Here is a 55,013-nt window from a genome sequence, read left to right on the forward strand (position 1 = left end):
CGAATCGAGCTGCCATTGGCCGAAAGGCGGGCAATCTCGCATCGATCGTCCAGGGAAAGCTGATCGTAACTCCGCCCCATGGCAACACCTCCCTAAGGAAGTGTTGCACTTCGTTTGTGAACTCAGGGGACCCATAACCACCAAACGCGGTGACTAGAACAGGCTGGAGCCCCAGCGCATTTCCACATCGGCTCTCGTGGTTATGGGCCCCGGCCTTCGCCGGGGCGACAATCAGGCCGACCTTGCCAACGCGCCGTCGATCATGGCCACCGCGTTCGTCACGCCGTAGACGGCGACGAAAGAGCCGAAGCGCGGACCCTTCTCCTGACCGAGCAGCACCTGGTAGAGCATGTTGAACCAGTCGAGCGAGACGCCGGGGCGGCCATCCTTGCCCTTCTTTATCGCGTCGAGGAACGGCTCGCGGCGGCCGATCTCGTAGACCACGTTCTGGATGTCCTCGGCCGAAGCGCCGGCCTCCATGTTGGAGAGCGCATCGCGCAGGTCCTGCAATGCGGCGCGTTCGCCCTCGGTCGGCTCGCGGAACTTTTTCGTCGGCGCCACGAAGTCGCGATAATAGTTGATGGCGTAGTTCACCATCGCATCGAGCTTCGGATGCGTCTGCGGCGTCACGCCGGGGCGGTAGCGGCCGATGAAACCCCACAGCGTTGCGGCGTTCTCAGCGTTCGACGACGACACCAGCGTCAGCAGCATCTGGAAGGTCACCGGCATGTCCGCCATAGGTGGATTGCCCGCGTGGATGTGCCACACCGGGTTTGCCAGGCGATGCCTGGTTTCCTGCTTCGGATAGCCCTCGATGAATTGCTGGTAGTCGTCGACGTTGCGCGGGATGACGTCGAAGTAGAGCCGCTTGGCGGCCTTCGGCTCGCGGTACATGAACAGCGACAGCGACTCCGGGCTCGCATAGCGCAGCCATTCGTCGATGGTCAGGCCGTTGCCCTTGGACTTTGAAATCTTCTGGCCGTGTTCGTCGAGGAAGAGCTCGTAATTGAAGCCTTCCGGCGGCGTGCCGCCGAGCGCCGCGCAAATCTTGCCCGACAACTTGACCGAGTCGATCAGATCCTTGCCGGCCATTTCATAGTCGACGGAAAGCGCATACCAGCGCATCGCCCAGTCCGGCTTCCATTGCAGCTTGCAATGGCCGCCGGTGACGGGAAGCGTGACGCGCTCCTTCGTCTCGGGATCGTCATAGGAGATCGTGCCGGCCCTGGCGTCGTGTTCGACGATCGGCACGTAGAGCACCTGGCCGGTGCGCGGGCAGATCGGCAGGAACGGCGAATAGCTCGCCGCACGCTCCTCGCGCAGCGAGGGCAGCATGATCTTCATGACGGCATCGAGCCGCTCGAGCATGCGCAGGAGCGCCGCGTCGAACTTGCCCGAAGTGTAGTAGTCGGTGGAGCTCGCAAACTCGTAGTCGAAGCCGAACGTATCGAGGAAGGCGCGCAGCCGCGCGTTGTTGTGCGCACCGAAGCTGTCATGCGTGCCGAAGGGATCGGGCACCCTGGTCAGCGGCTTGCCGAGATTCTTCTCCAGCAGGTCCTTGTTCGGCACATTGTCCGGCACCTTGCGCAAGCCGTCCATGTCGTCGGAGAAGGCCAGCAGGCGCGTCTTGATCTTGTCGTCGGTGAGCACGCGGAAGGCGTGGCGCACCATGGTGGTGCGCGCGACCTCGCCGAACGTGCCGATATGCGGCAGCCCAGACGGGCCGTAGCCGGTCTCGAACAGCACCTCGTCCTTCGGTTTCTTCTTCAGCCGCGCGACAATCGCCTTGGCCTGTTCGAACGGCCAGGCGTTGGATTGCTCGGCGAGCGAACGAAGATCGCTGGGGGTGGCAAGTTCGGTGGTGGACATCTAAAGGGGCTTTCTCCGGCTGAAACTGGCCGTCTTGTTAACACAATCGTCATTGCGAGCGAAGCGAAGCAATCCATTTCACCGCGGATAGAAAGCTGGATTGCTTCGTCGCTTGCGCTCCTCGCAATGACGGGGAAGAGCGTCAGAACGGGCTGATCGAGAAGTAGCGCAGCCACAGGTCGGTGTAGCGGCCTTTTTCCCAGACCCGGAACATCGCCCAGTTCAGGGCCTGACGCAGCAGGTCGTTGCCCTTGCGCACGCCGATGCCGACGCCCTCGCCGAAATAGCGGCTTTCGACGAAGGGGCCGCCGGAGAAGGCGCAGCACTCGGCCGAATCGGTGCCGTTGATCCAGAACGCCAGCGCGATCGCGTCGCCGAAGATCAGGTCGACCTCGCCGCGGCGAAGCGCGGCGCGCAGCGCGTCGTCATTGCCGAAGGCGCGGATCTCCGCGTCCGTGAACATCGCCTTCAGATAGGCTTCGTGCGAGGTGCCGCCGATGACGCCGACCTTCTTGCCTTCCAGATATTCCGGGCGCACTTCGCTCATCACGGCCTCGCGCCGCGACACGAAGCGCGCCGGCGCGCGGTAATAGGGATCGGTGAAGTCGAGCCGGGTGCGCAGTTGCGGCGTCACCGCCAGCGAGGCGATGATGGCGTCGCCCCGGTTGGAGGCGATGGCGTCCACCAGCGTCTCGAAGCGGCGCATCTGGACGGTGCAGGTGACCTTGATCTCGTCGCACAGCGATCGCGCCAGATCGACATTGAAGCCGGCCGGATTGCCGTCCGGCCCGGTGAAGTTGAACGGCGGATAGTCGGTCTCGGTGAGAAAGCGGATCACGGTGATGCGGGACAGGTCCGGCCGGTCCGGCCGCCGCCGCGGATCCCAGAAGCCGGGCACCGCCTGCGGCGCCGCCTCGACCTTGGCCGCCGGCTGCTGCTGAGCACTGGCCGCGCCGCCCGTCCCGGCCAGCAGCACAGCCGCCAGCGCACCGGCGATGGCGGCGCAGCGCAAACGGAAGCAAGTCGGCAAGGCAGTCAAAAGGGGCATTACAGGGCAAGTTGGCCGGGATTTGCGGCCTTATAGACCATCCCGAGGGCTAAGCGAGGGCCGATTGGATTAAAAATCGCCTCCCTAAAGGTAGCGTTTGAGGTCCTTGGCCGCCTCTTCCGGACTACGCTTCATGTTGAAGGGCGCGACGAAGCGTCCGTCGCGATCCATCAGGTAGATCAGCGCGGTATGGTCCATGGTGTAGTCGCCCTCCTTGAGCGGCACCTTCTTGGCATAGACGCGATAGGCGGACAGCACCTTCGCCACCTGCTCGGGATCGCCGGTCAGGCCCTTCAGATGCGGATCGAAGCTCGACAGATAGTCCTTCATCGCGCCTTGCGTGTCGCGCTCGGGATCGACCGAGACGAAGAAGGCGTTGACCTTGTCGGCATCCTTGCCCATGGCGCGCAGCACTTCCGAGATCTCGAACAGCGATGTCGGGCAGACGTCGGGGCAGTGGGTGAAGCCGAAGAAGATCAGGGTGGGACGGCCCTTCAGATCCTTCTCGGTGACAACCTGGCCGGACTGGTCGGTGAGCTGGAACGGGCCGCCGATCGCCGCGGGTGCAGCGACCTTTCTCAGGTCGCCCATCAGCCAGGTCATCAGCAGCAGCCCCACGGCCAGGCTCGCGGCAAAGGCCGCGATGATGACGATGGGGCGACGGAACTGTTCCATTGGCTTACCTTTTCAGAAGCAGGCCGCGATGCCGGCGGCAATCATCTCGAAGAACACCGCGGTGCCGTAGTAAATCCAGAGCGCGGCCGCAGCGATGAAAGCGAGTGCGCCGAGCAGTGCGGCACTCCAGACGATGATCGAGGCCGCCCGCGCCCTTGGTGGGCTGGCGGGCAACACGTCATTTGGGGCTGGGATCGGCCGGGCCATGCCCCCAGATAGGGCCAGTTCCATGCATGAGCAAGCGGCGTGTTGGCGCCGCCCATCACGTCATGCGGAGGGATTTATCGGGAAGCGCTGGCGGCCGGCTTGTTGGCGGAGGCCTGGGCGTCGAGATAGCAGGGCTTGTACATCGCCTGCAGCGCCTTGCCTTTCAGGAAGATCATTTTCGGTGTCAGTCCGCCGCGCGCCGCGATCCAGCGCTTCACCGGCGCGGGATACATCGAATAGAGCATTTGCGTGGCTTCGTTGTTGGTCACCGCGCGGCCGTTGGCGCCGAAGTCCCAGGCGGCATGGAAGCCGAGATTGGCGGCCGAGGTGACGCAGATGCGGTCGTGGGGAACCGCGCCGAGCACGATGGTGCAGGCCGAGGCGCAGAGGCCGTCGATGATGACGGTCTCATTCGAGGAGCGCAGGCCCTGATACTTGTCGACATAGGTGCCGATCCGGCCGCCGCGATCGTCGGCGATCCGCACCACGGCGTGACTGGCGCCCATCCCTGCCAGGAGAAGAACCGCCGCAAGCAAACCAGTCACGAACTTCATATTGAAGCCCCCAGCCCCAGCCGAAACCGTCGAAACCGAATCTGAACGTCTTGTGTGATGCAGACGGCTGAGAGGGTGTTGCCGAACGGCATTTTTGTCTAGCGGGGCGGGCTCGCTCAAAACAAATTCAAATGCAGTGTTGCAGCGGCGCTGCACCCGAAGCGGCATTAGGTCCCAAAGTGGAACAAGTTAACAAGGGCATTCGTGGCGCGGCCGCCACAGGCAAGGGCTTTTGCCGTTGACCGCGATAAAAGTGCCGGGCTTCATGCGGCAAAGGTTAAGGGGGAGGAGTCGATGGCGGGCGATGCTGACGTGATCGTGGTCGGCGGCGGGCTGGCGGGGCTGGTGGCGGCCACCGAGATCGCCGATGCCGGCAAGCGCGTCATCCTGCTCGACCAGGAAGGCGAGCAGAGCCTCGGCGGCCAGGCCTTCTGGTCGTTCGGCGGCCTCTTCCTGGTGAATTCCCCGGAGCAGCGCCGGCTCGGCATCAAGGATTCCTACGACCTCGCGCTGCAGGACTGGATGGGCACCGCGGGCTTCGACCGCGAGGAAGATCTGTGGCCGCGGAAATGGGCGGAGGCCTATGTCGCCTTTGCCGCCGGCGAGAAGCGCGACTGGCTGCGCGCAATGGGCCATCGCATCTTCCCGGTCGTCGGCTGGGCCGAGCGCGGCGGCTATGACGCGATGGGCCACGGCAATTCGGTGCCGCGCTTTCATGTCACCTGGGGCACCGGGCCCGGCATCGTCGAGCCGTTCGAGCGGCGCGCGCGCGAGGCGGCGAAGAACGGCAAGCTAGTTTTCAAGTTCCGCCATCGCGTCGATGCGCTCAGCATCACCAATGGCGCGATCGATGGCGTGAGCGGCGCGATCCTCGAGGCTACGAATGTGGAGCGCGGCAAGAGCTCTTCGCGCAATGTGGTCGGCGAATTCTCGCTGCGTGCGCAGGCCGTCGTGATCGCCTCCGGCGGCATCGGCGGCAATCACGACCTGGTGCGGGCCAACTGGCCGAAGCGTCTCGGCGCACCGCCAAAGTTCATGATCTCCGGCGTGCCCGAGCATGTCGACGGCCGCATGATCGGCATCACCGAGGCGGCCGGCGCGCGGCTGATCAACCGTGACCGCATGTGGCACTATGTCGAGGGCATCCAGAACTGGAATCCGATCTGGCCCAGGCACGGCATTCGCATCCTGCCCGGCCCGTCGTCGATGTGGTTCGACGCAACCGGCAAGCGTCTGCCCGCGCCGCTGTTCCCCGGCTCCGACACGCTCGGACAGTTGCACTACATCATGGGCACCGGCCACGACTATTCGTGGTTCATCCTGACGCAAAGCATCATCAAGAAGGAATTTGCGCTCTCCGGCTCCGAGCAGAACCCCGACCTCACGGGCAAGAGCTGGCGCATGACGCTCAAGCGCGCCACCAACAAGGGCGCACCGGCGCCGGTGGAAGCCTTCAAGCAGCATGGCGTCGACTTCATCGTGCGCGACAATCTCGGCGACCTCGTTGCCGCCATGAACAAACTCGCCGGCAGCGACCTTTTGAAGCTCGACCACATCAAGGCGCAGATCGAGGCGCGCGACCGCGAGATCGACAATCCCTATGTGAAGGATGCGCAGGTGATGAACCTGCACAATGCCCGCCGCTACATCGGCGACAGGCTGATCCGCACCGCCAAGCCGCACCGCATCCTCGATCCCGAACACGGGCCGCTGATCGCGGTGAAGCTGAACATCCTCACCCGCAAGACGCTCGGCGGTTTCGAGACCGATCTGGATTCACGCGTGTTCGGCAACGACGGCAAGCTGATCGGCGGCCTCTATGCGGCCGGCGAAGCCGCCGGCTTCGGCGGCGGCGGCGTGCACGGCTATCGCTCGCTGGAGGGCACGTTCCTCGGCGGCTGCCTGTTCTCTGGCCGCAATGCCGGGCGGGCCGCGGCGAAGGCGGTGGCATAATCGGCTGACGGCGCAGCGGATCGGTTGATCCGCCCTTCGCACCGTGGTGCAATGGAAGCCTGTTGCTGCCCGCGAGCCGCGCATGATCCGCTTCCTGGTATTGCTGCTTGTCCTGACCGGCGCGAACTCCGCTGCGGCGGAGACGATTGCGATCGGCAAGGTGACGCGCCACTACACCGCGCGACTGCCCGACACCAAATCCGCGCCGCTGGTCATCGTGCTCCACGGCAACACCCAGACCGGCGCCGACATGATCACGCGCACGGGTTGGCCGGCGGTAGCGAAGCGCGAAGGCTTTGGCGTGGTGTTTCCCGACGGGCTCAACCATTCCTGGGCCGACCTGCGTCCCAACAATCTGCGCGCCGGCCGCGTGCCGCCGCACGGCACCGACGACGTCGCCTTCATTGCGAAGCTGGTGGAGAAATTCGTCGCCGAGGGCAGCGCCGATCCGAAGCGCGTTTACATCACCGGCATCTCCAACGGCGGCGCCATGACCATGACGCTGGTCTGCAAGCGCGCCGACCTGTTTGCGGCCGCGGCCAGCGTCGTCATCAACCTGACCGATCCCTCCGCCAACCCCTGCCGACCCTCGCGGCCGATGCCGATGCTGATGATGAACGGCACCGCCGATCCGCTCGTCCCCTACAAGGGCGGACGCGGCACCAGCCGCTTCGCGGTTGACGGCTTCTGGTCGGTGGAGAAGACGCTCGGCTTCTGGCGCAGGAACAACGGCTGCGAGGCAAAGGACGCCGCCGTCACCGATCTCGAGGACAGCGATCGCGGCGACCGCTCGAGCGTGACGCGGATCGACTCGAACTGCCCCGCGGGACGCGACGTCGTGCTCTACCGCGTCAACGACGGCGGACACCGCATGCCCGGCAGCCCCGATGCCCGCTTCCCGCGGCTCGCCAATACCTTCCTCGGCCCGCAGAACCGCGACATCGACGGCGCCGAGACGATCTGGGCGTTCTTCAAGAAGTTTCCGTGAGAGCACCGCTGCGATTTGCGCAGTGGCGCAAGACCCTGCTCTGCGCTAACAGAAGCCGCCATTCCCAAGGAGAAAAAAGCAATATGAGCATTCAGCGTTTCGAGACCGGCCCGCGCATGAGCCAGGCCGTGGTGCACGGCAACACGGTCTATCTCGCCGGCGTCGTCGCCAACAAGGCCAAGGGCAAGAGCACGACCGAGCAGACCCAGGAAATCCTGGCGATTATCGACGGCCATCTGGCGAAAGCCGGCAGCGACAAGTCGAAATTGCTGTCGACCAACATCTACATCACCGACATGAAGAATTTCGCGGAGATGAATGCGGTGTGGGACAAGTGGGTCTCGCCGGGCAATACGCCGGCCCGCGCCACCGTCGAGGCGAAGCTCGCCGCCCCCGATTATCTGGTCGAGATCATGGTGATCGCGGCGAAGTAACGCCGGACGCGGCGCAATCCCTTGACCTCCGGGGTAATCGATTGCGCCGCCCTCTCCTTCGATAAGAAGCGTGCCGGATGATTCCGGCATCATCGAAGGAGAGTGGAATGACCGACGTCAAACAAATCGCCCACCGCTATATCGAGCTCTGGAACGAGCGCACGCCGAACCGCCGCCGCGAGATGCTGGCGGCGAACTGGACGGCGGATGCCAGATATGCCGACCCGCTGATGTCGGGCGACGGCCATGACGGCGTCGATGCGCTGATCGCGGGCGTGCAGCAGAAATTTCCGGATTTCAGATTCACCCTGATCGGCGAGCCCAACGGCTTTGGCGAGCATGTCCGCTTCTCCTGGGGGCTCGGCCCCGACGGCGCCGACAGCCCGATCAAGGGCACGGATTTCGCCGTGCTGAGCCGGGACGGGCGCATCAGAAGCATCACCGGGTTCCTCGACCAGGTGCCGCAGATGTAGGCCAGGCGGCCGTGGTGTCCCGGTGCTTCCGCGAAGGCGGCGGCCCTGATAACCTTCCCGAAATCACAGGGGAGGAAACCATGAAGGCCGGTGCCTTCAGGGATCAAATCATCGGCGACATCACGCCGGCGGTGCTGGCGATCGGGCGGGCAACATTTCCGCAAGCACTGATCGGCGCGCTGCGGCGGGTGGCCGATGTCGGCCACTGCATGGTGTTCTCGTTTGCCGGCGAGCGGCGGGCGAACTGCCTGCTCGACGCCGGCAACATCCCGATCGGGCGCGATCTCGGCGTGGCCTATTCCGGGCATTTCCACCTGTCCGACCCCAACCGCGATGCGATCTTCGAAGGACAGGCCGACGACGCGCCGGTCCTGCTGCCGGCCTTCGCGCGCAGCATGTACAGCGACAGCTACCGGAAAATGTTCTTCGAGGATTCCGACATCGTCGACAAATGCGCGACCGCGATCTGGGTCGAGGACACCTGCTTCTATGTCAATTTCTACCGCATCACCTCGCAGGGCCGCTTCACGCGCGAGGAAATACGGCGGCTGATGGCGATTTCTCCCGCAGTGAGCGCCGCGGTGGCGCGGCATTTCCAGCAGGACGCGGCGGCGGAAGGCGATCCCGCGGCACGGCTGAAGGCGCTGTTCGTCAATGCGGCGCCGTTCTCCGCACTGACCGGGCGCGAGAAGGACGTTTGCCTGCGCATCCTCTCCGGCTTCAGCTCGGAGGCGATCGCCGCCGAGCTCGGCATCAGCCTGCATTCGGCGCTGACCTATCGCAAGCGCGCCTATGACAGGCTCGGCATTTCCTCGCAGAACGAGCTGTTCGCGATCGCGCTGCGGCTCATGGCCTCGCGCAGCCTGAACTGAGCCACCCGTCCCCATCCCTGGGGACAGACGGACAAGCCTCACCCGGGCTATCGTTCCGGCAAACCACCCGAGGGCCCCGTTGTGAGCACCGCTCCCCGCATCGACATCGATCCCGCCGCGTTCTGGCAGGACCCGTACCCCGCGCTGGCGCGCTTCCGCGAGGAAGCGCCGATCGTCTTCGTGCCGCAGCTCGGCAGCACGCTGCTGTGCAGCCGCGACGACATCTTCGTCTCGGAGAAGCAGATCGACGTGTTCTCCTCGCACCAGCCGCAGGGGCTGATGAACAAGCTGATGGGCCACAACATGATGCGCAAGGACGGCGATGCGCACTTGAATGAGCGCAAGGCGATCTTTCCGGCCATCTCGCCCAAGACGGTGAAGTCGCACTGGACGACGCAGTTCCAGGCCCATGCCGACCGCATCATCGCCGCGCTCGAGCCGAAACCGTCGGTCGATTTCGTGCAGGCCTTTGCGCTGCCGTTCTCGGCCGAATGCCTGAAGTCGATCACGGGCCTCACCAACATGCGCTTCGTGGACATGAACGCATGGTCGCAGGGCATGATCGACGGTATTGCCAATTACACCGGCGATCCCGCGGTGGAGGCGCGCTGCAACGCTGCGACCTCGGGCATCGACGCCGCCATCGACGACATGGTGCCGGTGCTCTCGAAGAAGCCGGACCTCAGCCTGCTCGGCGTGATGCTGGAAGCCGGCATGCCGATGGAGAGCGTGCGCGCCAACATCAAGCTTGCGATCTCCGGGGGCCAGAACGAGCCGCGCGACGCCATTGCCGGCACGGTATGGGCGCTGCTGACGCACCCGGACCAGCTCGCGCTGGTCGCGAGCGGCGCGACCACCTGGATGCAGGCGTTCGAGGAGTATGCGCGCTGGATCTCGCCGATCGGCATGTCGCCGCGGCGCATCGCAAAACCCTGGCGCATCCGCGACGTCGAGTTCGAGCCGGAGGAGCGCGTATTCCTGATGTTCGGCTCCGCCAACCGCGACGAGAAGCATTTTGCCAATGCGGAAGCCTTCGACGTGCAACGCGATGTGAGCAAGAGCATCGCCTTCGGCGCCGGTCCGCACTTCTGCGCCGGCGCCTGGGCCTCGCGCGCCATGGTCGCCGACGTCGCGCTGCCCGCGATCTTTGCGCGGCTGAAGCACCTGCGGCTGGTCGGGCCGCCGCGCATCGGCGGCTGGGCGTTCCGCGGGCTGCTCGACCTGCCGGTGACGTGGGATCGCCAGGCCTGAACACAAAATCGCGAAAACAACCCCATGCAAAGTAGGAAGCGCCCCCCTTGCAGCCGGGTGCCTCTTGGCATATGTCTATGGCATATGCCAAGAGGGATTCATGTCAGAACTCCGCCACGTCAGACTGTTCCGCAACGGCCGCAACCAGGCGGTACGCATTCCCGTTGAGTTCGAATTGCCGGGGAACGAGGCTGTCATGCACCGCGACGGCGACCGGTTGGTGATTGAGCCGGTTCGCAAGCGCGGCCTGCTTGCATTGCTCAAGGCGATGCAACCGATCACTGACTTTCCGGAAATCGATGACCCAATACCGGATCCGGAGCGCGCGCTTTGACCCGCTACATGCTCGATACGAACATCATCTCCGACCTGATGAGGAATCCTCAGGGCAAGGCAGCGAAGCGGATAGCCAAAGTCGGCGAGGACAACATATGCACCAGCATCATTGTGGCCGCCGAACTGCGATATGGATGCGCGAAGAGCGGATCAAGGAGCCTGCTCAACACGGTCGAGGAATTACTTGCCGAGATAGACGTGCTTCCCTTTGATGCGCCGGCGGACGCAGAGTACGGCGAAATCCGCGCCGGATTGGAAGCGGTTGGAAAGCCCATCGGTGGAAACGACTTGCTGATCGCGGCACACTCTCATGCAGCGGATGCGATTATCGTGACTGCCAACGTCGACGAATTCAGGCGCATTCGCGGGTTGAAAGTCGAGAACTGGCTGGTTTGAGGATTAGCGTCTCAAGGCCAGCGCCAGCCGCACGCCGACCGCGGCCTGCCAGACCGGATAGAGGAACGAGGTCCGGTCCAGCCCGAGCGAGGTATCGAGCGCCAGCAGGCTGCCGGCAATGGCGCCGGTGACGAGCATCGACATCCACGGCTCGGCTTTCCGCGGCCCGGCGGGCAACCGCGCGATCCCCAGCGCCATGACTCCCGCGCCGACCAGCCCGCCCGTGAGGCCTGCGAACAGGCTGCGCATCGGTTTTGCCGCGCCGGTCATCTGGCCGTCGATGAAAACCGCGGCATTCACGGCTGCGACGAACGCGACCATCGTGACGACGGCCGCCACCAGCGCCGCCCACACGGGATTGGCGCTGCGACGTCGCACGACGATGAACACCAGCACCGCAAACGGAAGCGCGAGCAGTGCCAGCCGCAACATGCGGGGCACGCCCGGAAGCAGGTCGACGACATCCGGCAGCAGCGGCGTGAGCACGCCGCTGACGAGACCGCCAATGGCGATCTTGAGGAGGTCGTTGCGGGATGTGTCGGCGGTGATCGTGGCGGCCAATGTTCACCTCGTCGAGAAATTTGGAGGGGGCGAAGGGAATCCAACCCTCGTATGCAGCTTGGGAATCATTTTGGCACCCTTGTCCGTCGATACGTTACACGGATCTGGTTCTTTCTTGGCTCCGCTTTTTTGGGTTGCGGCGCAGGACAGTAGATCGAGGTGGCGCCTAATCAATTTGAAACGTCGATAGGTCGTTTTCATTGTCGATGGTAGTAGTGCGATCGTGATCAAAAGGGAAAGTGACTTTGCACCCAGTGGCGTGGGCTGTCATCCTGTACTCTTTGAGACGATGCCCGATAACGCCAGCAATGCCGCCCACGTCGACATGAGGATATTCCCAGCCCTCATTCGCGACCATTGTCGGGCGGGGCTGGCTTGACCATGGCCGCCAGATTATGACTACCACAATCGCTTCTTCGCGAATGCATGCCCGGATCCTGATTTGAGATAGCGCTCAAGGCTCTCGGCAGCGGCCCTGTCCGAGAAGGCGATGTATGTCACCAAGCGCCAAGGTTTGAATTTGGCCGTATGGGGTGACTTTCCGGCATTATGGTCGTCGAAACGCTGTTTGAGATCGGTCGTGAAACTTACGTAACGCCGACCAGGCGTCGACAGACTTTCGAGCAGGTAAACGTAGAACATCTGCGGCCCTTCTCCGCTAAAGCTTCGAAGGGCATCCTGCTTCGCGCTGACGGAAAATCAAAGTCCTGCGAAGCGCCTTGGCGCGAAGCAGGATGGAGCGGGCGAAGGGAATCGAACCCTCGTATGCAGCTTGGGAAGCTGCCGTTCTACCATTGAACTACGCCCGCGCCGGTCTGCGGCCTCAACCGCACGGGCAACATAGCGGTTCGGCCGGGGCTCCTGCAATGGGGTGGCGCCTCGAACCCGGGTGGTATTTGCCCGGAGCGATCATCCCTCGCGCGAGCCGTAGAAATGCTCTGCCGGCGCCGGAAGGCCGTGCAGCGATGCTGCTATGCTCATGGTGTAGGCGCCGAAGGTGACGAAGGCCAGCCTGTCTCCGGCCTGGAGCGCAGGACACATCTCGTCGAGCGCGAACACATCCTCCTCGTAGCAGCTCGGACCGACGATCGTCGTCGGCATGCGCCGGCCTCCGCGGGGAAATTGCTTCAGCAAGACGCGGCGCTCGAACGACCCGAGATTGTAGGACGAGGCGTCGGCGACGAGAATCTGCCGGCGTCCCCGCAGCTTTCGCGCCAGTATCGTGACGACGAGGACGCCCGCGCGCGCGACGGCAACCTTGCCGAACTCGAACACCAGGCCGACGCGCCGGCGCCGACCGAACCGCGCCATCAATTCGAATGCCTTGGTCAATTCGTTCCAGTCGTTCGACAGAACGCCGTAGCCGCCGCCCATGTTGATCTCTGTTGCGGGAAAGGCCGCCAGCAGGTCGCCGATGTCCTCGAGCCGGGCGCGAAGGCGCGCGCAGGAAAGGTTTTCGCCGTTGTGGACGTGAAACCTGCGCGGCCGATAGCCGAAGCGCCGCCGCAGGACATCCAGCTCGATACGGGGGTCGAAGCCGAACGCCGCATAATCTCCCGGCATGGAGACGCGCACGCCGTGCCGGTCGAGATCGATGCCGAGATCTACGGCATGCTCTATCTGCGACAGATGATCGAAATAGACGGTGCCCCGCGACCGGTCGATCTGCCCGATGGTGCGGGCATCGAGGCCCGGCGCGGTCGCGACCAGCGGAGACAGGCCGGCTGCGGTGGCCAGATCCAGCTCCCCGGCGGAGGCCACGTCGGCGCCAAAGCCCGCCGCCGCGAATTCACGCAGTATGAGCGGGTGACGATTGGCCTTCACCGCGTAGCAGCAGATCGCTTCGGCCTTCGCGCACAACGCCAGCAGCGCCGATGCATCCTCCCGCAACCTGCCGAGATCGTAGACCACGGCCGGCGTCTTGCGGCTGAAGACGAACGCATCAAAGCCGGTGCGGCCGGATTCCAGAAGCGACGGGAGACTAGCTGCCATGGCTGCGGAGCCGCGCGGCGAGTTCCTCGAGCGCTTCCTGCTCGGCCGCAAGTTCGGCCTGCCAGCCGTCGACGGCGCGGCTCAGGTGACGCGCGAGCCGCGCCCTTGCGGCTGCGTTTCGCGTACGCGCAAGGCGGTCGATTTCCCCGGCCAGGATCGATCGGCCGTGCCAGCGCTGCAACCAGAACGACCGATTGGCGGAAAGGTTGGCGCCGTCGAGAAAATTGGCCGTCACGCTGAGACAATAGGTCGGGTTCATCGCCGCATGCCAGCAACCGGCCGGCACGAACAACAGATCCCCTGCCCGCAAATGCGCATCCCTCATCGGGAACGCGCGACCGCGGCGGCGCGTTGCGAACACGTCGGCCGCCTGCAGCTCATCCGCCGGCGTGTCGCCCGGCTCCACGAAGCGGACCAGCTTCTCGCCCCGCAAGACGCCAAGCCACGCGCTGGTGCCGTAATTGTCGACATGCAGGGGTCCGCGGGTGCCGGCATGACCGATGTAGATCCACAACATGTCCGGCCTTTCCTCACGCGGCACATGCCTCATCCAGTCGATCTCAAACCCGTCCGGCGTGACGATATCATCGAGAAGTTCGGCGCATTGCTGGCGCACGTTCCAGTCGCACAGGTACCATTTGGCGCGTTCCCGTTCGGGCAGCGCGAGGTAATCGCGAAGCCGGCCGACCGTCCGCTCGGCGGTCTCGGTGCTGGAGAGCTCGATCTCGGCATCGCCGTAGCGTTCGCGAAGGAACGTCCTGGTCCATTTCCGCCGCGCCGGCCAGTGATCGATGGCGCCGCGAAGTATCACCGGGGTCGACGTGCCGACATAACGCTCGAACAGCTCGTACTCGCCGAGCCCGCGATGCTCGTCGACAGCGGCGGATGTCACGACGGGCTCCCGGTTTCCCCTGCGAGAGCTTCAGTCGCACTTGCCACGTAGCTCCGCCAGTTGGTGGCGTCGATCCAGTCGGCGCTGTAGGTGATCGAGGTTTCGATCGTTTCCACGTAATGCAGCCATCGCGACGGCAGGATCAGCATGTCGCCGGGCATCAGCGTTGCGCGCCAGCCCTCGACATCGGCGAATTTCGGATCGTCCATCATCGCACGCACATTGCCGGTCTGCTCGTCGTAGAGCACCGGCATCCGGTCGGGCGAGAAGAGAAAGGCCTCCTTGCGGCCGGAGATCTGCGCCAGAAAGGCGTGCGTGTCCCAGAAATCGTCGTGCAGCGGCGTGACGCCGCCCGCGACCGAAAGATAGACGAAGTGATGCGACTGCAGCCATTCGCAGGCCCGATTGAAGCCGGGATCGAGCAGCGATCGCCAGCACTCGATGAAGTCCGGCAGTGCCGGCACATAGCGGAACAGGAAATCGCGATCGCCGTATTTCGGGTGAGCCGGATTGAAGTTGCCGGCATAGAGCGAGAGGCCGCTTTTCAGCAGGGTTGCCGGATCGCCCTTGAGCCACTCGCCCTTGATGCGGCCCTTGCCCGGGTTGCGCAGGTAGTCGACGTAGTTTCCCAGCGTCGTCTTGACCGAACAGATCGCCAGTCCGGGGAACTGCGGCGCGTGCGCCATCACGGGGAAGTCCGCAAAATGCTCGGCAAAGAAATCGAGCGACCAGTGTTTCATCGCCGGCCAGCCTTGCATGGCGCCGCGGACAACCAGCGGGGCGGCAGGGGCCCGCAGATAGGCCGCCATTTCGAGACGCGAAATGGTCTGCCGCTTCTCGACGTCACGAAAATGCATCGCCCCTCCCCCACCGTAGCGCCGCTTCCTGCAGCGAACCGAAGCCTGCCAGCTCGTTGAGCATGTCGACGACCGCCCAGAATCGCGGACCGCGATAGCAGCCGCAGGCGAACTTCAGCACGCCTTCCGGCGCCTCGCCCGAGCGACGCTGCTCGTTCGGAAGAATCGTCTCGAACCGCTCGGTCCTGAAACCGAAGCTGCCGGACATGGTCAGATCGAGCCGGCGCCGCTGCGCCTCCTGCGCAATCAGGCCCGCAAGTTCCCGATAGGACCGAAAGCCGCCCTGGCGCAGGTGAAACAGCACGAACGGCACTTCCCAGCCGCCGGAGGCAAACGTCTTGTGCGAAAAAATCCCGCCGGCGAGTTCAGTCTCCGCAAACAGCGTCCGGTTGCTGCGTCCGATGCCGGCCGCCAACGCCTCGGCGTGCCCGCGGTTCAGCACGAACCGCGGGGCGAGCGCGCATGCCTCCCGCCGGCCGAGACCCAGACCGGCGACGGTTCGATAGGCGGCGGCGACCGTGGACAGGCGGGCCCAGGCATCGGCGCAATCCGGCCTCGGCCACCATTCGACAACGCCGAGATTGGCGAGCTCCAGGCCCTCCTGGTCCAGTTTCAGCCCCGACCGCACGCAGATCAGAAGCGGACAAGCGGAATCGGCCAACCGGTCGATTGCGTCATCGAGCAATGACGATGCTCCGCACAGCGTCGTATCGAGGATCACGATCGGCGGGTCGTCCGCAGCATCGATGGACTGAATCAGGCGCTCCCAATCGACGCCTTCCAGCCGCCAATTGTACTGAACGGGCTCGATATAGAGGATGTTGGGGCGATCGGAGCGACCGGCACGATGAAGCTCCTCCTGCGTCAGCGCGCGCCGGAAATCGACCCTCAGCAGCCTGAACAGGGTGAATGTCTCGAAATAGCTGGCAAACGCCGCAATTCGCACCGTCTGCAGAAGTTCAGCCAGGCTTTGCAGCACAATGCCGATCGCTGCCATCCCCGAACCGGCCAGCAAGCCACCCTTGCGGCGGCGTCCCCGCCCGCCGCGGCGAAGCCGCCGCTCCAGCGCGACGGGAGGATGCTGCCGGTCATAGGCGTAGTCATAGGCAATGTTGGTGCCGGGAAAGTTGAACCGGCGCCCGGTCGGAGGTGTCAGCCAGTCGCCTGCGAGCCGGGAGGCAGTTTGCCTCAGATAGCCTGCCCGCAACTCCCCGACGTAGCGCTGCAGCTCGTTGTCCGCCTGCAGCGGATCGTTCGGAAGGTCGGGAAAGCGGGCAAGCGGCTCGGAAGTCTCGGCCGCCTGCATGAGGTCGCACGCGATCGTGTCGAGGCGCGCGATCTCCTGCTCCAGTTCGCGGATTGGGGCGCGTTGTGGATGCGCCGGCAGGTACGCGCCGTCGATCCGTCCGGCGCCGGCGACAGACCCGCTTTGCCTAGGACCCCACTCGCTCACGGCGCCCCTCGAAGATACTGGCCAGCATGTGGAAGATCAGGTGCGCAGCCGCCGAACCTTCGCGCAGATCACCCGCGACGTCGGGTTCGGTCAGTTCGACAAGATCCAGCCCGACGACATCCAGCCGCCGGCAGAGCAATTCGAGCGCGCGGTGCGCTTCGTGATAGCTGAGCCCGCCCGGAATCGGCGTGCCGGTCTGCGAGATCACCGCCGGGTCGAGGCAGTCCACGTCGAGGGTGATGTAGTAGGGGCCGTCGGGAAGGCCGGCGACGAACGCCTCGATGTCGGGAAGCAGCGAATTTCGCGGGAACGTCGTCACCTTCGGGCTGTCAAACGACGGCTCGGACAACAGGTTGCGGATTCCGATCTGGTAGATGCGCTCCACATTCGGATTGTTCGCGACCCACGACATGAAGTTGCCATGCGTGCAGTTCTTGCGCCAGTCGCCCGGCTCCTCGTAGCTGCCGACGTCGCCATGCGCATCGAACTGGATGACGCGCAGGCCGGGACGAACGTTCGCCGCGGCCGTAATCAACGGCAGACTGACCGAATGGTCTCCGCCGGCCACCACCGGAAACCGGCCTGCCCGCAACAGGGAAAGGTGAAGCTCGTAGGCCATGTCGAACGGCTCGCCGTTGCGTTCGGCGCCGTCGCAGGGAATATCGCCGATGTCACGGAAACGGATTCCTTCAAGCTGCCACTTGCGGTCCGCGTTGTTCCACCAGCCCGTGGGAACGCCTTCCGTTTCCACATAGTCGAACGACACCCGCGAGCACTGCCGGAGAAATGTCGGCCCGCCGCTGGCACCCTTGCCTCCCGTGATGCCGAGTTCGTACGGAAAGCCGTAGAACACCACGTCGCAGGACTCGCCCGAAAGGGCATCCTCCACGCAGGAGGTCGGACAACCGTACATCCCGTCGCCGCGGGCGGCTTCGCCGTCCGGCGCGGCCAGCGGCACGATCGTTTCAAGAATGGCCTGATGCAGCAGTTCCATGACGACCGCGAGGCTGGCGCCAGGCTCGTCGTCGGGCATCCGGCGTTGCAGCGCCTGAACACCGCTTTCGACCGTACGCGGGACCGCGAATATCTCGATCGCAGCGGTCTGCCGGCCGGTCAGGCTGATCCAGGATCCGTCAGACAGGTTCAACCGATCCGAACCATCGGGCGTCAGGGAGAGAAAGGTTCCTCCCCTCAACTGCAAGAGCGAGTCTTTCAAGAGGACGCGGTCAAGCACCTGGCTCTCTCACACTAGTCGGGCCGCCTTACCAGGGCGGCAGCCGCGGCGGGCATGGATCGCCCGCCGCGATTTTCCATCGTGGCGACGAAGCGCCGGGCCGTACGACACTGACAATCAGTTCGCCGGCCGGCCGCCTCAATCGCCTTCCGGCGAAAAGGGCCGCGTGTGCCGGACTTCCAGGGCGGCAACCACCGGACGGGTGTGGCGCACTTCCAGCGCGGAATCCATAATCGGCCGGCGGTGGCGAACTTCGAGGTCTGCGCTGCTCGCCTTGGCCGCCGTCATCGGCCGGCGGTGACGGACTTCAAGGTCCGCGCTGCTCGTCCTGGCAGCCGTCATCGGCCGGCGATGACGGACTTCGAGGTCCGCACTGCTCGCCCTGGCAGCCGTCATCGGCCGGCGGTGACGGACTTCGAGGTCCGCACTGCTCGTCCTGGCAGCCGTCATCGGCCGGCGATGACGGACTTCGAGGTCCGCACTGCTCGCCCTGGCAGCCGTCATCGGCCGGCGGTGACGGACTTCGAGGACCGAACTGCCCTTCTTGGCGGCCATCATCGGCCGACGGTGGCGGACCTCGAGGACCGAACTGCTCTTCTTGGCGGCCGTCATTGGCCGGCGGTGGCGGACTTCGAGGACCGAACTGCTCTTCTTGCCGGCTATCACCGGCCGGCGGTGGCGGACTGCGACGACGGTATCGGCCTTGCGCCGGGCCGCCATCATCCGAACCGGAACCGGCTCCTTGTCGTCACCGGCATTGTCGATTGCATCGCTTCGTGCCGACGATCCGCGAAGGGCGTCGTCCAGACTGTCTCTCTTCCTGTCCATGGTCTTCCGCTCCCTACCCTGATCAAGGTTCCTCATCCCAACGCACCGGCGTAATCGTCCCGGTTGCCCAATCCTGGCGCAGTATCGAATAGAACAACGTATCGTGGATGTGGCCGTCACTGCCTGGCCACCCCTGGCGAAACCGGCCTTCCTTCTGATACGAGCAGTGTTGAAATACCTTGCGCATCGCAATGTTGTCGCTTCGCGTGGTGCCGCCCAGTCGATTCAAATTCGGCCAGTTCGTGAACGCATAGTTCGTAAGCCAACGCACCGCCCAGGTGCCGATTCCGATATTTCTTTTCGACGCCCGCACACGCAGATCGATCAGGGGGGTGCCGTCGTCTATATCGTCGAGATCAAAAATCCGAACCATGCCGACATGATCGACGCCGTCTTCAACGATCCAGAATTCGATTCCGTCACTTGCCGGAGAGAAATGTTGATCGATCAATTCGCCCGCCTGCTGCGGGCTCAAATGTTCGTTGCCGTGGTGAGGCCAGGTCTCGCTGCACAGCCAGTCTAGAATCTCGCTCCTCTCTTTCGAGACGTCCATGAGCCGGGCGGACAATCTGTGTTCCCGCATGGGTGGACCATAGGACAATGCGGTTGCGTTGAAAAGGGCAAACAACCGCAGGGAGCCCCAAGGGCGAGTGCCTCGATGCGGCGAAGCGAACGCTGCACCGCCGCGAATGCGGTTCGAAATCCCCACAGGACTTGCCCGTGCCGATCCGGCCAGCCTCCACCCGGGAACACGGCGCGGCCGGCCCGCCACCCCACCCTTAACCGAACCGCAAGATTCCAGATGCGGTCTTCTATGACGGTGTTATGATCCCTGCCGGGTGGGTAGCGTAAAAATGTCGGGGCACGGGTTCACAATCTTCGACACTGCGGTCGGCCGGTGCGGCATCGCATGGGGCCAGCTCGGCATTCTCGGCGTGCAATTGCCGGAGGCCCGCGAGCTTGAAACCCGGCGCCGGATGTACCGGACCTATCCCGAGGCGCGCGAGCAGCGCCCGCCGCTCAACGCCGAAATCGCCATCGAGGGCATCGTCGCGCTGCTGCGCGGCGGCAGTGCCGACATGAGCGACGTCGCGCTGGATTTTTCCGGCATGCCGCACTTCAACCAGCGCGTCTATCAATACGTCCGCACGATTCCGCGCGGCGAGACCCGCACCTATGAAGACGTCGCCAACGGCCTGCGCGTGCATGGCGCGATCTATTCCGTGGCGCAGGCGATCGGCCGCAACCCCTTCATGATCATCGTGCCCTGCCATCGCGTGCTCGAAGCCGGCAACTACGCCGACCAGATGGCGCCGAACGGCGGGGTGATCTCCAAGCGCCGCCTGCTCACCATCGAGGGCGCTCACCCGACCGTGAGCAAGACGCTGTTCGAGGTGCTGCTGCCCGTTGCCCCGCCCCGGCCGCATGGATCGTAATGCCGTCTCTTCAGATTCTTGATTTGACGCGTTTTCTTCACGCGAACCGGTATCCACTTCGCTTGAAAACGCTCTAGACGCCATCCCGCTCTCTCTTTTTTGGGCATGATCTTATCCGAAAACCGGCTTCCACTTTTCGGGATCATGCCTAGATTGGCGGGATGAACCGCAGGACGCTGTTCGAGCATAACCGCATTTCGGTGACCGAGTTCCGCTGCACCGCGGGGCCGGGCGACAAGCCGTTTGCGGAAGCGTTCCCCGCCCACTCGATCTCCTATGTGCGCAAGGGCAGCTTCGGCTGCCATTGCCGCGGCCGCTTTCACGAGCTGGTGGCGGGCTCGATGCTGATCGGCTTCCCCGGCGACGAATATGTCTGCACCCACGACCACGTGGTCGGCGACGAATGCCTGTCGTTCTTCCTCGCACCCGAACTGGTGGATGCCATCGGCGACGAGCGGATGTGGCAGGTCGGCTCGGTGCCGCCGCTGCCCGAACTGATGGTGCTGGCCGAGCTGGCACAAACGGCGGCAGATGGCAGCAGCGACGTCGGCCTCGACGAGGTCGGTCACCTGCTTGCCGCCCGCTTCGTCGAGGCGGTCAGCGGGCGCAAGACCAAGCCGCTCACGGCCAATCTGCGCGACCGCCGCCGGGCGGTGGAAAGCGCGCTCTGGATCGACGCCAACTCGCACAAGCCGATTGCGCTCGACGATGCCGCAGGCCAGGCCGGCATCAGCGCCTTCCATTTCCTGCGGCTGTTCTCGGAAGTGCTGGGCGTGACCCCGCATCAGTATCTGGTGCGCTCGCGGCTGCGCCATGCGGCGCGGCGCCTGGCCGACGACGACAGCCCCATCACCGATATCGCCTATGACGTCGGCTTTGGCGACCTCTCGAACTTCGTGCGCACCTTCCACCGCGCCGCCGGCGCTTCGCCGATGCGGTTCCGCCAAGCATCCAAGGGCGACCGCAAGATTTTCCAAGATCGGCTGGCGCTGAACTGAGATTGTGGCTCCACGGCGCGCCATTTTCGTGCGCGCATCGACTGGAGACACTCATGTACGACCATATTGGCCTGCGCGTCGGCAACCTCGACACTGCCGTGCGCTTCTACACCGCAGCACTCGCCCCGCTCGGCTTCGTGCTGTGCTCGCAGGGCGACGGCTATGCCGGCTTCGGCCCGAAGGACGCGCCCGCGCTCTGGCTGCACCTGCACAAGGGCGATAAGGCGACCGGCGCGCATGTCGCGTTCAGTGCGAAGGACCATGACGCGGTCAAGAAGTTCCACGCCGAGGGGCTGAAGGCCGGCGGCCGCGACAATGGCGGCGCGGGCCCGCGTAGGGATTACAGCCCCACCTACTACGCCGCGTTCCTGATCGATCCCGACGGCAACAATGTCGAGGCGGTGTGCGCGTGAACCGCAAATCCGTAGGGTGGGTTAGCGAAGCGTAACCCACCATTCTTTCCATGACGGTGGGTTACGCCTTCTTCCGCGCTCGTTGAGCTATCGAGCACTGGGGTCGGCTAACCCACCCTACAAATCCAATGAGGACATCACCATGGCTTCCATCCAGAAGGACATCATCATCGACGCGGATCCTGCCGACGTCTGGGACGCGCTGCGCGACTTCGGCGCGCTGCATACGCGGCTGGTGCCGGGCTTCGTGACCGACACGAAGCTGGACGGCGATGCGCGCATCGTCACCTTCGCCAACGGCACGGTGGCGCGCGAAGTGCTGGTCGACAGCAATGATGCCAGGCGGCGGCTGGTCTACGCCATCAGGAGCGAGCGGCTGACGCAGCACAGCGCATCCGCGCAGGTATTCGGGGAAAGCGACGGCCGCAGCCGCGTGGTGTGGATCGCCGACGTGCTGCCGAACGAAGTCGCGCCCTACATGGACGCACAGATGGACCAGGGCGCAGCCGCCATGCAGAAGGCGCTCGGGCGCAAGGCAGCTTGAACCGCAGCCTGAACATGAAGCGGCGCGGACGGCACTTCCGCCGCCCACGCCCGGGTTATCCCCAGCCCTGTGTGACATTTCTCACAGAAGGCACCTTCGCCCGATCCTAGCCTCGCCCCGTGCGTCCGGACTGCGCCGCCTCCACTGGCGGCACGGCGCATGAGGAGTTTTGCCATGACCGGAGCTGACAAGGTGGTGTGCCAGGCGGCCGCGCTCTTGCTGCTGTTCACGCTGACGACGATGCCGGCGAAGGCCCAGTTCGCCGGCTTCGGCGGCGGAGGCGGCGGCGAGGACATGATGACGACGATGGCGCCGATGCTGGAGATGATGAAGGCGAAGATGGGCAAGCGCCGCTTCGCCATGATGATGCAGACCATGGGCCCGATGATGAGCCGCATGATGGACGGCGGCGGCGGCATGGGCGGCATGATGGGCGGCGGAGGTTTTGGCGGCATGGGCGGCGGCATGATGGGAGGCGGGATGCCCGCCGACATCGGCGGCATGATCCCCGGCGGCTATGGCGGCATGATCCCGGGCGGCATGGCCGGTTATGGCGGCTACGGCGGCGGCGGCGACATCATGGGCATGATGGGCGGCATGGGCGGCGGCGAGATGATGAGCATGGTGCCGCAACTGATGCGCATGGTGAATTACGGCGGCGGCGGCCGGGGCATCCGGCGCATGAAGCGCCGATAGCTGTCCGTCATTCCGGGGCGATGCGAAGCATCGAACTACGGAGCGCACTTGCGCTCCGTAGAATCTCGAGATTCCGGGTCTGGTGCTTACGCACCATCCCGGAATGACGGCGTTGAAAATCCGGAATGACGACGTTTGAAATCTACGACAACGCCGGCCGCACCTTCGCCACCGACGCCTTCGGTCCCCAGCGCGTGAACACCACGCTGGCGGTGGAGACCATGCCGATCATCACCATCGAGGACGCGGCCAGCACGAAGAAACTGCCGGCACTCGCGTCATGGGTGGAGAGCCACCAGCCGCCGCCTGCGATGAACACCAGCCGCGCCGTCTGCGCCAGCACCGGGCCCAGCACCTTGGCCGCGCCTTGCGAGGAAAAATACATCGACAGCGACAGCCCGATGAAGGCGTACATCGGCGCGGCCGTCGCCAGATATTGCCGGCTGGTGGCGCGCACGTTCGGATCGTTGGTGAAGATGTTGACCCAGAGATCCGGAAAGAACGCCAGCAGCGTGCCGATCGTGCCCATGGAAAGGAACGTGACCGCACCCGCGATCCATGCAATGCGGCGGGCGCGGGCGATTTTCCTGGCGCCGATCGCCATGCCGACCATCGGCACCGAGGCGATGCCCACGGCAAACGATATCGATGTCAGCAGGAATTCGAGCCGCGCGCCGATGCCGTAGCCTGCGAGCACCTCGGTGCCGAACCGCGCCAGCATGTGGGTGAAGATGCTGACGCTGAGCACCGATTGCAGCGGCGAGAAGCAGGCAATGGCGCCGACCTTCAATATGTCGACGAACATCGCCGCCTGGATGCGAAGCCCGCGCAGCTTCGGCACGACGCCGGCCCGGCCGGAAAACAGATACCAGCCCATCACGGAGAGGCTGAGCGAAAACGCGATCAGCGAGCCGGCGGCGACGCCGCGCATGCCGAAGGACGGGATCGGGCCGATGCCGAGCGCGAGCGCGCCGCCGAGGACGATCTGGCAGAACGCCGACAACAGCATCAGGAACGACGGCAGCTTCATGTTGCCGGTGCCGCGCAGGACGCCGGCCATGCTGTTCATCAGCCAGGGAATGACGGCGCCGCCGAAGAAGATCTGCGCATAGGCGATCGCCTGCGCCAGCACATTGCCGCGGCCGCCGAGCAACTCGAGCAGCTTCGGTCCGAAGATCAGCATGCCCAGCATGAAGACCAGCCCGAAGCAGATGCCGATCAGCAGCGCGTGCGCGGCGAGCACGGAGGCGCGCTCGCGATCGCCGGCGCCGATGGCGCGCGCGATGGCGGATGCGACCGCGCCACCCATCGCGCCGCCCGACATCGTCATGGTCAGGATCACGCAGGGAAACACCAGCGCCATGGCGGCGAGCGGCTCCACGCCGAGCCGGCCGATATAGGAAGTCTCGGCAATGACGACGCAAGTGCCGGCGGTGAGCGCCAGCGTGTTGGGCCAGGCGAGCCAGAGCAGCGTGCGCAGGATCGGGCCGTCCAGCAGGACGTGCCTCACCGGCGGCTCCGGCGGCGGGAGCGGGCGTTCTTCCTCGTCGACAGGGATTTCGGCAACGCCGACGTCGGACATTTCTGCTCCCGGGCGCAATCTCAACGCTGCGCGCAAATGTCCTAGCACGGCAAGGATCGATTCCCACCGCGCAAGGCGCATTGGGGGGCTGCGGGATTGCCGCCTGACTCTTACCTCGCCCCGCGTGCGGCAGGGCTATCGTATATGGTGCTGGTTTCGCACAGGCGTTTCCACATCGTCATGGCCGGGCTTGTCCCGGCCATCCACGACCTTTTTGCGCGGCACGAAGAACGTGGATGCCCGGGACAAGCCCGGGCATGACGAGTTGTGGGCATGTGCGATAGCCCTGCCGCAGGAGAGGGAGAAGAAGTGCCCTACCCGATCGACCAGACGAACGGCGGCTTGCCGCCGCGCGTCGGCTTCAGATGCACGGGAATGTGACGGCCGCAGCCGGCGGCGAGGCCCTCGAACAAGCCTTCCAGCACCTTGCTGCAGGCCGGGCTGTGGTCGCTGACGTCGTCCATCAGCTTCCACGTCTTCTGCCTGACCTCGAAGCTGCCCGAGGATTCGCTGATCTCAATCACGTCATCCTGCGACTCGAACAGCACGCGCAGGAAGTCGACGAATGCCTTCGCGCCGCCGCGGTCAACCATGAAGGTACGCGCGATCTCGTCGAAATACTGCATGCCGATCAGCTTGCCGGTGAGATGCAGGAGATAGCCGGCATCCTCCGGGCCGAACACCTGCACCATCACGGGCGCCGCGGTCTTCACATATTCCATGGCGTAGTTGCGATAGGCCTTTTCCAGCCGCGGCCGCGGCCAGCTGTCGACCGGCAGCGCCGGCGCCGTGGCGGGATCGAACTGCGGCGCCTCGAGATGGCGCGCGAACACCAGCCGCTGATCGAGCTCGAGCGGATGGTCGTACTCGCAATAATAGCCTTCGAGCCCGTCCTGGCCGTCGACGCTCTGCTTGGTGCAGACGAAGCCGAGCCTGAGATCGCCGAGCGCTGCGCCATTGTTGGCGTGCCAGCCGCGCAGCATCGCGCGCGAGACCTCGCCGGGCACGCCGCAGATCGCGGTACCCCGCCAGATCCAGCGCGGCGGCGGATAGCGGATCCAGGCCTTGCGGTCGTTCTCGTACATGTATTCGACATGCACGCCGCCGATCCAGTTGGAGAGATAGTGATATTGCGCGGCAGCGACGGCCGGCGGCAGATGGTCGATGCCGAGCTTCACGAGACCCGGCAGGAAACGCTCCTGCTGCTGGCGGCGGAACACGCGGAAGACGAATTCGGCGGCGTCGGCGGTGCCGCGCCGCGTCACCACCGAGAGGATCAGGCCGGTGAAGAAGGCGTGATAGAGGTCGGCGACGCTGCGCCATTTCAACCACTGCGCCTCGCGCGCGTCCTGCCCCGCGGTCATGCCGGTTTCCTCGTCTTGCTTGTGGTCGTACCTTGTCACTGCGAGCGCTTTGAAGCAATGCGCGTGGCGAATGCAGCAATGCGGCATTGCCAAGGCTGCGTGTTGACTCGATCTCTTGCGAAACTAAGGTCGAATCCTGCTGAAGGAATCGATGACATGACTCTGCCGATGAGCTGGGACGAATGGGCGCAGCACGATGGCGTGGCGCTGGCCGCGCGCGTCCGCAAGGGCGAGCTCAAGCCAGCCGAACTGGCGCAGCAGGCGGCGGCCGGCATCGCCAAGGTCGATCCGGCGCTGTCCGGCGTGGTCGAGTTGTTCGACGATGCCATCGCTTCGCCCGCCGGCAACGGCACCAACCTCGACGGTCCCTTCGCCGGCCTGCCCTTCCTGATGAAGGATCTCGGCCCGACGATGCAGGGCCGGCTGCAGGAGATGGGCTCGCTGCTGATGCGCGGCAATCGCGCGACGGCAGATACGTTCCTGACCGGGAAGATGCGCCAGGCAGGGCTCAATCTCATCGGGCGCACGACGACGCCGGAGTTCGGCGTGTGCAGCTCGGCCGATAATCCCGCCGTCTATGTCACGCGCAATCCCTGGAACACGGATTACACCACCTGCGGCTCGTCGGCCGGCAGCGCCGCAATGGTCGCGGCGGGCGCAGTCCCGATCGCGCATGCGACCGACGGCGGCGGCTCGATCCGTATCCCCGCCGGGGTCAACGGCAATATCGGCCTGAAGGTGTCGCGCGGCGTGTTCTCGCTGGCGCCACACCTGTCCGACCTGAGCGGGCTGGTGTCGATCCAGGGCTGCCAGTCGCGCACGGTGCGCGACACGGCTGCGTTCGTCGATGCCTGCCGCGGCCCCGGGCCCGGCGAGTTCATGCCGTTCTGGACTCCCCCTGAGCCTTACACCGAGACGATCAAGCGCGATCCCGGCCGCCTGCGCATCGCGCTTTCGCATCAATGGGGCGAATACCGCGCGACCGCGCCGATCGCGGCCGAACTCGAACGCGTCGGAAAATTTCTCGAGAGCCTCGGGCACGACGTCGGCCATGCGCTTCCTGCCATCGACTACCGCGCCGCGTTCGACGCGCAGACGCTCTGCTACATCAGCAATTTCGCCGTCGTGATCGGGAACATGCTGGCCGCGCGCGGGCTGGAGCGGCCGCCGGCCGACCTCATCGAACCCATGAACATCCGCATCTGGGAGCACGGCCGCCACACCAGCTTCGCCGAGCGCGCACGAATGCAGGCTGTCTTCAACACGACCTCACGCGGCTTCGGCGCGTTCTTCGAGCAATGGGACATCATCCTGACGCCGATCACCGCACTGCCGACGCCGAAGGTCGGCACCACCGAATTCCTGACCATCAGCGACAATCCTTCGGTGCTCGCCTGGTTCGCCAATCTCTGGCGCAACTTCGCCTTCACGCCGCTCGCCAATCTCTGCGGCATCCCCGCCATCTCGCTGCCGCTGGCAACGCACGAGCACGGCCTGCCGCTCGGCATGCAGGCGATTGCGAAACAGGCCAATGACGGCTTGCTGCTGCAGTTGGCCGCGCAGATCGAGCGCGCGATCGGCGGCAAGTGGAACGGCGGAAAGACGCCCGGCGTGCATGTGACGAACTGATGTGCCCAGGTGCCGTGCCCCGGATGCAGCGCAGCGTTCTCACGGTGCGCTGCCAAGCCGGGGCCCATCGTGAGGCGGGCGTGGGTCCCGGTTCTGCACAGCGGCACTTCGCGCCGCAGTGCGCCTGGGACACGAGAGCATTAGACGCGAAAATGCTTCGACAGCTTCAGGCCCTGCGCCTGGTAGTTGGAGCCGATCCGCTGGCCATACATCGACGCGGGCCGCGACAGCATTTTTTCGTAGACGAGGCGGCCGACGATCTGGCCGTGCTCGAGGATGAACGGCACCTCGCGCGAGCGCACCTCCAGCACGGCGCGCGCGCCTTGCCCGCCGGCACCGGCGTAGCCGAAGCCGGGATCGAAGAAGCCGGCATAGTGCACGCGGAATTCGCCGACCAGCGGATCGAACGGCACCATCTCGGCGGCGTAGTCGGGCGGCACCTGCACCGCCTCCTTCGAAGCGAGGATGTAGAACTCGCCGGGATCGAGGATCAGGCTGCCGTCGGCGCGCGCCGGGATCGCCTCCCAGAATTCATCGACGCTGTAGCCGCCGCGGCGATCGACATCGACCACGCCGGTGTGTCGCTTGGCGCGGTAGCCGACAAAGCCGTTCGAATTCTCGCCGGAGAGATCGACCGACAGCGCGACGCCGCCGGCGAGGTCGGCCTTTTCGGCGTCGACCAGCCGCTCGGCCGCATGCAGCGCGTTGAGCGCATCGGCGGACAGCACGGCATCGCCGGTGCGGAAGCGCACTTGCGACAGCCGCGACCCCTCGCGCAACAGGACGGGAAACGTCTTCGGGCTGATCTCCGCATAGAGCGGACCGTGATAGCCGGCTCCGATCATGTCGAAGCGGCGCGTGCCGTCGGCGATGACGCGGGTGAAGACGTCGAGCCGGCCGGTTGAGCTTTTCGGATTGGCCGCCGCCACGATCTCCTTCGGCAGGTTGAGGCTTTCCAGCAGCGGCACGATGTAGACGCAGTTGGTCTCCAGCACCGCGCCGTCGGAGAGGCTGATCTCGTGCAGCTTCAGCTCATCGATGCGCTCGGCAACCGTCGAGCCCGGCCCCGGCAGGAAGCTCGCGCGCACGCGATAGGCGATGTCGCCGAGGCGGAGGTCGAGGCTTGCGGGCTGAATCTGGCTCTCGACAAAGGGATAGGCCGGCAGGATCAGGCCGGAATCCGCCATCGCCGCGATCATGCGATCGGGCAGGATGCCGTTGGCGTGGACAGGAAGCGAAAACGACACGTTCTGGTCCCTGGGCGGTAGCCCCGATATCATCCAAACCCCTGAAATTAGGCTATTTACGGCCTTATCCGATGGCCGCCTTGACGGAAAGGGCGCGAACGAATATCAGGTCCACTTATCCCGTGGTGATTTGAGCCGGCCGGCTTGCAGCCACGTTAAATAAATCGCTAAACAGGCCGGGGACAGTGTGATCCCGGCCCGTGGAAATTTTTCCAGGCCGGTTTTTTTGTGACCATTTCGATGGTCGCGCAGGAGGTCACATGTCTGAGGTCAAGTCCGCTGCCCGCTATCGTCCCGAAACCCGGCTGGTGCATTCCGGCACGCTGCGCTCGCAATTCGGCGAAACGTCGGAAGCGCTGTTTCTGACCCAGGGGTTCGTCTACGACAGCGCCGAGCAATGCGAAGCGCGCTTCAAGGGCGAAGACCCCGGTTATCTCTATTCGCGCTTTTCCAACCCGACGGTCGGGATGTTCGAGCGCCGCATGATCGAGCTCGAAGGCGCGGAAGCCGCGCGCGCCACCGCCACCGGCATGGCCGCCGTGACCACCGCCGTGCTGGCGCCGCTGAAGGCCGGCGACCATGTGGTGGCGGCGAAAGCGCTGTTCGGCTCCTGCCGCTACGTGGTGGAAGACCTGCTGCCGCGCTACGGCATTTCTTCCACGCTGGTCGACGGCCTCGATCTCGACCAGTGGAAGAAGGCGATGCGGCCGAACACCAAATCGTGCTTCCTGGAAAGCCCGACCAATCCGACGCTCGACGTGCTCGACATTTCCGCCATCGCCGAGATCACGCACAAGGGCGGCGCGCGGCTGATCGTGGACAATGTGTTCGCCACGCCGATCTGGCAGAGCCCGCTGTCGCTCGGCGCCGACGTCGTGGTCTATTCCGCGACAAAACACATCGACGGCCAGGGCCGCTGTCTCGGCGGCGTGATCCTGTCGTCGGAGGCGTTCATCGCCGAGCACATCCACAATTTCATGCGCCAGACCGGCCCGTCGATGTCGCCGTTCAATGCCTGGGTGCTGCTGAAGGGCCTGGAGACGCTCGGCGTGCGCGTGCGCGCGCAGACCGAGACGGCGGGCAAGCTGGCCGACGTACTGGCGAAGCACCCGAAGATTTCCCGGCTGATCTATCCCGGCCGTGCCGATCATCCGCAGGCGGCGGTGGTGAAGAAGCAGATGGGCGCGGGCTCGACGCTGATCGGCTTCGAGGTGAAGGGCGGCAAGGCCGGCGCGTTCCGCTGCCTCAATGCGCTGAAGCTGTCGCGCATCTCCAACAATCTCGGCGACGCCAAGAGCCTGGTCACGCATCCCGCCACCACCACGCACCAGCGGCTGACGCCGGAAGCGCGCGCCGAGCTCGGCATCAGCGAAGGCTTCATCCGCTATTCGGCGGGACTGGAGCATGTCGACGACCTGATCGATGATTTTGCGCAGGCGCTGGACAAGGTGTGAGAAGGAGTGAATGGCGAGTGGTCATTGAACGTGATCTAATTCGCCATTCGCTATTCCATGGCCTCCGGTCACAGCAGAGAACATTGTCTCGATGCGCTTTCCTGAATTCGTAGGGCATTCCGTGGTTCTCGCCAGCCTGCTCGCCGTCGGCTGGGGGTGCTCTGAGGCCCACGCCCAAGGCAGCATCGGGGGGACGATCGGCAAGACAGAAAAATCGATGTCGGGCACGGAGAGCCCGGAGCCGCCGGGTTCCGGAGGCAAGCCCGGTTCTGCCGCCCGACGAGCACCGCCGCGCGGAGGCGGCGCCAGCGTCTCTGCATTCGACGGCACATGGACCTTTGTCGCGACCGGCTGCGGTGCAGGCATGAAGCAGGGCGTCATTTCGGGAGGAAAAATCAGCATCGGGGACGGCGGCGGGCAGGTTAGCGCCAATGGCGCGATGCGCTGCTCCTTCACCACCATGAGCGGTGTCACCCAGGTCGCGGTCGGACGGCTCTCTGGCGTGACCGGCGCCGGCACCTACTCCCGTCCCAACGGTTGCTCCGGCCACTGGACTGCAAGGAAGCAATAGGCTCCCGCTCTATCGCCTGCAGCCACAGTTTCGGGAAGATCACATCGGCCGATAGGTCCGCACGTCGGACGGCACGGCGACGCCGAGCTTGATCTGGCCGACCGATTTGATGATGTCGTCGCCCAAGAGCTGCGCGAAGCAGGCGTAGCCCCAGTCGCTCATGTGCAGGCCGTCGGGAATGATGAATTCCTCCACCGGGATCGCCTGCCTCTCGTGCCAGTCGCGCATCACCTCGAAGCGCGGGAAGACGCCGATCTTGCGCAGCTCGGCGACCCTGCCGAGCAGCTTCATCATCCTGCTGTTGCCTTCGGACTTGGCGTTGACGGCCGGCGAATATTGCGAATCAACCAGCACGACGTCGCTGCCGGCCGCCTGGATGCGCGCCACGCCGTCTTCGACGAGCTTGGCCGTCTCCGCCTGATCGAGGTTGCGCAGCACGGCGTTGGTGCCGACCTGCCAGATCACGAGATCGGGCTTCATGTCGATCACCTCGGTCTGCAACCGACGCATCATTTCGGGCGCGTCCTCGCCGCCCTTGCCGCGATTGAGCACGGCAATGTCGGCGGTCGGATAAGCGCGCTTGAGCTGCGCGGCCAGGCGATTGGGATAGTTGAACTCCGGCGAGCTCGAACCGTACCCTTGGGTCGAGGACGAACCGAAGGCGATGATCGTGACCGGCTGGCCGGCGATCAGCCTGCCCGCGACATGCGGCAGCGATCCCAGCGACTTGTAGCCGCCCTTCGGCGGCAGGCACGGCACGCGCGCAAACATGTCCTTGACCTTGTCGACGGCGCGCGCCGCGATGCCCTTCTGCGCAGGATTGTTCTGGACCGCGGCGCTGCCGCCCGGGGCGGCCGCCGGCGCCTCGGATCTGGCCGCCTCTGATTTGGGCGCTTCCGCCCTGGCGTCGCCCAAGGCGGCCTGCGCCGACTGCGCCTGCGCCGTGACCGGCGCGAGCCACGCGCCTGCGGCAAGCGCGGCCGCGGTCAGCACGGTCTTGGCGCAAAAACGGCAGTGAGAACTCATTAACGCTGGCCCCTAATTCTGCTGCGCGTGGTCCAGATGGGCGGCGTCGATGACGAATTTCGACAGCGCGCGCCCGATGCAGGCATGAACCCGTTTGGCGAGCTCGGCGCCGTGGGTGGAGCTGAACAAATCGAAATCACCTGAATCATTCCAGTGACGCATGATGGCAAAGCGATCGAACAGGGGGATGTCGTGCTGCTGCGCCACGACGCGCATGGTGTCGAGATAGGGCGGCACGGACGTCATCGTCTCGGTCCGCGGACTATATTGCAGGTTCACCAGGACCACATCGACGCCCGCCTTTTGCAACGCAGTAATCCCCTCGTCGACGGCGCTGCGGAAATCATCGGGATCGACCCCCCGGATAGCATCCACCGTGCCGGTCTGCCAGATGACCAAGGTAGGGTTTTTTGTTTCCACGAGCTTAACGAAGGTGGCGGCACTTTCCTCGGCGGTCTTGCCGATCTGTATTTCTACGGAGAGGTTGATGTTCAGCTGGGCGAGCTTTTCCTTCAGCATCGCCAGCAGTTTTGCCGGATAGGCGCTGCCGTCCTGCGAGACGATGGTGGAAGAGCGGCTGCCCACCACCAGGACGTTCAGCGGCTTGCCGCTTTTGACGGCTGCGGCGACCCTGCCGAGCGTGCTGTCGCTGTTGAGCAGATAGGCGGGGACTTCGCAGGCAGGCGGCGCCTCCTCGGCGCGCGCCAGCGGCGCAGCGGCCAGAAGGCCGCCGAGCAGGATCAGGCCCAGGATGGCTGCCTTCATAGGCTTCCTCCCGCCATGTCGGCGTTGCCGATGCCCTTTTTCGCGTCTTTGTCGGCCGAACGCTTGTACCACGAGATCACCCACGCCATGCCGGACATGATCAGGATGCCCGCCAAGCTAACCAGGAAGTGCATGATGGGGCTATTGCCGGAAACTTCGGTAAGCACGAAGTGACCGGCAAAGGCCAGGAACACGCCGAGGCAGAATATCTCAAGGGAATGCTGGCCGCAGAGGATCAATGGTCGCAGCCAGGCCGATTTCAGCGGCGGCCAGTCTTTCGGCAGGAGACGGACCGTGATCGCCGCCAGCGCCAGGAAGTGGGCAAAGCGCAGCACGTCCAGGTCGGTCTTGCTGATCGGATACATCCACTTCTCGAGCCATCTCGGCATCAGGAAGCCGAGCTGCGGGAAATGCCAGGTCAACGTGACGAAGAAGGCGAACACGAGATAGGCGGCGCAGATCCACAGCGTCAGGCGCGAAGACATCACCCGCGACATCCGATTCGCGCCGCCGAGGGCACACCAGGCGCCGAACACGAACAGCAGCTGCCAGGACATGGGATTGAAGAACCACGCGCCGTTCGGATAGGCAGAGAGATAAAGGTCGAAATGCCAGGTCACGGCATAGAGCACGGCCGAAAGCAGCAGCGTGACGTCAGCGCGCCACTTCATCAGCCACAGGATCAGCGGCAGGAACAGCATCAACACGATGTAGAGCGGCAGTACGTCCATGTTGACGGGACGGAAGCGCAGGATCAGCGCCTGGATGATGGTGACATCCGGCTGCTTGAGGAAATCCATGATGCCCATTTCTTCGGTGTAGAGCGGGTTTTCGAAGCGGGCGGCGACATAGGAGACTTCCGCAAGGAAGATGGTGAACAGGAAGACGTGCGCGACGTAGATCTGCCAGACCCGGCGCATGATGCGGGCGCTGGCGATGACGAAGCCGGATTGCAGCATCGCGCGGCCATAGACGAAGGCCGCGGTGTAGCCGGAGATGAAGATGAAGATCTCGGTCGCGTCGGAGAAGCCGTAGTTGCGGATGGTGAGCCAGGCCAGAATGTTGTTGGGCAGATGGTCGAGGAAGATCAGCCACAGCGCGAGCCCGCGAAACAGGTCGAGCCGCAACTCGCGCTCGCTCACCGCCGGCAGCGTGATGGCCGGCGCGGCGGCGGCGGTCTTGGTGCGCGGGGCACCCGCAATGGGTTCGGCAACGGACGTCATCGGGCACCGTCTCCAACAGCGGAATCAACGCGATTGCACGGCCCGAAGGATAATACCGGCCCGGCGTTTGCAGGCAAATAGGCATGCCCGCGGCGTTGTGCGCCTTGGCGTGGAACTTTGTTGAAACCGCGACAGATCATGCTCCTGGCAGGATTGTTACCGCCGCGCGAGCGTTGTTCCGCCCGGCGGTTTGGATATGATGACCTCACACAATTGGAAGATCGCCCAGGATGTACCGCGCCGTCACCCGCCAGATCGAAGTCACGGTCGAGCCGGCCTTCATGCCGGAGCGCTCGGTGCCGGACAAGGGCCAGTTCTTCTGGTCCTACACCATCGCCATCGTCAATACCGGCGAGGAGACCGTGCAGCTCAAGACCCGCCACTGGATCATCACCGACGCGACGGGGAAGAAGCAGGAAGTGCGCGGCCCCGGCGTGGTCGGCGAACAGCCCGTGCTCGCACCGGGCGAGCGTTTCGAATACACCAGCGGCGTGCCGCTGCCGACCTCCTCGGGCTTCATGACCGGGCGCTACCAGATGGTCAGCGAGAGCGGCGAGCAGTTCGAGATCGACGTGCCGACCTTCTCGCTGGACAGCCCGAGCGCGAAGCGGGTGTTGAACTGACGAGGTGGATGCGGGATCGCGCTGATGCACAGGACGATCCTCGCTGCGACCGCCGTCCTCTTGACCGCATCCGTCCTGTGCGCTGACCGCGCCGCCGCGCTGGTCGGCGCCGATCTCGCCGACCGCACCATTCAGCGCTACACGGTCGCCATCGGCAACCCGAAGGGGCGGTGCACCGGCGTCGTGCTGGCGCAGAACATCGTACTGACGGCGGCGCACTGCATCGTGCCCGGCGAGAAGGTTTGGGTCGGCGATCACGCCGGCAGCGGATCGCAGACCATCCCGTCGCGGCTCAGCGCGGTCGACGAGATCGTTCCGCATCCGCTGTACAGCCGCAGGGACACCGGCTCGCCCGATCTCGCCATGCTCAGGCTGGCAACGCCGCTTCCCGACCGCTTCCTCCCGGCGACGCTGAGCTCGCGGCACCTTGCCGAAGGCGACAATCTGATCGCGGCCGGTTACGGCAAGGCTTCGGCCGAGGAAACCCGGTCGCCACTGGTGCTGCGCATGGTGTTGCTGCGCGTCACCAACGCCTTCAGGGGCTGGGCGATCCTGACCAGCGTCAGCGAGGATCGCGCCGGCGGGGCACCCGGCGATTCCGGCGGGCCGCTGTTTTCCTATCGCGGCATGCATTCGCTGGTGGGGCTGATCGTCAGCATCTCCGACAAGCGGACGAGAGCCGTCGCACTCGCTGCGCATTACAGCTGGATCAAGGAGACGCAGGCGAAGCTGAGCGGGCGGTAGTCGTGACAAATGAGCGGGCAGGACTACGTCCCCTCCTCCACGCCCGCCTCGTGCGGGGTGAATTCGTAGACCGAGCTGCAGAACTCGCAGGTGACGACGACCTTGTCGTCCTTGACCATGTCGGCGCGGTCTTTCGGCGCAAAACTCTTCAGCATCGCGGCGACCGCATCGCGCGAGCAGGAGCATTGCGCGCGCAGCGGCTGCGGCGTGAAGACGCGGACGCCGCGCTCGTGGAAGAGACGATAGAGCAGCCGCTCGCCGGACAGGCTGGGGTCGATCAGCTCGACATCCTCGACGGTGCCGATCAGCGACTGGCCCTCGACCCAGGCGTCGTCCTCGGCGACGACATGATGCACGACGCCCTCCGGCGCGTCGCCGGGATGCAGATCGGCCTGGCGGGCGCGCTCGGGCGCCTTGGGCAAAAACTGCAGCAGCATGCCACCGGCGCGCCAGCGGTGCTTGGGCCCGTCGCCGCCGCGCCATTCCTCGCCGACGGCGAGGCGCACGCGGGTCGGGATCTGCTCGGAGCGCAGGAAGTATTCGTGGGCGGCGTCTTCGAGACTGCCGCCATGGAGCGCGACCAGGCCCTGGTAGCGGCTCATGTCCGCGCCTTGGTCGATGGTCATGGCGAGATGCCCCTTGCCGAGCAACTCACCGGAGCTTTGGCCTTCCTTCAATTGCCTGGCGTCAAAGCGGGCATAGGCGCGCAGGCGGTCGGGCGACTTGAAGTCGACCACCAGGAACGAGACCGGGCCGTCGGTGCGGGTCTGCAGGATGAAGCGGCCCTCGAATTTCAGGGAGGTGCCGAGCAAGGTCGTCAGCACGATGGCCTCGCCGAGCAGCTTGCCGACCGGCGCGGGGTAATCGTGCTTGGTCAGGATGTCGTCGAGTGCGGGGCCCAGGCGAGTCAGGCGGCCGCGCAGGTCGAGCGCTGCGACCTCGAAGGGCAATACGGTGTCATCGACGGGAACCGCGGAGGGCGCGCGGACCGGCGCCTCGGGTGCGTTTTTCGTTTCTGATGATTGGGAAACCATTGCGTTCTATCTGGGGTCTGAAGTCGCGAAACGAAAGGGGTTCACTCGATGTCGTCCCTGCGGAAGCAGGGACCCATAACCACTGGCCCAAATTGTGTGCACCCCGTGTCTACCACGTCGCCAATCCGGTAGATCACGCGGTATGGGTCCCGGGTCGCGCTCGCTACGCTCGCTTGCCCAGGACGACAGTTGTTGTTTACGCCACCGCGTCGAAACACCAGGCCAGAATGCCCTTTTGCGCATGCAGGCGGTTCTCGGCCTCGTCGAACACCACCGATTGCGGACCGTCGATCACCTCGTCAGTGACCTCCTCGCCGCGATGGGCGGGCAGGCAATGCATGAAGATCGCATCGGGCTTGGCCAGCGACATCAGCTTGCTGTTGACCTGGTAGGGCCGCAGCACGTTGTGACGGTGCTCGCCTTCCTTGTCGCCCATCGACACCCAGGTGTCGGTGACGACGCAATCGGCGCCGCGCACGGCGGCCTCCGGGTCGGTGCCGAGCATGATCGGCGCTTGAGTCGCCTTGATCCAGTCGCGCAGCGGCTTCTTGGGCGCGAGCTCGGGCGGGGTCGCGACATTGAGCTGGAACTTGAAGCGCTCGGCGGCGTGCGCCCAGGACGCCAGCACGTTGTTGTCGTCGCCGGTCCACGCCACGGTCTTGCCCTCGATCGGGCCGCGATGCTCCTCGAGGGTCATCAGATCCGCCATCACCTGGCAGGGATGCGAGCGCCGGGTCAGGCCGTTGATGACGGGCACGGTGGCATACTGCGCGAGCTCGAGCAGCGCCTCGTGGTTGAGGATGCGGATCATGATGGCGTCGACATAGCGCGACAGAACGCGCGCGGTGTCGGCGATGGTCTCGCCGCGGCCGAGCTGCATCTCCGCGCCGGTCAGCATGATGGATTCGCCGCCGAGCTGGCGCATGCCGACGTCGAAGGAGACACGGGTGCGGGTCGAGGGACGCTCGAAGATCATGGCGAGCGTCTTGCCTTCCAGCGGCTTCTTGCCCTTCTCGTGCGCCTTGAGCCTCGCCTTCATGGCAAGGCTGGCGTCCATGATGTTGCGCAATTCCCCTGTCGGCATCTCGTTGATGTCGAGGAAGTGTCGTGGCGAACTGCTCATCAACCCGCCGCCTTCTTCTTTTCCGTTGCCGACAGCACGGCACAGGCACGCTCCAGGCAACCGATGGAGTGATCGATCTCGGCCTCGTTGACGATCAACGGCGCGAGGAAACGCACCACATTGTCGCCGGCGCCGACCGTGAGCAGCTTCTGGTCGCGCAGCGCGTTGACCAGGTCGCCCGACGGCACCACGGCCTTGACGCCGACCAGCAGCCCCTCGCCGCGCACTTCCGACAGCACCGTCGGATAGCGGTCGACGACGGAGGCGAGCTTCTGCTTGAGCAGCAGCGACATTTTCTGCACGTGGTCGAAGAAGCCGGGCTTCAGCATGACGTCGAGCACGGCGTTAGCCGCCGCGATCGCCAGCGGATTGCCGCCGAAGGTCGAGCCGTGCGAGCCCGGCGTCATGCCGCTGGCCGCTTCGGCGGTGGCAAGGCACGCGCCGATCGGGAAACCGCCGCCGAGTGCCTTCGCCAGCGACATGACATCTGGGGTGACGCCGAGACGCCTGTAGGCGAAGAGATCGCCGGTGCGGCCCATGCCGGTCTGCACCTCGTCGAAGGCGAGCAGCAGGCCATGCTTGTCGCAGAGCTCGCGCAACGCCTTGAAGAAAGAATTCGGCGCGGTTCGCACGCCACCCTCGCCCTGCACGGGCTCGATCAGGATGCCGGCGGTCTGCGGGCCGATCGCCTTCTTCACGGCTTCGAGATCGCCATGCGGCACCTGGTCGAAACCGTCCATCGGCGGGCCGAACCCTTCGAGATATTTGGCCGAACCGGTGGCGGCGAGCGTCGCCAGCGTGCGGCCGTGGAAGGCGCCCTCGAAGGTGATCATGCGATAGCGCTCGGGATGGCCTTTCGAGGCGTGCCAGCGCCGCACCACCTTGATGACGCATTCCATCGCCTCGGCGCCGGAATTGCAGAAGAACACGTAGTCGGCAAAGCTCTGCTCGCACAGCCGCGCGGCGAGCTTGTCGCCGTCCGGGCTCTTGAACAGGTTCGACATGTGCCAGAGCTTCGTCGCCTGCTCCTGCAGCGCCTTGACCAGGTGCGGATGGCAGTGGCCCAGCGCATTGACAGCGACGCCCGAGGTGAAATCGAGGTAGCGCTCGCCATTGGTGGCGAAGAGCCAGGCGCCCTCACCGCGCTCGAAGCCGAGATCGACCCTAGCGAAGACGGGGAGCAGATGCGACGTGGCGCTGTTGGTCATGGCTGTCGACTTTGGCTGTTCAAGAGCAGGTTTGAGGCCGGCCGCGCGGTGCGTGCATTGGCGCAGGTCGCATCGGCAGAGCCGGCGGAAAACGAAACGTGCCGCCTTTGCAGGCGGCACGCAGGAACTATCTTAGGGGCGGGGCGATGGCTGTCAACACGCCAAAAAGGCTCTGAGTGCACTGCAAAAAGCCCCGCACCCGTACGATTCCGGTAGCCGGTGCATACGAGACGGAACATGTGGAAGCGCGGCGACCGACTCTTGCGCCGGAGTCACGGCATATTGTAGCGTTTCCTCCGTCGGGTACGACATCTCGTGCGGCAACTCTGATCCCTAGTACCTTTTGCGGCGTAAACGTTCGGGCGCGGTTCACACCTGTCCGGCGAGGGTGAGGGGATTCTGCCCGCAGGGATTTCCGGGATTTGGCATCGCCAGCGCCGCTCCAGAACGGCCGGTGTGAGGCGAAAGGAAGAACATGATGACGGTTTTGACCTGGTCCGATGAGCGCGTCGAGCAGCTGAAGAAGCTCTGGGAATCCGGGCTTTCGGCCAGCCAGATCGCAGCCGAGCTCGGCAACGTGACCCGCAATGCCGTGATCGGCAAGGTCCACCGTCTCGGCCTCTCCGGCCGCGCCAAGGCCCCCTCCACGGCAGCACCCCGGCCGCGGAAAGCCCGCCCCACGCAGATGGTGCGGGTGTCGCGCCCGATGTCGCGCGGCAACACCGCGCTGGCCCAGGCCTTCGAGGTCGAGGTGGAAGCCGATCCGGTCGCCTATGACAATGTGGTGCCGATGAGCCAGCGGCTGTCGCTGCTGGAACTGAACGAAGCCACCTGCCACTGGCCGGTGGGCGATCCCTCCAGCCCGGAATTCTTCTTCTGCGGCGGCAAGGCGCTCGCCGGCCTGCCCTATTGCGCGCACCATTCGCGCGTCGCCTACCAGCCCGCCGCCGACCGCCGCCGCCAGCCGCCGAAGCCGCCGGGGCGCTGAGCGCTACCACGCATTCGGTGTCGCCCCGGCGAAGGCCGGGGCCCATAACCACGAATGCGCGTGATTATGCCGGGCTGGAGCTCCAGCCTGTTTCAACGATTGACATCGGTGGCTATGGGTCCCGGCTTTCGCCGGGACGACAACTCAAGTCTGCGGCTCCGCCTTCGCAAAACGGTCGTCCAGCGCGTAGCCGGCGCCGCGGACGGTGCGGATGGGGTCCTGCTCGCGGCCGGGATTGAGCAGCTTGCGCAGGCGGCCGATATGGACGTCGACGGTGCGCTCGTCGATATAGATGTCGCGGCCCCAGACGCTGTCGAGCAATTGCTCGCGGCTGAAGACGCGGCCGGGATGCTCGAGGAAGAATTCGAGCAGGCGGTATTCGGTCGGGCCGAGATCGATCGGCCGCCCCGAGCGCGCCACGCGGCGCTTCTCGCGGTCGAGCTCGATGTCGCCATAGGTCAGGACGTTGGCGAGCCGCTCGGGACTGGCGCGCCGCAACAGGCCCTTCACCCGCGCCAGCAGCTCCGGCACCGAGAACGGCTTGACGATGTAGTCGTCGGCGCCGGTGGCGAGCCCCCGCACGCGCTCGCTCTCCTCGCCGCGCGCGGTCAGCATGATGATCGGCAACTGCTTGGTTTCCGGGCGCGCCCTCAGGCGCCGGCACAGCTCTATGCCGGACAGCCCCGGCAGCATCCAGTCGAGCACCACCAGATCGGGCACCCGTTCCTTCAGCCGCGTGTCGGCCTCGTCGCCGCGGGCGACGGTCTCGACCTCATATCCTTCGGCATCGAGGTTGTAACGCAGGAGCGTCGTCAGCGCTTCCTCGTCTTCCACCACCAGAATGCGTGCGCTCATGTGTGCAGTATATCCTGTTTTGTTCCTGATACGCGGTTAATCAGGCACTGTCGCCGCAAAGGTCGTCATGTCGCCCTTCGGGCGCTTGTCGACCATCTGCTGACCCTCGATCATGTAGAACACGGTCTCGGCGATGTTGGTCGCGTGGTCGCCGATCCGCTCGATATTCTTGGCGCAGAACATCAGATGGATGCAGAACGAGATGTTGCGCGGGTCTTCCATCATGTAGGTGAGCAGCTCGCGGAACAGCGAGGTGCAGATCGCGTCCACCTCCTCGTCACCCTTCCAGACAGCCATCGCCGCCGGCAAATCGTGCGAGGCGTAGGCGTCGAGCACCGACTTGACCTGGGACTGCACGAGGTCGGTCATGTGCTCCAGCCCGCGGATCAGCTTCAACGGCTGGAAATCGCTCTCGATCGCGGTGACGCGCTTGCCGATGTTCTTGGCGAGATCGCCGATCCGCTCGAGATCGATGGCAACGCGCATGGCGCTGACGATCTCGCGCAGATCCACCGCCATCGGCTGGCGGCGGGCGATGGTCAGCACCGCGCGCTCCTCGATGACATGCTGCAATTTGTCGATCTCGAGGTCGGTGGCGACCACCCGCCTGGACAGCGGGACGTCGCGGCGGACCAGCGCATCGACGGAATCGGTGATCATGCGCTCGGCAAGCCCGCCCATCTCGGCGACCAGCCGGGTCAGTTCCTGCAGGTCGCTGTCGAACGCTTTCGCGGTGTGTTCAGAAGCCATTGCTCAACTCCTCAGCCGAACCGGCCGGTGATGTAGTCCTGGGTGCGGCGGTCGCTCGGCGACGTGAATATCTTGTTGGTGTCATCGAACTCGATCAGTTCGCCCAGATACATGAAGGCGGTCTTGTCGGAAACGCGCGCGGCCTGCTGCATGTTATGGGTGACGATCGCGATCGTGTAGTCCTCGGCCAGCTCCTGGATCAGCTCCTCGATCTTGGCGGTCGAGATCGGATCGAGCGCCGAGCAAGGCTCGTCGAACAGGATGACTTCGGGGCGCACCGCAACGGTGCGGGCAATGCAGAGCCGCTGCTGCTGGCCGCCGGAGAGGCTGAGGCCCGAAGCATTGAGCTTGTCCTTGACCTCGTTCCACAGCGCGCCGCCGCGCAGCGCCTTCTCCACCCGGCCGTCCATCTCGGACTTGGAGATCTTCTCATAGAGGCGGATGCCGAAGGCGATGTTCTCGTAGATCGTCATCGGGAACGGCGTCGGCTTCTGGAACACCATGCCGACCCGGGCGCGCAGCAAATTGAGATCGAGCCTGGGGTCGAGGATGTTGGTGTTGTCCAGCATCAGCTGACCGGTGGCGCGCTGGCCGGGATAGAGGTCGTACATGCGGTTGAAGATGCGCAGCAGCGTGGACTTGCCGCAGCCGGACGGACCGATGAAGGCGGTGACGCGGTTGGTGCCGAGCGTCAGGTTGATGTCCTTCAGCGCATGATTCTCGCCGTAATAGAAGTTGAGGTTGCGCGCGGTCACCTTGGCCGGGGCCTCCGGCAGGTTCGCATGCGGCGGAAGGGAGGCGGCGCTACTCAGCGATACGGAAAGGTCGTTCATTTTGCGGTCCTTTCGGCGCCGAGGATGCGCGCGCCAATGTTCAGGGCTAGCACGGTCAGCGTGATCAGAAGCGCGCCGCTCCAGGCGAGCTGCTTCCAATAGGCGTACGGGCTCTGCACGAAGTTGTTGATGGTAACCGGCAGGTTCGCCATCGTCTTGGTCAGGTCGAGGCTGAAGAACTGGTTGGACAGCGCGGTGAACAGCAGCGGCGCGGTCTCGCCGGCGACGCGGGCGGTCGCCAGCAGCACGCCGGTGATGAGGCCGGCCCGTGCGGCGCGATAGGCGATCCGCTTGATCACCAGCGAGCGCGGCAGGCCCAGCGCCGACGCCGCCTCGCGCAGCGGATTGGGCACCAGCAGCAGCATGTCTTCCGTGGTGCGCACCACGACCGGGATGACGATCACGGCGAGCGCGAGACAGCCGGCGATCGCCGAGAAGCCGCGCATCGGCACCACGACGGCGCCATAGATGAACAGGCCGATGATGATCGAGGGCGCAGAGAGCAGGATGTCGTTGATGAAGCGGATCACCGAGGTGAGCTTGTCGTGCCTGCCGTATTCGGCGAGATAGGTGCCGGCAAACAGGCCGAGCGGCGCGCCGATTCCGACACCGATCACCGTCATGATGATCGAACCGACAATGGCGTTGAGCAGGCCGCCGTCGGTCGAGCCCGGCGGCGGCGTATTCTGGGTGAAGACCTGCAGGCTCAGGCCGGCGAGGCCGTTGTAGAACAAGGTGAACAGGATCAGCGCCAGCCAGGTGACGCCGAAGGCGGCCGCGCCGAGGCAAAGCAGGCGGATGATGATGTCGTTGCGGCGGCGTCTTGCATAGATCGGGTTCATCGCCTACTTCCCCGCCTTCAATTCAAGCCGCTGGAGCATCAGCCGCGCGCAGGCAAGCACGATGAACGTCAGAAAGAACAGCAGAAGGCCGAGCAGGATCAGGCCGGACTGATGCAACCCGTCGCTCTCGGCGAATTCGGAGGCGATGGCCGCGGAGATCGTGGTGCCCGGCGAGAAGATCGAGCCCGTGATGCGGAAGGCGTTGCCGATGATGAAGGTGACGGCCATGGTCTCGCCGAGCGCGCGGCCCAGCGCCAGCATGATGCCGCCGATAACGCCGACGCGGGTGTAGGGGATCACGACGTAGCGGACGACTTCCCAGGTGGTGCAGCCGACGCCGTAGGCGGCTTCCTTCAGCACCGGCGGCACGGTCTTGAACACGTCGACCGAGATCGCGGTGATGAAGGGCAGCACCATGATGGCGAGGATCAGCGATGCGTTGAACAGGCTGAGATAGGACGGCGGGCCGGCGAAAATGGTGCCGAGGATCGGCACGCCGTCGAACAGGCGGATCATGAACGGCTGAAAGCTGTCGGCCAGGAACGGGCCGAGCACGAAGAAGCCCCACATGCCGTAGATGATGGAGGGGATGCCGGCGAGCAGTTCCACCGCAATGCCGATCGGGCGGCGCGCCCATTGCGGGCACAGCTCGGTGAGGAAGATGGCGATGCCGATGCCGACGGGAATCGCGATCAGCATGGCGATGAATGAGGTGACCAGCGTGCCGTAGATCGGGCCGAGCGCGCCCAGCACGGGCGGATCGGCCGACGGCGCCCAGCGCTGCGTCCACAGGAACGACAGGCCGTATTCCCTGATCGCCGGCCAGGCGCCGACGATCAGCGAGATGATGATGCCGCCGAGAATGAGCAGGACCGAAATCGCGGAGGCGCGCGTAACCCAGTAGAAAGTCGTATCGCCGAGCTTGAACGCGCTGAGGGCCTTGGCGCGATCGTAGGGCCCGGCCGCATCCATCACGTCGCTCTGAACCGCCATTTCTGCCACGCCTGTCCCCTATGTATTCAACGCGACCCGCGCCGCCACGTTTTGAGGCGGTCTTCTTCGACGATTACCCGCGTCATTCCGGGATGGTCCGTGCGCCTTGGCGCTCGGCGCCAAGGCGGAGGACCAGACCCGGAATCTCGAGATTCCGGGCTCGCTCGTTTCACTCGCGCCCTCCGATGCGCCAATTGGCGCATCGCAAATGACCGGGCGCGCGCTCCGCCCGCCCGGTCAGCTCTTGATCTCGGCCGACCAGGTCTTCTCGATCTGCTTGACGACGGAGTCGGGCATCGGGATGTAGTCGAGCTCCTCGGCCATCTTGTCGCCCTTCTCGAAAGCCCACTTGAAGAACTTGATGGCTTCCTGCGAGGCCGCCTTATCGGTCGCATCCTTGTGCATCAGGATGAAGGTCGCGCCGGTGATCGGCCAGGACGCATCGCCGGGCTGGTCGGTCAGGATCACGTAGTAGTTCTTGGAGCCGGCCCAGTCGGCATTGGCCGCCGCGGCCTGGAACGCCCCGATGGTCGGCTGCACGGTCTTGCCGGCCTTGTTGACCAGCGCGCCGTAGGTCAGCTTGTTCTGCTTGGCGTAGGCGTACTCGACATAGCCGATCGAGTTCTTGGTCTGGCTGACGTTGCCGGCAACGCCTTCATTGCCCTTGGCGCCGACGCCGGTGGGCCACTCGACCGCGGTGCCCGAACCCGCCTTCGCCTTCCATTCGGCATTGGTCTTGGAGAGGAAGTCGGTCCAGATGAAGGTGGTGCCCGAACCGTCCGAACGGCGCACGACAGTGATGGCGTCGCCGGGCAGCTTCAGCTTCGGATTGAGCTTGGCAATCGCCGGATCGTCCCACTTCTTGATCTTGCCGAGATAGATGTCGCCCAGCAATTCGCCGGTGAACACCAGCTCGCCCGGCTTGATGCCGTCGAGATTGACGACCGGCACCAGCGCGCCCATCGCCTGCGGCCACTGGATCATGCCGTCCTTTTCGAGCTGCTCCGGCTTGAGCGGCATGTCGCTGGCGCCGAAGGTCACGGTCTTGGCCACGATCTGCTTGATGCCGGCACCCGAGCCGATCGACTGGTAGTTCAGGCCATTGCCGGTCTCCTTCTTGTAGGCGTCAGCCCACTTCGAATAGAGCGGGAACGGAAAGGTCGCGCCTGCACCGGTGATGTCGGCGGCAAAGGCCGAGGTCGACGCCGCCACCAGGCCGGCCGCGACGATGGTCTTGATGAAATTCATGGGGTGGTCTCCATCTGGGGAGCGAAGCGCCGATGCGCCCGAGTGCGCTCTCCCGCCGGTCCGTCTAGGAGCGGTCGGTAGAGCTTTTACGAAGGTTTGGTGACAGTTGGATGACAGTGCCAAGCACCTGAAATCGCTTAGATTTATTCAACTGACGCCGGCTTGGCCTGGGGAAAACAGGCGGCGAAGGCCGCCCCGCTCTTCGGGATGCTTTTCAAAGAACCCATAAAACCAGTTTTGTAGTTGTGTTTTCCGCGCCCCGAGGGTATGAAGGCCGATGGACCGAGAACTCGCCGCGCGCTGCCTCGCCGAATTGGGCAACCTGACCCGCCTGGACATCTATCGGCTTCTGGTGCGCGCCGGCCCCGGCGGGCTCAAGATCAGCGAAATTCAGAGCCGGCTCGAGCTGCCAGCATCGACACTGGCCTTTCATCTGCGGGGATTGGTCAGCGCAGGGCTCGTCGCACAGCAAAGGGTCGGGCGCGAAGTGATCTGCCGCGCCCAGTACCATCGCATGGACTCGATCATCGGGTTCTTGCGGGAGCATTGTTGCGAAGGATTTTCGGACGATCTGCCGGCAGAGGCCGGACGTCGTGCAAGCTGACCTGCAGCAGCCGGTCCGCCCGAAGCCCGCCATCCACTATGGCTGGATCGTACTGGGGGCCGGCGCATTCGGCTCCTTCATGACCCTGCCCGGCCAGACGGCGGGCGTTTCCGTCTTCTTCGATCCGATCACCACCGAGCTCGGCATCTCGCGCACGACGGCCGCGACCGCCTATGCAGCCGGCACGCTAGCCGGAATTCTGCCGGCGCCGGCGATCGGCCGCTGGATCGACCGGCATGGACCGCGCTCCACCGGTGCCATCATCGCCGCTGCGCTTGCGCTCGCCTGCGTGTTCATGGCGAGCGTTCAGTCGGCACTGACGCTGCTGATCGGATTTGCGCTGTTGCGCGGCGCAGCGATCGGCGGCCTCAGCCTCGTGAGCCAGCAGGTTGTCAATCTGTGGTTTGTGCGACGGCGCGGGATTGCGGCCGCTGCGGCCAGCCTCGGGCTCGCGGCCGGCTCGATTGTCTTTCCGCAGTTGATCGACGCACTCATTTCACTGTTCGGCTGGCGAGGCGCCTATCTTGTGCTGGCCGGACTCCTCGCCCTGACCATTCTGCCGGTCGCGGCGCTGCTGTTCCGGGACCGTCCGGAGAAATTTGGCCTCAGCACGGACGCCGGGCTTCCGCTGGCTGCGCAACACTTTGAGCCGGAGCCGTCGTTTTCACGAGAGCAAGCGCTGCGCACCGGCGTGTTCTGGCTGCTCTGTGCGGCCGGCTTCCTGACCAATGCCGTCGGCACGGCCCTGTTGCTAAATCACTTCTCGATCATGCGGACCGCCGGCGTCGCGCATGCGGATTCGCTGATGCTGCTGGCGCTCGCCGGCGGCGTTCAGGCTGCTGCCACGCTTGGCACCGGATTTCTGGTGGATCGTCATGAGCCGCGACGCCTGGTTCCGCTTGCCATGGGCTTGCTTGCGCTCGCCACGGCCTTACCCGCGTTCGGCAGCGGCGTTGCCGCAAGCTGGCTCTATGCGTTGAGCCTCGGCGGCGCATACGGCTCGCAGCAAGCGATCAACGCCGCCGGCTTCGCCCAGTATTTCGGGCGCGATCATCTTGGTGCAATCCGGGGAACGTCATTCGTCTTCGGCATCGCGGGCGCGGCGCTGGGGCCTCTCCCCTTCGCAGCCAGCATCGACCTGACGGAAAGTTACGCGATGGTTCTGACGGTCAGTTGCGGGCTTTCCCTGCTATGCGGCGCGGCAGCCTTCGTCATCAAATGCCCGCCGGCCCCGGCGATCGCGCCGGCATCGGCGGAGCGAACACCATGATGATCCACGCATTGTTGTGGCATCCGCTCGTGCAGCGAAGCTAGAAAATCGAACGCGAGGCTACTCCGCCGCGATGCCGACCGGCTGTCGCAACTCGGCCAATGCCTGACGGAGAATCTGGAATGCGGACCACAGGAACAATCCGGCCATCAGGCCGGCGACGATCAGGTCGGGCCATTTCGATGAAGTGAGCCATACGGCTGCGGCGGCGACCATCACCGCGACATTGCCGATGGCATCATTCCGCGAGCACAGCCAAACGGAGCGTATGTTGGAATCGCCATCCCTGTATTTCATCAGGAGAAGTACGCTCGTAAGGTTCGCGGCAAGGGCGAGGAAACCGATCGCGCCCATCAGTTCGGCACGGGGAATGCCAAGAACGACAACGTGGTACGCTGTCGATCCGAACACCCACAATCCCATCAGGAAGAGGGTGAAGCCCTTGAAGAGCGCAGCCCTGGCCCGGGTCGCCGCCGCTGCGCCGATCGCAGCCAGCGTGTTCCCGTAGGTGAGGGCATCGCCCAGGAAATCCAAAGCGTCCGCCTGCAGCGCATTCGATCCGGCCAGATGACCCCCGGCCGTCTCCAGCACGAACATGCCCGCGTTGATCGCGATGACGGCCCACAGCCGCCGCTTGTAGTCCGGGGAAAGGCCCTCGAACTTGACCTCGCTGCCGCAACAGCCGCCGCAACTCGCCATGCCGACCTCCCCCGCGGATATATGGGCCGGATCGATGTGTTACACAATCACATGGGGCAGCCGTCGCTGTCCGGCGCTGGCTGAAGCGGCCAGGCGAGATACATGGGACCGTGAATTAGTCCGTCGTCGGCGGCCTGAGCTGGGGAAAACAGGCGGTGAAGGTCGCCCCGCTTTTCGGCACGCTCTCGATCAGGAGCCGGCCGCGATGGCGGGCCAGAATGTGCTTGACCAGCGACAGCCCGAGCCCCGTGCCGCCCTGGGCGCGGCTGTCGCCGACATCGACCCGGTAGAACCGCTCGGTGAGGCGCGGCAGGTGTTCCGGTGCGATGCCAGGGCCGAAATCCCGCACCATCACCCGGTATTCCGGCGCGCCGTCGATGCCAGCGGCGTTGGTGAGCAAGACGACGATCCTGCCGCCGGAGGCGCCGTATTTCAGCGCGTTCTCGATCAGGTTCTCGAACAGCCGCAGCAATTCCTCGCGGTCGCCGGCGATGGTGACGGGCGGATCCGGCAGATCGACCTCGATCTCGACCTGGCGTTCGCGCGCCAGCGGCTCGAGCCCGTCGACGACCTGGCGGATGATCGGCACGAGATCGACCAGCGCGTCGGGGCGGACATGCGCCGACAATTCGACCCGCGACAGCGACAGGAGATCGTCGATCAGCCGCGCCATGCGCTTGGCCTGCGCCTGCATGATGGAAAGAAAGCGCTCGCGCGCCTTGGCATCGTCCCTGGCCGGACCCTGCAGCGTGTCGATGAAGCCGGAGAGCGCGGCCAGCGGCGTGCGCAATTCATGGCTGGCATTGGCGACGAAATCGGCGCGCATCTCCTCGACCCGGCGCAGCGGCGTGAGATCGTGGAAGGTCATGAGCATGCACTTGTCGGCGCCGCCGAATCGCGTGGGCACCGGCACCGGCGTGATGACGAGTTCCATCCAGCGGTCGACCGGCACCTGGTCGAGATAGGTGGCGCGGCGCGTCTGCGTGGTGGCAATGGCCTCGCGCAGCGCCGTGATGATCTCGGGCGAGCGCAGCGCGAATTGGGCGAGCTCGTTCTTGCGCAGCGCCGGCGCGAGCTGGCTTGCGGCGGCATTGAGGTGGATGACGCGGCCGGCGCGGTCGAGCAGCACGGCGGGATCGGGCATGCCGGCGACGATGGCATTGACGGCGGCGGCCTCGACCGGATCCTCGGTGCGGACATCGTCGCGCGAGGCGGCGGCGTCATGCAGGCGCCACGGCACCAGCGCGGCGGCGGCGATCAGGACGAATACGGCGGCGGCATGCAGCACGGGCAGATGGCCGAGCGTCATCAGCACGGTCAGCCCGAGGCCGGCGGCAAGCAGGATGATGGCCGCATGGCGCAGCCGGTCCGGCCACGGCGAGAAGATGGAAGAAGGGGTCTCGTCTATCGCCATCGCCGCTTCACTGGAAAACACCCTCCGTCCTGGATCAGGCGCCGCCGTCTCCGCGCTCGCGGACATAGACGGCCTCGCGCCTCGGTTCGACCCGCGTCTGGGCCTCGGCTATGGCGGCGAGCCTTTGCAGCCGCTTCGATCGTGCACCGAGGATAACTTCGCGAAGCGTCAGCAAGATTACAGATATGACGAAGGGCGCAATATAATAGAGCATGCGAAACAGCAGCATGCCGGCGAGCAACTCCTCGCGGTCCATCTGCCAGAGCCCGACCAGCATGGCGGCGTCGAACACGCCGAGTCCGCCCGGCGAATGGCTGGCAAAGCCGAGCAGCGTCGCCGAGACGAAGATCACGGCCACCGTGACGAAGCCGACATTGGGCTCATCCGGCGTCAGCACATACATGGCAAGCGCACAGAAGCCGAGATCGACGATGCCGATGCAGATCTGGAGCAGCGTCAGCGGGCCGCCCGGCAGGGTCACTGTCCAGGGGCCGCGGCCGACCACGCGGGGTTTCGTCCAGACCCAGGCCACATAGCTGGCCAACCCGATGATGGCGATGAAGGCGACGGTGCGATTGAGCCAGACCGGAAGCTGGTCGATATTGGCGGCGGCCTCCGGATGCCAGGCGATGCCCATCCCGAGCACCGCGGCATTGCCGAGCCAGAAGGTGAGGCCTGCCAGGAAGCAGACCTTTGCGACGTCGATCGCGTTCAGCCCCCAGGCGGAATAGATGCGGTAGCGCACCGCGCCGCCGGTGAAGACGCTGGCGCCGACATTGTGCCCGATCGAGTAGGAGGTGAAGCCCGCCATCGCATTGACGCGGTAGGGCACGTCGGTGCGGCCGATCGCGCGCACGGCGAACCAGTCGTAAAAGGTCAGGGTGAAGTAGCCGGCGGCGACGAACAGCGCCGCGAGCGCAATCTGGCGCGGCTCGGTGCCCTTGATGGCGTCGATGACTTCGGCGACGTCGATGCCGCGAAGCATGTGATAAAGCACATAGCAAGCAGTGCCGATAACGGCGATGCTGATCACCACACCCATCTTGTGCAGGATTTGCTTGTGGCGCAGGAACGCGATGAACCTGCGGATGGCTTCCAGCATCTAGACCTCGAATATCGATGCGACGGCAGTGACCGCCAGCGAACTTCGCCGCCGCCCTCGCCCGCGCTTGCTCCCCTTTGGCCTCTGGTAGCGCGTTTCGGGGCGAAACGGAATTCACCAGACGGAGAATAACACGCGATTCTTCAACATATTAGGCACCGTCCATGACAGCAGATGCACGGAATTGCTGCATTCTGGCCTCTCCTTTCGAAAACGTTAAGGCCTTGACGGCCGCGCGAGGCGGCCCGCAGTCCGGCAGCCTCCCGATCAGGCCGGCGGGGCGGTACGGGCGACCACCCGGGCGCGCAGCCACGACCCGACGACGCAGCCGGCGAGATAGAGGCCGAACATGACAAGGCCAAGATCGAGCCAGTAGCCGGGACGGCCGGGGACGACCTGGCTCACTGCAAGCGCCAGCAGCACGCCCACCAGCGCCCAGAGCGCGCGTCCCCACGCGCCCGTGACGCCCTCGCCGCGCTGGACCACGGATATCCAGCCCATGGCCAAGCCCAGCAGCAGCGATGCCAGCAGCCAGCCCCAGAAGAATTGCGCGACATAGGCCATGATCATTTCACCACGAAATCGATGCGCCGGTTCTGCGCCTTGCCCTCTTCGGTATCGTTGCCGGCCATCGGCTGGGCGCTGCCATAGCCGACCGCGGTGAAGCGGTTGGCCGGCAGGCCGCCGCGCACCAGATAATCCGCCACCGCCTGCGCGCGCCGCTCGGACAGCGACTGATTGGCATTTGCATCGCCGTCGGCGTCGGTATGCCCGGCAATCTCGATGTTGGCGGTGGGACAGCGCAGCGCCGTCTCGGTCAGGCGGTCGAGCAGGCCGAGCGAGTCCGGCGAGAGATCGGCCTTGCTCGATTCGAAGCGGATGCGCGTCTTGGTGAGCAGATCCGCGAACAATTGCTGGCAGACGGTATTGTCGACCGGCGCCGAAGGCGGCTTCACGGTAATCTCGGCCTTGTACTGCCAGTTCGGCGGAAGCTCCTTGCCGAGACCGGCGCGAATCTGCGCGGCGGCGGCATCATAGAGCGCATCGCCCGAGAGTTTTACTTCGCGATCCGTCACCACCAGCGTGCCGGTCGACAGCCGTGACAGCGCGCTCAGCGCCGGCCCCATCACCGCCGCGAAACTGGCGGGGGCGCCGATGCTCTCCTTGAGATTGTCGACCACCTTCTCGGCGAAGAATTTGCGGCCGGCCGTCGCTATCAGGGCCGCGTGAACGCTCTTGTCGGGCACGTTGCCGGTCAGCGTCAGCGTCGAGGCCACCGGATCCTTGTAGGCCTGGAAGACGTAAGGCGGCGCCTTGACGTCGTTGGCGGCGACCGAAAAACCCTCGGGGAGATTCTTCAGCGCGGAGGCGATCGCTTCGCGGCCGCCGAGTTCGCGCGCCATGCCCGACAGCGAAATCTTGTCGTCGGAGATCGTGAGCTTGCCGTCCTTCAGCTTGCCGAGCTGGTCGAGCAGCAAGAGGGCGGCGGCATCGAACCGCGGCGGCGCGCCGCGCGCCAGCCTCATCTGGTCGGCGACCTCGACATTGCCACCACCGGCCTTCGCCGCCTCGAGCAGCCTGCCCTTGACCTGCGGCAGCGGCGCGCTGCCTGACAGCGTGACCCGGACGACGTCGCGTTCGGCGGACCAGACAAAGGGCGTTGCCTCGGGGGCCAGGCGGGTCTCGTCGTTGACGAGGCGGACACCGGGCACGCTCTCCACGGCGGAAAGCGCCGCGCGGCGGCCATCGGCGGAGAACGCCTCGGCGGCGAAGCTGACGTCGCGGCCGGCGACCGTGACCCGCTTCTTGTCCAGCACGGCATCCCTGACTGCGGCATTAGAGCGCGCAGCAAGATCGCCCTCCAGCGGTTCGGTGCTCGTCCAGGTGGCAAGGGCCCAAAGGACGACCAGCGCAATCGCACCCGGCCACCATTTGCTGCTCCACCTGAAAAGTCCGTGCATCCAAGTTCCCGCGGTTTGGGAGAACGGAGAGAAAACAAACCCTTGCCGGGCTGTCAAACCCGAAATAACAGGGGCCGGCGGGAGCGGGGGGCGCTGCCGGGAATAAGGGTTTCTTCAGCCATCCCCCGCTAACGTCGAATCAAAATTCACCGGCAACCGCTCAAACCGGCAACCGCTTAAAATGAAGCAGATTCGCAGCACCGTCATCCGAGCCGGCCTCGAAGCGCTGTATCTTTCCGGTGCGCACCATCTGCTGCGGCCGGTTTTTGCCGGCGTCGGCGCCATTTTCATGCTGCATCACGTCCGCCCGCGCGACACCCGTGAATTCCAGCCCAACCATCACCTCGAGATCGAGCCGGCCTTCCTGCGCGCGATGCTGTCGCATTTGCGCGCGCGCGACATCGACATCGTCACCATGGACGAGGTGTTTCTGCGGCTGACCGAGAAGAATTTCTCCCGCCGCTTCGCGGCCTTCACGCTCGACGACGGCTATCGCGACAACCGCGACCATGCGCTGCCGGTGTTTCGCGAGTTCGACGCGCCCTGCATCGTCTATGCGGTGAGCGATTTTGCCGCAGGCAACGGACGGCTGTGGTGGGTCGCGCTGGAGCGCGCCGTCGCGAGCACCGACCTCATCGAGGTCGAGATCGGCGGCCAGATGACGCGGATGGCGGCGAAAACGCCGGCACAGAAGCAGGCGGCCTTCGACCGGCTGCACGACTGGCTGCGCGCGCTGCCGGGCGAGCACGACGTGCTGCGTGAGGTCGCGAAGCTGTGCGCACGCTACGGCGTCGACGAGAGCGCGATCTGCCGCGAGCTCTGCATGTCCTGGGACGAGCTGAAGGCGTTCGCCGCCGATCCGCTGGTGACGATCGGCGCGCATACGATCACCCATCCCAACCTCGCCAAGCAGCGCGAGGAGGAGGCGCTGAACGAGCTGAAGACCAGCCGCGAACGGATCGAAGCGGCGCTCGGCCGCCCCGTGCTGCACCTGGCCTATCCCTATGGCGACAAGATCGCGGCCGGCCCGCGCGAGTTCGCGCTGGCGAAGGCGGCCGGCTTCAAGACCGCGGTAACGACGCGGCCGGGCATGATCTTCCCCGAGAGCGCCGGCTACATGACGGCGCTGCAGCGGGTCTCGCTCAACGGCAACTTCCAGGACGAACGCATCCTGCCGGTGCTCACCTCGGGCACGGCAACGGCGATGTGGAACGGCTTTCGCCGCATCGACGCGGCTTGATCCCTTCCCTTCTCCCCTTGTGGGAGAAGGTGGCGCGCATCGATAGATGCGCGACGGATGAGGGGTCTATTTCCGCGGAGGCAGACCCCTCACCCCGCTTCCTTGACTCCTCCCCTCGCCGCGCCCAAAACCTCCGTCAAATCGAACGGAGGAAGAAATGTTCAAGGACCTGTTTTCCCTGAAGGGTCGCGTCGCGCTGGTGACCGGCGGATCGCGCGGCATCGGCAAGATGATCGCGGCGGGCTTTCTCGCCCAGGGCGCGGCCCGCGTCTACATCACCGCGCGCAAGGCAGGGCCGTGCGAGGCGACCGCAAAGGAGCTCACCGCGCAATATGACGGCGAATGCATCGCGCTCGGCATCGACATTTCGACGGTCGAGGGCTGCGAGAAGCTCGCGGCCGAGATCATCAAGCGCGAGCCCAAGCTCGACATCCTCGTCAACAATGCCGGCGCCGCGTGGGGCGCGGATTTCGACGAGTTTCCGGAGAGCGGCTGGGACAAGGTGATGGATCTCAACGTCAAGTCGCTGTTCTTCCTGACCAAGGCGCTGGCCAAGCCGCTGCGCGCCGCCGCCTCGCACGAGCGGCCGGCCAAGGTCATCAACATCGCTTCCGTCGACGGAATCTTCGTCAACCCGCAGGAGACCTATTCCTACGCCGCAAGCAAGGCCGCGGTGATCCATCTGACGCGTCGCATGGCGACGAAATTGATCAAGGACTCCATCAACGTCACCGCGATCGCGCCGGGCGCCTTCAGCTCGGACATGAACAAGGCCGCGCGCGATCACGGCGACGAGGTGGCAAAGCGCATTCCGGCGCAGCGCATCGGCACCGACGAGGACATGGCGGGCGTTGCGATCTATCTCGCCTCGCGGGCGGGCGACTATGTGGTGGGCAACACCATCGCGGTCGACGGCGGCGTGGTCTACGCCAATGCGGGATTGCCGGTGGCGGGATAGCGCAGCTTCCCAGCAGGATTGAGGGAAGGCGCAGGCCCATCGATCTTCGCGGCGAGGGCGATGGGTTTCGCAAGGGCTCAACCCTTCCTGCACCACTTTGGCCCCTTACGAGGCTGTCCCATAATCGATCTCAGTTGCCTTCCAGCCCTCTTCGTGCCGGCGCCAGTACAGATCATGGATCGCCCTTGCGATACGGCCCGGGCGACCGTCGCCGACCTGACGGCCGTCGAGCCTGGTTACGGGCATGATGCCGCCGGCGGTCGACGTGATGAAAATTTCATCCGCGTCATGCAATTCGGCGGCTTTCAGCGGCCGAACCTCGCAGGCGATCTGCAGTTCCGGCGCCAATTCGATCACCGTCCTGCGCGTCATGCCCTCGAAGACACCGCGATCGGGCGTGACGATGCGGCCGTTCCTGACCGAAAAGATGTTGAAGCCGGGGCCTTCGGTGATATGGCCGTCCCGATCCGGAAGGACCGGAACGATTGCTCCCTTCTCGTAGGCCTCGAAGACGGCCATCGTCAGATCGAGCCAGTGAAAGTTCTTGAACCGCGGATCGACCGATTCCGGCGGGATACGCTGGGTCGACGATATGATCATCGACAGGCCTTCTTCGCGCTGCTGTTCATTCGCGATCCATACGAACGGCTGCGCAAAGCAGGTCAGTTGATTGATACATTCTCGCGGATCCCGACTTCCCGGC

The 55,013-nt window shown here is 65.0% G+C and carries 58 protein-coding genes, 1 tRNA gene and 1 riboswitch (1 of these 60 running past the window's edge); of the genes, 23 read left to right on the plus strand and 36 right to left on the minus strand.

The genetic code is table 11. The features are described from left to right. Window positions 1-231 precede the first annotated feature (231 nt). From HZB49_RS12740 to HZB49_RS12760, 5 genes are all read right to left on the minus strand, one after another. On the minus strand, window positions 232-1,869 hold the full coding sequence (locus HZB49_RS12740) for a lysine--tRNA ligase (RefSeq protein WP_291611791.1): 1,638 nt from the start codon (window positions 1,867-1,869) through the stop codon (window positions 232-234). 142 nt (window positions 1,870-2,011) lie between these two features. Next, on the minus strand, window positions 2,012-2,881 hold the full coding sequence (locus HZB49_RS12745; protein ID WP_365857687.1) for a transporter substrate-binding domain-containing protein: 870 nt from the start codon (window positions 2,879-2,881) through the stop codon (window positions 2,012-2,014). A 120-nt stretch (window positions 2,882-3,001) separates the two neighbouring features. Next, a complete protein-coding gene (locus tag HZB49_RS12750; RefSeq protein ID WP_291611795.1) occupies window positions 3,002-3,592 on the minus strand; it encodes an SCO family protein in 591 nt (196 codons plus the stop codon). 12 nt (window positions 3,593-3,604) lie between these two features. Next, entirely contained in the window at window positions 3,605-3,769 is a 165-nt protein-coding gene (locus HZB49_RS12755) for a hypothetical protein (RefSeq protein ID WP_291611797.1), read from the minus strand. Window positions 3,770-3,873: 104 nt separating this feature from the next. Next, window positions 3,874-4,353 carry a hypothetical protein gene (locus HZB49_RS12760; RefSeq protein ID WP_291611799.1) on the minus strand — a complete coding sequence of 160 codons (480 nt, stop codon included), beginning with the start codon at window positions 4,351-4,353 and terminating at the stop codon, window positions 3,874-3,876. Between the two features lie 294 nt (window positions 4,354-4,647). Between HZB49_RS12760 and HZB49_RS12765 the strand changes: the two genes are divergently transcribed. The 8 genes from HZB49_RS12765 (at window position 4,648) to HZB49_RS12800 (ending at window position 11,056) form a co-directional block, all read left to right on the plus strand. Further along, window positions 4,648-6,306 carry an FAD-binding dehydrogenase gene (locus HZB49_RS12765; RefSeq protein WP_291611801.1) on the plus strand — a complete coding sequence of 553 codons (1,659 nt, stop codon included), beginning with the start codon at window positions 4,648-4,650 and terminating at the stop codon, window positions 6,304-6,306. Between the two features lie 82 nt (window positions 6,307-6,388). Further along, window positions 6,389-7,294, plus strand: coding sequence for a PHB depolymerase family esterase (locus HZB49_RS12770; protein WP_291611803.1), 906 nt, complete (start codon window positions 6,389-6,391; stop codon window positions 7,292-7,294). Window positions 7,295-7,377: 83 nt separating this feature from the next. Further along, on the plus strand, window positions 7,378-7,728 hold the full coding sequence (locus HZB49_RS12775) for a RidA family protein (protein WP_291611805.1): 351 nt from the start codon (window positions 7,378-7,380) through the stop codon (window positions 7,726-7,728). A 107-nt stretch (window positions 7,729-7,835) separates the two neighbouring features. After that, window positions 7,836-8,201, plus strand: coding sequence for a nuclear transport factor 2 family protein (locus HZB49_RS12780; protein WP_291611807.1), 366 nt, complete (start codon window positions 7,836-7,838; stop codon window positions 8,199-8,201). 80 nt (window positions 8,202-8,281) lie between these two features. Then, window positions 8,282-9,073 carry a helix-turn-helix transcriptional regulator gene (locus HZB49_RS12785; RefSeq protein ID WP_291611809.1) on the plus strand — a complete coding sequence of 264 codons (792 nt, stop codon included), beginning with the start codon at window positions 8,282-8,284 and terminating at the stop codon, window positions 9,071-9,073. Window positions 9,074-9,154: 81 nt separating this feature from the next. Next, the gene (locus HZB49_RS12790; RefSeq protein ID WP_291611811.1) at window positions 9,155-10,324 is read left to right on the plus strand and encodes a cytochrome P450; all 1,170 of its coding nucleotides are present in this window, start codon (window positions 9,155-9,157) and stop codon (window positions 10,322-10,324) included. A gap of 100 nt (window positions 10,325-10,424) precedes the next feature. Continuing rightward, window positions 10,425-10,658 (plus strand): AbrB/MazE/SpoVT family DNA-binding domain-containing protein, encoded by a 234-nt coding sequence (locus HZB49_RS12795; protein ID WP_291611813.1) that lies wholly within the window; start codon window positions 10,425-10,427, stop codon window positions 10,656-10,658. After that, window positions 10,655-11,056 (plus strand): type II toxin-antitoxin system VapC family toxin, encoded by a 402-nt coding sequence (locus HZB49_RS12800; protein WP_291611815.1) that lies wholly within the window; start codon window positions 10,655-10,657, stop codon window positions 11,054-11,056. The genes HZB49_RS12795 and HZB49_RS12800 overlap by 4 nt, the downstream gene beginning before the upstream one ends. A 3-nt stretch (window positions 11,057-11,059) precedes the next feature. Here the strand turns inward: HZB49_RS12800 and HZB49_RS12805 are convergent, their stop codons facing one another. From HZB49_RS12805 to HZB49_RS12850, 10 genes are all read right to left on the minus strand, one after another. After that, window positions 11,060-11,617, minus strand: coding sequence for a hypothetical protein (locus tag HZB49_RS12805; protein WP_291611816.1), 558 nt, complete (start codon window positions 11,615-11,617; stop codon window positions 11,060-11,062). 399 nt (window positions 11,618-12,016) lie between these two features. Continuing rightward, window positions 12,017-12,259 (minus strand): GIY-YIG nuclease family protein, encoded by a 243-nt coding sequence (locus HZB49_RS12810; RefSeq protein WP_291611818.1) that lies wholly within the window; start codon window positions 12,257-12,259, stop codon window positions 12,017-12,019. A 93-nt stretch (window positions 12,260-12,352) separates the two neighbouring features. Continuing rightward, window positions 12,353-12,426, minus strand: a tRNA-Gly gene (locus HZB49_RS12815). Between the two features lie 100 nt (window positions 12,427-12,526). Continuing rightward, window positions 12,527-13,609 (minus strand): hypothetical protein, encoded by a 1,083-nt coding sequence (locus HZB49_RS12820; RefSeq protein WP_291611820.1) that lies wholly within the window; start codon window positions 13,607-13,609, stop codon window positions 12,527-12,529. After that, window positions 13,599-14,501: a cupin-like domain-containing protein gene (locus HZB49_RS12825; RefSeq protein ID WP_291611821.1), complete on the minus strand. Its 903-nt coding sequence runs from the start codon at window positions 14,499-14,501 to the stop codon at window positions 13,599-13,601. Before HZB49_RS12825 ends, HZB49_RS12820 begins: the two co-directional genes overlap by 11 nt. Next, a complete protein-coding gene (locus HZB49_RS12830; protein ID WP_291611823.1) occupies window positions 14,498-15,358 on the minus strand; it encodes a cupin-like domain-containing protein in 861 nt (286 codons plus the stop codon). Before HZB49_RS12830 ends, HZB49_RS12825 begins: the two co-directional genes overlap by 4 nt. Continuing rightward, window positions 15,345-16,811, minus strand: a complete 1,467-nt coding sequence (locus tag HZB49_RS12835; protein ID WP_291611825.1) for a hypothetical protein — start codon at window positions 16,809-16,811, stop codon at window positions 15,345-15,347. Before HZB49_RS12835 ends, HZB49_RS12830 begins: the two co-directional genes overlap by 14 nt. Beyond that, complete coding sequence (locus tag HZB49_RS12840) at window positions 16,792-18,045, minus strand: arginase family protein (protein ID WP_291611827.1); 1,254 nt, start codon at window positions 18,043-18,045, stop codon at window positions 16,792-16,794. Before HZB49_RS12840 ends, HZB49_RS12835 begins: the two co-directional genes overlap by 20 nt. A gap of 138 nt (window positions 18,046-18,183) precedes the next feature. Then, on the minus strand, window positions 18,184-18,873 hold the full coding sequence (locus HZB49_RS12845; protein ID WP_291611829.1) for a hypothetical protein: 690 nt from the start codon (window positions 18,871-18,873) through the stop codon (window positions 18,184-18,186). A gap of 22 nt (window positions 18,874-18,895) precedes the next feature. Then, on the minus strand, window positions 18,896-19,441 hold the full coding sequence (locus HZB49_RS12850) for a GNAT family protein (protein ID WP_291611832.1): 546 nt from the start codon (window positions 19,439-19,441) through the stop codon (window positions 18,896-18,898). Between the two features lie 286 nt (window positions 19,442-19,727). Here HZB49_RS12850 and HZB49_RS12855 point away from each other — a divergent pair, with 286 nt between their 5' ends. From HZB49_RS12855 to HZB49_RS12875, 5 genes are all read left to right on the plus strand, one after another. Next, window positions 19,728-20,309, plus strand: a complete 582-nt coding sequence (locus HZB49_RS12855) for a methylated-DNA--[protein]-cysteine S-methyltransferase (RefSeq protein ID WP_291611834.1) — start codon at window positions 19,728-19,730, stop codon at window positions 20,307-20,309. Window positions 20,310-20,470: 161 nt separating this feature from the next. Further along, on the plus strand, window positions 20,471-21,307 hold the full coding sequence (locus HZB49_RS12860; protein WP_291611835.1) for an AraC family transcriptional regulator: 837 nt from the start codon (window positions 20,471-20,473) through the stop codon (window positions 21,305-21,307). A gap of 53 nt (window positions 21,308-21,360) precedes the next feature. Further along, window positions 21,361-21,720: a VOC family protein gene (locus HZB49_RS12865; RefSeq protein WP_291611837.1), complete on the plus strand. Its 360-nt coding sequence runs from the start codon at window positions 21,361-21,363 to the stop codon at window positions 21,718-21,720. Window positions 21,721-21,862: 142 nt separating this feature from the next. Further along, window positions 21,863-22,264, plus strand: a complete 402-nt coding sequence (locus tag HZB49_RS12870) for an SRPBCC family protein (RefSeq protein WP_291611839.1) — start codon at window positions 21,863-21,865, stop codon at window positions 22,262-22,264. A 174-nt stretch (window positions 22,265-22,438) separates the two neighbouring features. Further along, window positions 22,439-22,960, plus strand: coding sequence for a hypothetical protein (locus HZB49_RS12875; protein ID WP_291611841.1), 522 nt, complete (start codon window positions 22,439-22,441; stop codon window positions 22,958-22,960). 142 nt (window positions 22,961-23,102) lie between these two features. On the opposite strand, the gene HZB49_RS12880 is transcribed toward HZB49_RS12875, so the two are convergent. Both HZB49_RS12880 and HZB49_RS12885 read right to left on the minus strand, forming a co-directional pair. Next, window positions 23,103-24,542, minus strand: coding sequence for an MATE family efflux transporter (locus HZB49_RS12880; protein WP_291611844.1), 1,440 nt, complete (start codon window positions 24,540-24,542; stop codon window positions 23,103-23,105). 314 nt (window positions 24,543-24,856) lie between these two features. Further along, window positions 24,857-25,906 carry a hypothetical protein gene (locus HZB49_RS12885; protein ID WP_291611847.1) on the minus strand — a complete coding sequence of 350 codons (1,050 nt, stop codon included), beginning with the start codon at window positions 25,904-25,906 and terminating at the stop codon, window positions 24,857-24,859. Between the two features lie 156 nt (window positions 25,907-26,062). Here HZB49_RS12885 and HZB49_RS12890 point away from each other — a divergent pair, with 156 nt between their 5' ends. Then, window positions 26,063-27,535, plus strand: a complete 1,473-nt coding sequence (locus HZB49_RS12890; RefSeq protein WP_291611849.1) for an amidase — start codon at window positions 26,063-26,065, stop codon at window positions 27,533-27,535. A 140-nt stretch (window positions 27,536-27,675) separates the two neighbouring features. On the opposite strand, the gene HZB49_RS12895 is transcribed toward HZB49_RS12890, so the two are convergent. Continuing rightward, complete coding sequence (locus tag HZB49_RS12895) at window positions 27,676-28,782, minus strand: 2'-deoxycytidine 5'-triphosphate deaminase (protein ID WP_291611851.1); 1,107 nt, start codon at window positions 28,780-28,782, stop codon at window positions 27,676-27,678. Window positions 28,783-28,894: 112 nt separating this feature from the next. Further along, window positions 28,895-28,974: riboswitch (SAM riboswitch) on the plus strand. 68 nt (window positions 28,975-29,042) lie between these two features. Here HZB49_RS12895 and HZB49_RS12900 point away from each other — a divergent pair. Together HZB49_RS12900 and HZB49_RS12905 are read left to right on the plus strand one after the other, a co-directional pair. After that, window positions 29,043-30,236, plus strand: a complete 1,194-nt coding sequence (locus tag HZB49_RS12900) for an O-succinylhomoserine sulfhydrylase (RefSeq protein WP_291611853.1) — start codon at window positions 29,043-29,045, stop codon at window positions 30,234-30,236. Between the two features lie 91 nt (window positions 30,237-30,327). Continuing rightward, window positions 30,328-30,807, plus strand: coding sequence for a hypothetical protein (locus HZB49_RS12905; protein ID WP_291611855.1), 480 nt, complete (start codon window positions 30,328-30,330; stop codon window positions 30,805-30,807). A 39-nt stretch (window positions 30,808-30,846) separates the two neighbouring features. Here HZB49_RS12905 and HZB49_RS12910 read toward each other — a convergent pair whose 3' ends face one another. Genes HZB49_RS12910 through HZB49_RS12920 form a run of 3 tightly spaced genes read right to left on the minus strand, consistent with a single transcriptional unit; the run spans window position 30,847 to window position 33,821 of the window. Continuing rightward, window positions 30,847-31,833, minus strand: coding sequence for an SGNH/GDSL hydrolase family protein (locus tag HZB49_RS12910; RefSeq protein WP_291611857.1), 987 nt, complete (start codon window positions 31,831-31,833; stop codon window positions 30,847-30,849). A 12-nt stretch (window positions 31,834-31,845) separates the two neighbouring features. Continuing rightward, entirely contained in the window at window positions 31,846-32,598 is a 753-nt protein-coding gene (locus tag HZB49_RS12915; RefSeq protein ID WP_291611859.1) for an SGNH/GDSL hydrolase family protein, read from the minus strand. After that, window positions 32,595-33,821 (minus strand): OpgC domain-containing protein, encoded by a 1,227-nt coding sequence (locus HZB49_RS12920; RefSeq protein WP_291611861.1) that lies wholly within the window; start codon window positions 33,819-33,821, stop codon window positions 32,595-32,597. Before HZB49_RS12920 ends, HZB49_RS12915 begins: the two co-directional genes overlap by 4 nt. Before the next feature lie 230 nt (window positions 33,822-34,051). On the opposite strand from HZB49_RS12920, the gene apaG reads away from it, so the two are divergent. Both apaG and HZB49_RS12930 read left to right on the plus strand, forming a co-directional pair. Further along, window positions 34,052-34,444: a Co2+/Mg2+ efflux protein ApaG gene (gene apaG / locus HZB49_RS12925; RefSeq protein ID WP_291611863.1), complete on the plus strand. Its 393-nt coding sequence runs from the start codon at window positions 34,052-34,054 to the stop codon at window positions 34,442-34,444. Between the two features lie 24 nt (window positions 34,445-34,468). Then, window positions 34,469-35,188 carry a trypsin-like serine protease gene (locus tag HZB49_RS12930; protein ID WP_291611865.1) on the plus strand — a complete coding sequence of 240 codons (720 nt, stop codon included), beginning with the start codon at window positions 34,469-34,471 and terminating at the stop codon, window positions 35,186-35,188. 23 nt (window positions 35,189-35,211) lie between these two features. Here HZB49_RS12930 and HZB49_RS12935 read toward each other — a convergent pair whose 3' ends face one another. The 3 genes from HZB49_RS12935 to HZB49_RS12945 form a co-directional block, all read right to left on the minus strand. Continuing rightward, on the minus strand, window positions 35,212-36,222 hold the full coding sequence (locus HZB49_RS12935) for an Hsp33 family molecular chaperone (protein ID WP_291611867.1): 1,011 nt from the start codon (window positions 36,220-36,222) through the stop codon (window positions 35,212-35,214). 196 nt (window positions 36,223-36,418) lie between these two features. Continuing rightward, complete coding sequence (argF, locus tag HZB49_RS12940) at window positions 36,419-37,345, minus strand: ornithine carbamoyltransferase (protein WP_291611869.1); 927 nt, start codon at window positions 37,343-37,345, stop codon at window positions 36,419-36,421. Next, entirely contained in the window at window positions 37,345-38,553 is a 1,209-nt protein-coding gene (locus tag HZB49_RS12945) for an aspartate aminotransferase family protein (protein WP_291611871.1), read from the minus strand. Before HZB49_RS12945 ends, argF begins: the two co-directional genes overlap by 1 nt. A gap of 478 nt (window positions 38,554-39,031) precedes the next feature. Between HZB49_RS12945 and HZB49_RS12950 the strand changes: the two genes are divergently transcribed. Then, window positions 39,032-39,541, plus strand: a complete 510-nt coding sequence (locus HZB49_RS12950; RefSeq protein WP_291611873.1) for a GcrA family cell cycle regulator — start codon at window positions 39,032-39,034, stop codon at window positions 39,539-39,541. A gap of 144 nt (window positions 39,542-39,685) precedes the next feature. Here the strand turns inward: HZB49_RS12950 and phoB are convergent, their stop codons facing one another. From phoB to pstS, 6 genes are all read right to left on the minus strand, one after another. After that, window positions 39,686-40,396 carry a phosphate regulon transcriptional regulator PhoB gene (phoB, locus tag HZB49_RS12955; protein WP_291611875.1) on the minus strand — a complete coding sequence of 237 codons (711 nt, stop codon included), beginning with the start codon at window positions 40,394-40,396 and terminating at the stop codon, window positions 39,686-39,688. Between the two features lie 36 nt (window positions 40,397-40,432). Continuing rightward, on the minus strand, window positions 40,433-41,146 hold the full coding sequence (gene phoU, locus HZB49_RS12960) for a phosphate signaling complex protein PhoU (RefSeq protein ID WP_291611876.1): 714 nt from the start codon (window positions 41,144-41,146) through the stop codon (window positions 40,433-40,435). An 11-nt stretch (window positions 41,147-41,157) separates the two neighbouring features. Continuing rightward, on the minus strand, window positions 41,158-41,979 hold the full coding sequence (gene pstB, locus HZB49_RS12965; RefSeq protein WP_291611878.1) for a phosphate ABC transporter ATP-binding protein PstB: 822 nt from the start codon (window positions 41,977-41,979) through the stop codon (window positions 41,158-41,160). Then, entirely contained in the window at window positions 41,976-42,821 is an 846-nt protein-coding gene (gene pstA / locus HZB49_RS12970) for a phosphate ABC transporter permease PstA (protein ID WP_291611880.1), read from the minus strand. The genes pstB and pstA overlap by 4 nt, the downstream gene beginning before the upstream one ends. Window positions 42,822-42,824: 3 nt before the next feature. After that, complete coding sequence (gene pstC, locus HZB49_RS12975; RefSeq protein ID WP_291611882.1) at window positions 42,825-43,814, minus strand: phosphate ABC transporter permease subunit PstC; 990 nt, start codon at window positions 43,812-43,814, stop codon at window positions 42,825-42,827. Between the two features lie 237 nt (window positions 43,815-44,051). Next, window positions 44,052-45,062: a phosphate ABC transporter substrate-binding protein PstS gene (gene pstS, locus HZB49_RS12980; RefSeq protein ID WP_291611884.1), complete on the minus strand. Its 1,011-nt coding sequence runs from the start codon at window positions 45,060-45,062 to the stop codon at window positions 44,052-44,054. Window positions 45,063-45,339: 277 nt separating this feature from the next. Here pstS and HZB49_RS12985 point away from each other — a divergent pair, with 277 nt between their 5' ends. Both HZB49_RS12985 and HZB49_RS12990 read left to right on the plus strand, forming a co-directional pair. Beyond that, the gene (locus tag HZB49_RS12985) at window positions 45,340-45,666 is read left to right on the plus strand and encodes a metalloregulator ArsR/SmtB family transcription factor (protein ID WP_291611886.1); all 327 of its coding nucleotides are present in this window, start codon (window positions 45,340-45,342) and stop codon (window positions 45,664-45,666) included. A 79-nt stretch (window positions 45,667-45,745) separates the two neighbouring features. Next, window positions 45,746-46,936, plus strand: a complete 1,191-nt coding sequence (locus HZB49_RS12990) for an MFS transporter (protein ID WP_291611887.1) — start codon at window positions 45,746-45,748, stop codon at window positions 46,934-46,936. A gap of 60 nt (window positions 46,937-46,996) precedes the next feature. On the opposite strand, the gene HZB49_RS12995 is transcribed toward HZB49_RS12990, so the two are convergent. From HZB49_RS12995 to HZB49_RS13015, 5 genes are all read right to left on the minus strand, one after another. Next, window positions 46,997-47,635 carry a cation transporter gene (locus HZB49_RS12995; RefSeq protein ID WP_291611889.1) on the minus strand — a complete coding sequence of 213 codons (639 nt, stop codon included), beginning with the start codon at window positions 47,633-47,635 and terminating at the stop codon, window positions 46,997-46,999. 115 nt (window positions 47,636-47,750) lie between these two features. Further along, the gene (locus HZB49_RS13000; RefSeq protein ID WP_291611891.1) at window positions 47,751-49,049 is read right to left on the minus strand and encodes an ATP-binding protein; all 1,299 of its coding nucleotides are present in this window, start codon (window positions 49,047-49,049) and stop codon (window positions 47,751-47,753) included. Window positions 49,050-49,083: 34 nt separating this feature from the next. Next, on the minus strand, window positions 49,084-50,151 hold the full coding sequence (locus tag HZB49_RS13005) for a lysylphosphatidylglycerol synthase domain-containing protein (protein ID WP_291611893.1): 1,068 nt from the start codon (window positions 50,149-50,151) through the stop codon (window positions 49,084-49,086). Between the two features lie 267 nt (window positions 50,152-50,418). Then, the gene (locus HZB49_RS13010) at window positions 50,419-50,715 is read right to left on the minus strand and encodes a hypothetical protein (protein WP_291611895.1); all 297 of its coding nucleotides are present in this window, start codon (window positions 50,713-50,715) and stop codon (window positions 50,419-50,421) included. Window positions 50,716-50,717: 2 nt separating this feature from the next. After that, complete coding sequence (locus HZB49_RS13015) at window positions 50,718-52,112, minus strand: OmpA family protein (protein ID WP_291611896.1); 1,395 nt, start codon at window positions 52,110-52,112, stop codon at window positions 50,718-50,720. A 181-nt stretch (window positions 52,113-52,293) separates the two neighbouring features. Here HZB49_RS13015 and HZB49_RS13020 point away from each other — a divergent pair, with 181 nt between their 5' ends. Beyond that, window positions 52,294-53,352 carry a polysaccharide deacetylase family protein gene (locus HZB49_RS13020; RefSeq protein ID WP_291611899.1) on the plus strand — a complete coding sequence of 353 codons (1,059 nt, stop codon included), beginning with the start codon at window positions 52,294-52,296 and terminating at the stop codon, window positions 53,350-53,352. A 157-nt stretch (window positions 53,353-53,509) separates the two neighbouring features. Further along, a complete protein-coding gene (locus HZB49_RS13025; protein ID WP_291611901.1) occupies window positions 53,510-54,310 on the plus strand; it encodes an SDR family NAD(P)-dependent oxidoreductase in 801 nt (266 codons plus the stop codon). A 105-nt stretch (window positions 54,311-54,415) separates the two neighbouring features. On the opposite strand, the gene HZB49_RS13030 is transcribed toward HZB49_RS13025, so the two are convergent. After that, a protein-coding gene (locus tag HZB49_RS13030) for an aminotransferase class IV (RefSeq protein ID WP_291611903.1) crosses the window boundary here: on the minus strand, window positions 54,416-55,013 show its 3' portion. Its footprint extends 347 nt past the window's final position; 598 of the gene's 945 nt are visible here — the last part of the coding sequence; the start codon falls outside the window, past its right edge; its stop codon occupies window positions 54,416-54,418.

Source organism: Bradyrhizobium sp., assembly GCF_016219575.1.
Classification (GTDB): domain Bacteria; phylum Pseudomonadota; class Alphaproteobacteria; order Rhizobiales; family Xanthobacteraceae; genus Bradyrhizobium.

Excerpts from the sequence above, each read along its gene's own strand:
- HZB49_RS13005 (WP_291611893.1), bottom strand. The coding sequence starts at position 50,151 with ATGCTGGAAGCCATCCGCAGGTTCATCGCGTTCCTGCGCCACAAGCAA.
- HZB49_RS12990 (WP_291611887.1), top strand. The coding sequence starts at position 45,746 with ATGACCCTGCCCGGCCAGACGGCGGGCGTTTCCGTCTTCTTCGATCCG.
- HZB49_RS12920 (WP_291611861.1), bottom strand. The coding sequence starts at position 33,821 with ATGACGTCCGTTGCCGAACCCATTGCGGGTGCCCCGCGCACCAAGACC.
- HZB49_RS12785 (WP_291611809.1), top strand. The coding sequence starts at position 8,282 with ATGAAGGCCGGTGCCTTCAGGGATCAAATCATCGGCGACATCACGCCG.
- HZB49_RS12865 (WP_291611837.1), top strand. The coding sequence starts at position 21,361 with ATGTACGACCATATTGGCCTGCGCGTCGGCAACCTCGACACTGCCGTG.
- HZB49_RS12860 (WP_291611835.1), top strand. The coding sequence starts at position 20,471 with ATGAACCGCAGGACGCTGTTCGAGCATAACCGCATTTCGGTGACCGAG.
- HZB49_RS12985 (WP_291611886.1), top strand. The coding sequence starts at position 45,340 with ATGGACCGAGAACTCGCCGCGCGCTGCCTCGCCGAATTGGGCAACCTG.
- HZB49_RS13010 (WP_291611895.1), bottom strand. The coding sequence starts at position 50,715 with ATGGCCTATGTCGCGCAATTCTTCTGGGGCTGGCTGCTGGCATCGCTG.
- HZB49_RS13000 (WP_291611891.1), bottom strand. The coding sequence starts at position 49,049 with ATGGCGATAGACGAGACCCCTTCTTCCATCTTCTCGCCGTGGCCGGAC.
- HZB49_RS12900 (WP_291611853.1), top strand. The coding sequence starts at position 29,043 with ATGTCTGAGGTCAAGTCCGCTGCCCGCTATCGTCCCGAAACCCGGCTG.
- HZB49_RS12910 (WP_291611857.1), bottom strand. The coding sequence starts at position 31,833 with ATGAGTTCTCACTGCCGTTTTTGCGCCAAGACCGTGCTGACCGCGGCC.
- HZB49_RS12810 (WP_291611818.1), bottom strand. The coding sequence starts at position 12,259 with ATGTTCTACGTTTACCTGCTCGAAAGTCTGTCGACGCCTGGTCGGCGT.
- HZB49_RS12875 (WP_291611841.1), top strand. The coding sequence starts at position 22,439 with ATGACCGGAGCTGACAAGGTGGTGTGCCAGGCGGCCGCGCTCTTGCTG.
- apaG (WP_291611863.1), top strand. The coding sequence starts at position 34,052 with ATGTACCGCGCCGTCACCCGCCAGATCGAAGTCACGGTCGAGCCGGCC.
- HZB49_RS12845 (WP_291611829.1), bottom strand. The coding sequence starts at position 18,873 with ATGGACAGGAAGAGAGACAGTCTGGACGACGCCCTTCGCGGATCGTCG.
- HZB49_RS12880 (WP_291611844.1), bottom strand. The coding sequence starts at position 24,542 with ATGTCCGACGTCGGCGTTGCCGAAATCCCTGTCGACGAGGAAGAACGC.
- HZB49_RS12995 (WP_291611889.1), bottom strand. The coding sequence starts at position 47,635 with ATGGCGAGTTGCGGCGGCTGTTGCGGCAGCGAGGTCAAGTTCGAGGGC.
- HZB49_RS12915 (WP_291611859.1), bottom strand. The coding sequence starts at position 32,598 with ATGAAGGCAGCCATCCTGGGCCTGATCCTGCTCGGCGGCCTTCTGGCC.
- HZB49_RS12870 (WP_291611839.1), top strand. The coding sequence starts at position 21,863 with ATGGCTTCCATCCAGAAGGACATCATCATCGACGCGGATCCTGCCGAC.
- HZB49_RS12740 (WP_291611791.1), bottom strand. The coding sequence starts at position 1,869 with ATGTCCACCACCGAACTTGCCACCCCCAGCGATCTTCGTTCGCTCGCC.
- pstB (WP_291611878.1), bottom strand. The coding sequence starts at position 41,979 with ATGAACGACCTTTCCGTATCGCTGAGTAGCGCCGCCTCCCTTCCGCCG.
- phoB (WP_291611875.1), bottom strand. The coding sequence starts at position 40,396 with ATGAGCGCACGCATTCTGGTGGTGGAAGACGAGGAAGCGCTGACGACG.
- HZB49_RS12760 (WP_291611799.1), bottom strand. The coding sequence starts at position 4,353 with ATGAAGTTCGTGACTGGTTTGCTTGCGGCGGTTCTTCTCCTGGCAGGG.
- HZB49_RS12945 (WP_291611871.1), bottom strand. The coding sequence starts at position 38,553 with ATGACCAACAGCGCCACGTCGCATCTGCTCCCCGTCTTCGCTAGGGTC.
- HZB49_RS12820 (WP_291611820.1), bottom strand. The coding sequence starts at position 13,609 with ATGGCAGCTAGTCTCCCGTCGCTTCTGGAATCCGGCCGCACCGGCTTT.
- HZB49_RS12935 (WP_291611867.1), bottom strand. The coding sequence starts at position 36,222 with ATGGTTTCCCAATCATCAGAAACGAAAAACGCACCCGAGGCGCCGGTC.
- pstS (WP_291611884.1), bottom strand. The coding sequence starts at position 45,062 with ATGAATTTCATCAAGACCATCGTCGCGGCCGGCCTGGTGGCGGCGTCG.
- HZB49_RS13015 (WP_291611896.1), bottom strand. The coding sequence starts at position 52,112 with ATGCACGGACTTTTCAGGTGGAGCAGCAAATGGTGGCCGGGTGCGATT.
- phoU (WP_291611876.1), bottom strand. The coding sequence starts at position 41,146 with ATGGCTTCTGAACACACCGCGAAAGCGTTCGACAGCGACCTGCAGGAA.
- HZB49_RS12775 (WP_291611805.1), top strand. The coding sequence starts at position 7,378 with ATGAGCATTCAGCGTTTCGAGACCGGCCCGCGCATGAGCCAGGCCGTG.
- HZB49_RS12830 (WP_291611823.1), bottom strand. The coding sequence starts at position 15,358 with ATGCATTTTCGTGACGTCGAGAAGCGGCAGACCATTTCGCGTCTCGAA.
- HZB49_RS12770 (WP_291611803.1), top strand. The coding sequence starts at position 6,389 with ATGATCCGCTTCCTGGTATTGCTGCTTGTCCTGACCGGCGCGAACTCC.
- HZB49_RS12930 (WP_291611865.1), top strand. The coding sequence starts at position 34,469 with ATGCACAGGACGATCCTCGCTGCGACCGCCGTCCTCTTGACCGCATCC.
- HZB49_RS13020 (WP_291611899.1), top strand. The coding sequence starts at position 52,294 with ATGAAGCAGATTCGCAGCACCGTCATCCGAGCCGGCCTCGAAGCGCTG.
- HZB49_RS12855 (WP_291611834.1), top strand. The coding sequence starts at position 19,728 with ATGTCGGGGCACGGGTTCACAATCTTCGACACTGCGGTCGGCCGGTGC.
- HZB49_RS12905 (WP_291611855.1), top strand. The coding sequence starts at position 30,328 with ATGCGCTTTCCTGAATTCGTAGGGCATTCCGTGGTTCTCGCCAGCCTG.
- argF (WP_291611869.1), bottom strand. The coding sequence starts at position 37,345 with ATGAGCAGTTCGCCACGACACTTCCTCGACATCAACGAGATGCCGACA.
- HZB49_RS12795 (WP_291611813.1), top strand. The coding sequence starts at position 10,425 with ATGTCAGAACTCCGCCACGTCAGACTGTTCCGCAACGGCCGCAACCAG.
- pstA (WP_291611880.1), bottom strand. The coding sequence starts at position 42,821 with ATGAACCCGATCTATGCAAGACGCCGCCGCAACGACATCATCATCCGC.
- pstC (WP_291611882.1), bottom strand. The coding sequence starts at position 43,814 with ATGGCGGTTCAGAGCGACGTGATGGATGCGGCCGGGCCCTACGATCGC.
- HZB49_RS12765 (WP_291611801.1), top strand. The coding sequence starts at position 4,648 with ATGGCGGGCGATGCTGACGTGATCGTGGTCGGCGGCGGGCTGGCGGGG.
- HZB49_RS13025 (WP_291611901.1), top strand. The coding sequence starts at position 53,510 with ATGTTCAAGGACCTGTTTTCCCTGAAGGGTCGCGTCGCGCTGGTGACC.
- HZB49_RS12890 (WP_291611849.1), top strand. The coding sequence starts at position 26,063 with ATGACTCTGCCGATGAGCTGGGACGAATGGGCGCAGCACGATGGCGTG.
- HZB49_RS12780 (WP_291611807.1), top strand. The coding sequence starts at position 7,836 with ATGACCGACGTCAAACAAATCGCCCACCGCTATATCGAGCTCTGGAAC.
- HZB49_RS12885 (WP_291611847.1), bottom strand. The coding sequence starts at position 25,906 with ATGACCGCGGGGCAGGACGCGCGCGAGGCGCAGTGGTTGAAATGGCGC.
- HZB49_RS12750 (WP_291611795.1), bottom strand. The coding sequence starts at position 3,592 with ATGGAACAGTTCCGTCGCCCCATCGTCATCATCGCGGCCTTTGCCGCG.
- HZB49_RS12950 (WP_291611873.1), top strand. The coding sequence starts at position 39,032 with ATGACGGTTTTGACCTGGTCCGATGAGCGCGTCGAGCAGCTGAAGAAG.